The organism is Winogradskyella poriferorum, from assembly GCF_050618035.1.
GTDB lineage: Bacteria > Bacteroidota > Bacteroidia > Flavobacteriales > Flavobacteriaceae > Winogradskyella > Winogradskyella poriferorum_A.
Genome location: NZ_JBODPY010000003.1, coordinates 57,672 through 115,342, shown reverse-complemented (window position 1 = coordinate 115,342; position 57,671 = coordinate 57,672). Strand labels below are relative to the sequence as shown.

Sequence of the window (57,671 nt, the reverse complement as noted above, 5' to 3'; positions counted from 1 at the left end):
CTACGGTTCATCATAGTGTATTTACACATTCAAAATATACAGCCCTCAAAACCAAGGATGCCATTGTGGACCGGTTTAGAGAGCTAAATGGCACCAGACCAAATATCGATTTGCGCTTTCCAGATTTGAAAATCAATGTTCATATCGATAGGCAACGCTGTACAATATCTTTAGATACTTCGGGAGAATCGCTACATCGACGTGGCTATAAAACAGCTACTAATATTGCACCAATTAATGAGGTTCTTGCGGCTGGATTAATCTTAATGAGTGGTTGGGATGGACAGACCGATTTTATGGATCCGATGTGTGGTAGTGGTACAATCTTAGCCGAAGCCGCAATGATTGCCTGCAATATTCCGCCGAATTTGATGCGCAAGGAATTTGCGTTTGAGCGTTGGCAAGATTGGGATGTTGATCTTTTTGAAAAGATTGAAGAATCTCTACTCAAAAAAACAAGAGATTTTCACCATCGCATTTTAGGTTACGATAAATCACCTTCTGCAATTCGAAAGGCCAATGAAAATATTAAGAATGCACATTTAGATGAGTTTATCACAATAAAGCACGAAGATTTTTTTAAAACACAAAAAGCAGGTGAGGCAAAGCTCCATATGGTTTTTAACCCGCCTTATGGTGAACGATTAGAAAATCTGAATGTCGAAGAATTCTATGGTAATATTGGCACTACCTTAAAACACGGTTATCCTAATGCGGATACCTGGCTAATTACTTCAAACCTCGAAGCTTTAAAATACATTGGCTTGCGACCTTCTCGAAAAATAAAAGTATTTAATGCCAAACTCGAATCGCGCTTTGTTAAATACGAGATGTATGAAGGTAGCCGTAAAGCCAAGAAACAGCATTTAAACTAATAGGTATCATATTCCTTAGCCTCATCAGGATTAGGAGCCATTTGTGTTTTAGGATAAGTTTTATACAATTCACTTACTAAGCCTTTTATATATGGTTTAAGCTTTTTAGCAGGCTGATTTAAATCACAAATTACAGAAGCATGCCAGAGTACCTTTTTTGATTCAAAATCTGCCACATAGACTACCAATGTTTCCTCATCATAGGTTTGTGTATGAATTGTACAACTCTCCCAATACTCTAATTCTTCAGAATGTTCACAGTCGGTAAATTCGGCTGTTTCTTCACTGATTAATAATCTAAAGCCAACTTGTAATTGAGGATTTAAAACATTAGTACGATGCCCTCTATCTTCAATTTCATATGCAACAGCATCTCCAATTAGGCGTCTTACTTCTTCATTATCTGATTTTGGATGGTTAGTGTGTTCCACAAAAAAATCATCCATACAAAGGACATAAGTTTCATATTGATTAAAATCTACTTCTAGATTATAATCATAAACAACCTCACTCGTTGAGGCACAACTCAATATTAAGCCAAATATTAATAGGTAACGTAAACTCAGTGTTTTCATAGTCGCAATATTTAGAATAAACTAAAGGTCTAAATATTGATGTAGAATAACTATGACAAATGTCAAGTTTGAGAGATTTCTCTATCTTTGGCTTTCAATTTCCTCTAACTGCATCGTATAGTCATATTGAAGATCTTCGTGCAGTGCTTTAATTTTCTTTTCAATCGATACAATCTGACGTTGGTACAAATTACTGAGCATTTTATTTCTATGGATAGAGGGTTTTATACCATTTAAACGGTCACAAAAGTAGAGTAGAAGTTCCACTTCGGTAGATTTTTTGCTTGAATACCGACTGTAGATTCTGATTTGACGTAAAATTTTACGAATAGTTTTCTTCATGTAGAAATAGCTATCTACATTCATAGATTCAAAAAGTTCATCTAAAGTGTCCTTTACACTTAGCACATAACCATCTTCGTCATGTGCTTCGAATAATAAATAGGTTAAAAGTGCTTTATTTTCTTTTTTAAATCGTCCTAGTCGTAAGCAGAGTGCTAGTAAATCTTCTTTTGGCAGGTGTTGAAGTTCCTTTTTTATAGTAACAATAGATTCGATCTTCATGTTACAAATTTAAGGCATTTAATACAGTTTGTTTATAGGTTTGACCGATTGGAATCGAGTGCTTTTCTATGGTAATTTGATTACCAGACAGATGACTCAATTTATTAAGGTTAATGCTAAATGATTTATGAGTTCTCAAGAAAAAACCTGGTAAGCAGTCTATGAGTTTACTGAAGGTGCTATGGGTGACTATAGTCTTTGAGTTGGTATGCACTTTAACGTAGTCTCCAAATGCTTCTAAGAACTGAATATCGTTGAAAAAGACTTTGTGTAATGCTTTATTTTCTTTGAGTATAATAAAATCTTGTTCGTCATTTTCGGTGTTAAGCAGAGAAATTGTTTTGTTGATTGCTGTTAGAAAACGCTCAAATGAAATGGGTTTTAAAAGATAGTCAATAGCATTTACCTCAAAGCCTTCAACAGCATATTGAGGATAGGCTGTGGTGAAAATGACTTTGGGTGGGTTTATGAGCGATTTATAGAAATCTATTCCAGACTGCTTAGGCATATTTATGTCTAAAAAAAGCAAATCAACTTTATCATTTAGTTGTAAGTGCTTAAAAGCTTCTGATGCATTATTGCATACAGCTTGTAGATCTAAGGTTGGGACCTCTGAAATGAAATGCTTCAATACCTTTTGAGATGCTAATTCGTCATCTACAATTAAACACGAAATTTTCTTTTTAGATTTCATTTGTCAATTTTAGATTAACCGTAAAGATATCTTGTGTCTCATTAATTGTTAGGTCGTGCTGGTTTGGATAAACCAAATTAAGATTATTCTTAAGATTGCTCAACCCTACACCAGAATGTTTTTCATCAATAGCATTTTTTGTGTCAGAATTAGCATTATCGATGTTGAATTCAAAAAGATTATCCTTTTGTTTAATGCTTATTTTTATTGGTAGCTTGGTTTCACCAGATATTATTCCGTGTTTATAGCTATTTTCTAAAAGTGGTAGTAATAGCATGGGATAGATATGGAAGTTTTCGTTTTCAATATCCGTAGTGACTTGAGTCGCTACAGGAGTATTTGTTCTGTAATCTTGAAACGCAATGTAATTCCTTAACAAACTTAATTCTTCTTTAAGGCTTATCCTTTTTGTATCAGATTCGTAAATGATATACCTTAGGATATCTGATAATTGGACGATTGCTTTGGTAGTGTCATTGTGTTGCTCTAATGCCAATGCGTAAATAACGTTAAGAGAATTGAATAAAAAATGCGGATTGATTTGTGATCGCAACATGGATAATTGCGTTTCAAACTGTTGACTTTTCAGCTTAAGCAGTTTATTCTGATTACTATTAAAATAGAACCAGTCTTCACCCAATTTTAATAGCGTTGTACTCACCATAAAAATGGCAATGACTATAATTAAATTGTTGTTAGTGAGGAAGGATATAAAAAAGTAGGAGGGAAATATAGCATCTAATAAGGGTTGGAAATAGCGATAGATTAAGAACCCAAAGATTATCCCGATTATCAATAGACTAAAAGTATAAGCTATATATTTTTCCTTTTTAAGAAACTTAGGGATTAACCAATAAAAATTAAGGCATACTGGTATGGCAATAAGTAGGAGAAAAGTAACAGTATATATAAAGTCTATTGCAACAGGTCGTTTTCCTTTTGAAAACACAAAGATCAATACAGTAAAAGACAAAAGCCATAGAACACTATGAAATAGTAGTGGTCTATGGACGGTTGTCGTTTTAAATATCTGGTTTATACTTAGATTAGACATCTGATGGTGTTAGCGTTTTTATAACATCTTTATCCCATTTGTTTTCAATGTCTGAAGCCATGAATTTTTTAAGGAATCTATAGAGCTCTTCACTGCTAGCAGTTAAAATAAGATCTTGGTCAATACCAGTTTCTTCATGTTTAATGCGCAATTTTTTCTCAGAAATTAATTTTTTAACCACAGATTCATCTAGCCATTTAAATTTTAGTGTTCCATCATCTTTAAAATCTACGTAGGTTACCGAATGGGTTTTTAATAGGTGCTGTGCAGCAAGTCCATTTATACTGCTGTCTTCATATTCAAAAGGTGTGAAATCAAGAAATAGATGTTCGTCAACCATAAATGGCATAGCAATAAAAAGGGCTTCCTTTTCTGAGCTAATGTAATTAACGATATAAGCATCCTTATATAACTCATAGGCATCCTTATCTTCCTTCATTAATTTTACATTTCCGTCTTCATCTTTATTATCTTCTTCCCATACTTCTTTAAAAGACATTATTTGCCAGCTACTTGATTTTCCTGTTGTCCAATTGCCGATTAAGTCTTTATTGAATTTAACATGCTCCTTCAAATAAAAAGGTTTGATGGATTTAATAATACAAGAATTGAGCAGTAGTACTAAGCCAAATAATAAGATTGTTTTTAATTTTCTCATGGTGAACTGTTTTATAGTTTCAGCAAATTTCAGCAGGTAATCGAAGTTGAGCAATAAATTTCGACCAACACGAGTCTGCTCATGCCAAACATTTTTCGATTCTCTTTTTAAAGAATTTATTATGGTAATTAAACCTTGTAAAACTTCCGGATCTTACGTTTAACTCGAAACAATCTATAAATACCAACAGCCAGAATAATTGCAGATACTATAACTAGGATAATTCCAAAAGATTCAAGGTCAGAGAACATTTCAAGTTTAATGATTGTAACTCCAGTTCCTAGTAATACCAAAAATGTTCTAAAATAGGCAAGGAAGGTCCGTTCGTTAGCCAATTTGGTTCGCTCTACAGCAAGCCAATCTCTAGTGATGAGGTGACTTTTATCTTTGTTTGTCATTGCTCTTTACCTTTTAAGAGGTTAATGCTTACAGTTGCCAATTCACTATCAGGAAACTTTGCAAAATGATTATCGTCTGGTACTAATCCTGCCTGCATAGCCATTTTTCTAAACACTTCAACTTCGAGAATGTATTGATCGCTATAACCATGGGTAGCATCGTATGCCGTTGCTGGTGTTTTGCCAATATTTAAAGCCGTATGTATTGGGTTTATGGTGTGAAGTTCAATAATGAGTAGCCCAAATTTTTCCACATACGGTTTCCATTTGCTTAAATGCTCTAGGAGTGATGCTTCCACATCGTTATTGTATAAACGTTTACCATTACTTGCAAAAGCACCTGTAGAGGTACTTAATAATTCATGTGAATTTTGTGGTGCATTCCAGATTCTATTATGATCTAAAAAGGTTCTTACATTTAACAGGTCTCGAAGCTCAATATTGTAATCCTCCTTTAAATCGGAAGCTAGGATTTCAGGTCGACCGATATCGCCCCAAATAACTTTTGCCCAAATATCTGCTTTAATGAGATTAGCACGTGTTACTTTTAAAGCGGCTTTATTAAAGTCGGCACCAACTAAGAGTAAAGGATGTTCATCTAGCATGGTTCCTCTATGAGTTTGTTGATCAATAACGTTAAAAATATGCTCAATGAATGCACCATTACCGCAACCCATATCTAATATTCCCTTAGGTTGTTCTTCGATAGGACGGTTAAATAAATCGATAATGACTTTATCAATTACTTTAAAATATGTAGCATGGGCACCACCACTTCCCCAAACATTCATTTCTCTATGGACATGCTTTTCAGTTTCATCAGCTGAAGTCGTCTTCAGTATACTTGGATTGCCGAAAATGAGCTCATCAAGTTTTAAAAACGTTGGAATGTAAGATACCGTTACACCATAGGCACTTGCACGCTTCGCAAAGAATAAACCTTTATCTGTAAACTGGTAGGTATTTCTTTTTTTGTTGAACCACCCCAAATGAGAAAAGAAATCAAGTATTTTTCTGAAACTTTCAGGATCTCTATGATACTCTTCAGCTGTAAAGGACGCTTCCATAAAATATTTATGAAACAAACCATTAACACCAAGAAGCACAATGATTGGGCCTGCTATGGCACCTTCAATATGTTTTAATACTTGGAATTCTATTGAGGATTCGTCAGTGTCATTTAATCCATAGTTGCCTTCAAACTTCTTAAATATACGTTCTAAAGCTATAAAGGCATCAACGCTTATCATTTTGTCTTCTGCAAATCGATCTGAGTACTTTAGGAGAATAACAGCGTCTTCATAAAGTGGTGCCAAAGCAAATGCTTTAGCACTATTTTCATTGGTCTTATAGGTGACACTATTAGATGCATTATCTAATTCTTGATCTAGCCAGCCTTGTGAACATAAAACTCTCAAGGCAACGTTTAAGTAGCCATCATTAGCATTAAATTCATTCGTTAGGTCATTTAAATTGACGACCTTCTTATTTAATAGATGGTCTAGTACCTTGTGCTTGTGAAGTGTATAAGTCGTTGTTGCTGTTGCAATACCATCTAAGTGTCTAAAAATGGTACTTCTTAGCTTTGCTTTATCAGATTTTGTAAGCATTGATTTAGTTTGAATTAAAGATATAAAAAAAGCACTTATAGAAATAAGTGCTTTACCATCGATATTATCTTTTCTTTAATTGATAAAAGGATTACTCCACTTATCATCACTATAAACATTGTTTCCAGCAAGTGTTCTGATAAACGCTATTACCGCATCTCTTTCTTCATCTGTTATATTCAATTGTTGTCCAATACCATTTGGTCTTAATCTAGGATCTAAATTTGGGTTAGCTCCGATGGTAATGTCGTTATAATGATTTATAGTCGTAATTAAATTATTGCTTTGACCAATATGCATAAACTGTCCATTACTTGATCCATCTGCTTTAACAACATCACGTAGGCTAGGTGATCTGGTTACGTCAAAATCAGTGCCAGATTGATCAGCAGTTGTTATAATACCGTTATTAAGTGAGTTTGGATCAATGCTAAACTCTGGTGGTTGATGGCAACCAGCGCAACCTATACCACCATTAATTCTCATACCTTGATTATTAAAGTTTGGTGGTTGCAAAAACAATTGTTTCCCTAGGTTTTCTTGATCTGTAAAATTGTTGAACGGTTGACCATCATTAGCGGCAACAGCTCGTCCTTCGTCATATTTACTATCAAAAGACTGAATACTTCTTACAAATTGTGCTAAACCATCTTGTACTCTTGTCTCACTAATGGTTTCATCACCAAATGCTAACTCAAATAAAGTAGGGTAGTAATCAATATTTTCTAATTTAGTAATAAGATCATCGAATGACATATCACCATCTTCTCCACTAAAGCCCATTTCAACGTGGTCTTGTATAGGCATAGTTGTTTGTTCTTCTAAAGAACCAGCACGCTCGTCCCAGAAGAAATTATTTTCATCCGAAAATCTAGCATTAACCAATCGCATAGAATGTCTGCCGGTTAAACCATTAACGCCAATACTAACACTAATATCATCACTAAAAGCAAACGCCTGTTTATGACAACTTGCGCAGGATACTGTGTTATCAGATGATAGGTTGGTGTCATAAAATAGTATTCGACCTAAAGTTGCACCTTCATCTGTAATTGGGTTATCATTAGGTGTATTGTCTCTAGTGATATAAGATGGAATAGTTTGATTTTGATAATTTGGGAGTGCATTAAAATCGATATTGAAATAGGTACTCAAATCAATCTCCTCTGGATTTTGAATTGGAGCATTACCATCATCACTGGAGCTACAATTAAATAGAACAGCAATGATTAAAAAAGAAAGATGCTTATGCATATATTGATTAATTTGTGGTTTAATATACATCGATAATCTTAAAAACCAATTTTGACTCTTAAGATTACCCTATGTCTCTTTCTTTGACTCCTATATTTTAAAAAGGTTTAATCTAGAACAGATTTACAACTTTACCCTCATCTTCTTTTTTAATTTTTACCAGTAATTTTTTAAAACCAAGTGCACTTACTTTATACACTTTTGTCCCAACCGACCAATTCTCATTGCGTTTGGAATTTGGCATCATAGGAAATCCATAACTAAACTTTGAGCCATCTGGTTTTGGACCAACCACATAGAATTGATTTCTATTTGAAGAGTTATTCTTTATCTTAAATTTTATAAACTCAGCATTAGGATTTTTAAGAGTTTCTGCTTCCGATTGAGCTACAATTCTGCCACCGTTCTTAGTTTTTTTTGTAAAATCTTCTGGCTTGTTTAAATAGATTAATCGTCCATCATTTGAAACATCTGCCCAAAGCTTGTTTTGTGGATTAACTGTAATTTTTCCATATTTCCAAAGGTTAACATAAACGTCTTCTGCAATCATTTCTGAGGCGTCGATGGTAGCAAGTTCTGCGCCTAATCGTAATTCTTTTGTTCTGCCTTCAACAATAACATTACCAATTGGTGCCATAATTTGTAAATAGTCATTATTTACATTTATAATTCGTGTTGTATCATGAGTGCCAGAATCCACGCGTTTTAGATCTGGTGCTCCTATTTTTATTATGATGGGCTCTGAAGGCGAAATCCATTCTATTTGGTCTAATGCTAATTCTCCATTGTCCAGTTCTTTTGCGATGAGGTCAAAAAGATTGCTGTCTGCTGTTATTGATATACTGTTTTCAGTACTCGATTGATCTATTGTGATTTTAGCGTATAAATTGATTTTTACGCGTTCAATAGACTCCGTTGTAAAGGTTTGAGTTTCTATTGTTTTGTTTCCTTTGATTTGTGCCCAACTTGTTACACTGACAAGTAAAAGCAATAGTGTTATCTGTTTCATGATTTTATTCTTTTGTAATTTTTGATTCTGGATTGTTGAAAGTTGTCTCGTAGATTATAGTTTCTGGCTTATATTCAAATTCTAGAACTCTGTTATCGGCCTCCTTGAGTTCGTATTCTTCGTTATTTACAAATTTGAATTGAATCTGATTTATTGCTGTTTTTTGACTAACCGTTACTTCGTAAATACCATCATTATTTTCGTCGGTTAGAGGTATAGTTTCATTCCAACGATTTTCAGTAAAATCTCCTTTTACACCAACATTTATAGGTTGTTCGGTGTTGATCATGTTTACCTTAAAGGTTACTGTTTTTAAATGTACTTCTTGTACACAGCTTGTAAGCGTTGCAAGAATTAGTAGTGCGATGATGTAAAATTTTATTTTCATTTTTCTATTGGATTTTTTTGAATTTATATGTGTTTCTAACAAAACGTGTTGTTTCATTTTTATACTGCACTTCTTTAGTGATCTTTAAACGGTCTTTACTAAATTGGTGCGTGATATAGATATCGGCTTTCTTTCCGCCATCTTTACCTTCATAATAGGTGACAAATGTTCTCTCGTTATTACTGATAGTATTACTGATGAGTTTTTCATTTCCGTAATAGGTTCCACCTTTTTTCAATTTTACATAGGAGGAGTTATTTTTATTAGGTTCATAAGTGTATTGCACATTGGTAATTATGCGATCATTCTTAATCTTTATTTGCATCGTGGCATCAACAGGTGTCATTTTACCAGACTGATAATCTTTATAAGTAAGTTTGCCTTCCCAACTTGTGTTGTTTAGGATTTCAAAATCCGTTAGTTTTAATGGTTCTTGTGCATTGCTAATGGAGATCCAAGTAAAGGCAAGCAGTATTAGTAATAGTTGTTTCATGGTTAATTATTTTAATTTTTTACTGATTAGATAGTCTAAGCCAAATCGTCCTGATCCAAGGATTAGATTATATAGTGCCACCCATAGAAAACCTAATGCAGGTAACATTCCCCAAAGTCCTTGATTCCATTTTTGCATGAATATGGCAACCAGCATGGTACACATTATTAGAAAGGAGGCTACCCTTGTTTTAAGACCTAACATTAAGAATAGACCACCTACAGCTTCACTGAAGGCTCCCATCCAAGCAAAGAAAACTGGTGCTATTGCAAAAATGCCTCCATAAGATGCTACGTCTTCAGGAAACCATGCAGAAACCTCGAAGAGATTAAGATTCTGACTATCTGCGGTCCATGGCATTCCAAATTTGTCTGCTCCAAACATTGTTGTTAACCATAGTCCACAGAGAATTCTAGGAATGGCTAATACTAAATCTGAAAGCCATGATTTTTGTGTTACAGGTGTAATTGTAAATTTTAAAAGGTTGTTTAATCGTTTCATTGCATATGTATTTTGTTTGATGGTACAAAGTTGCAATGAAAGTCTTGGGATGGCGACTTATATTGTATTCAAAGGTCTTAAATACGATTTGAGACGTCTCAAATACTTTGAGATTTTAAATATTCAGTAGGAGAGTAGTTAGTTATTTTTTTGAATACACGGTTAAATGTAGCCTTACTATTAAAGCCACATTCTTCAGCAATACCAAGTAATGAGAGTTGTTTATGTTTGTCCTCCTTCAACATGTTTTTAAACGCATTAACACGATATTCATTTACAAAATCATTAAAGTTTTTGTTAAAGCCTGAATTAATCGTTTCAGAAAGCTGTGCACGACTCATGTTTGCCATTTTTGCCAAATCAGATAGGTTGAGGTCAGAATTGAGATAGGCTTTTTCAACTTCCATAAGAGATTTTACAATCTGAATATCATCCTCCGAAATGGACTTAACTTCCATATCAGAATTTGATTCTGGTATACCAATTGTTTTTGGTGTAAATGTAAAATCAAGCTTATTAAGTTTCGTTGTATCTGTAAAGTAACCTTTAATACCTACGTACAAAGTCACTAGTGCGACTAAGAGATTAAGCCACCAACGCTGTTGATATCCTAATTCCATAAAACGAGAACCTACGATATCTTGAATGACACCATATAGAAACAACATACTAAAAAGAATGAGAAAGCTCAAAATCCAATTTAATTCTAGCTTATACGTATTTGAGAAATATTGAATAATTTTTTTTCGATAATTATAAAACAATTGAAAGGTAAAGGCTAAATAAATGAGCATGAATGGCGCCTCTATATAGCCCATAATAGATTGTACATAGGCTTCATCGAGTTCTATCTTTAATATACCGTTTTGGGTATCATTAAACCCTGGTTGCAAGGCATCATAGGTATAAATGCCAAATCGGTACAGTATAACTGCAAATGCTAGTGCAAAGTGCCACCAATATGATTTTTTAAATTTAAAGTTTGAAGTAGTTATCGACTTAATATATAAATATATTAATGGCGCCAAACCAACGCCTATGTTAATAAGGAAATAATTAATTTTTGTAGTTCTAAAGGCATCATACCAACCCATAAACCCAACTGTATAGCAAATTTGGCTATAGCAGGTAAGTAATAGGATAAGTCCTAAAAATAGATCTGATATATTTCGTTTTTTGAAGTAGCGTGTTAAAAGTAAGGCTACGAAGATTAATCCTTGAAGCACGAGAATTAAGAGGGGTAAACTCCAACGATTAAAATCTGGAAACATAATAGATTGATTTAAGTTACTAAAGTTAGAACTTTTATAATATGTTCAAATAATAATCACGTCTCAAATTGTATTTTGAGGCAAAAGAGGTTTCTAGCTATAGCACTTAATTGCTACAATAGGTCTTATAGTCTTCTGCAAATTCTAATAATCCCTCTTTACTCTCTGGGAAATATTTTCCGTTTTCTGCATTTTCGATCATTTTTGGACATTTCTTCAATGACTTTTTAACCGAACGCTTAAAAGCTTTATGACTGAGATAGCTTATAAAGTATGTTTCGCTCTCATAAACAGGGAGTTCTGTGGTTTGAAACATTATGACTGGTGGAGGCATAAAGGATAAGGATGGAACAAATCTAAACAATCTTATTTCTTCATTCTCATAGATAAATTGCCGTAGCCCGTGAGCAATAGCACCTTTCATTTTTCTGAGAAAATAGACTTGTAAAGTATCGCTTAATGAATTGGTTTTTGAGCGTATTTTTTTTTGGTCTGTAGAATCTAGTTTTAACCCCAAATCTTCCATTTTGTCCACAAAATCCTTGAAATTTTCTCTATATACAGTGGCTGATTTAACTTTAATAGACTTCCAGTCTTTAACAAGAGAATCTGTAGGTTTTTCACTTATAAAAACAATTGTTTTATAATCTACAGGATTAACAAAACCATAACCAGAAACTTCTTGATCCTCTAAACTTATATAGGTTAATGGATAAAATGCCGTACTTGGTTGTTTCCGAGAGAGTCCACTTGTTATACCAATTTGAGAAAAGAGTGTGACGGGATATAAAAAGAGAACGATAGTAATTGTAAAATGGAACCTCATAGATATAAACTTTATTAAAACAATATTAATAAATGTAGTCCTATTCTTCTAACAATTTTCGAATGGATTTTGGTTTAATCGTCTCATTATCTTTTACTTCATAGGGTATCTCCTTAAGTATATATTCGAATGCTCTTATTCGTGCATTTGTTTTTCTATTTGCTTTAATGATTTTCCAAGGTGCCGCAACTTGAGTCTTTTTAAACATTGTCTCTTTATATCTTGCATACTCATCCCAAAGCGATAAGGCTCTTTTATCCACCTCACTGTATTTCCATTTTTTATGAGGTGAATTTATGATGTCCTTAAATCGTCGTTCTTGCTCATTCTTAGTTATAGAAAAGTATAGCTTTAATAGAATAATCCCAGAGTCCTGAATCATTTTCTCAAAGTCGTTCACCTGATCCATGAATATTTCATAATCTTTCTTTGTGCAAAATCCATTTACCGGTTCAACAACAGCTCTGTTGTACCAGCTTCTATCAAAAAAGACGATTTCACCGTTATTAGGTAATCTATTGATATACCTTTGAAAGTACCATTGACCCAATTCGGTTTGATTAGGTTTAGGTAAGGCAACTACTCGTATAGCTCTTGGTGGTAAATGTTGAATGATTCTTCGGATAGCACCACCTTTTCCCGCAGCATCACGACCTTCAAATAAAATCACAACCTTTTTGTTGTTGCGTGCCACCCATTGCTGGAGAATAAGCATTTCCTCTTGAAGTTTCTCCAGGCGTTTTTCGTACTTAACATTCCTAAGAGATTTTTCAGGATCCAGTCGATTCTGTCGCAATAATGCTTCTAAGCCTTTTCTTGTGTTAAGAATTTCAATGTCCTTATCTGTAATGTTGGATGTATTCATTATTGATCGAGTTGAATAGTGTTTCTAAAATAGCGTTGTACAACATTAGGATCTGGGAGAATAGATTTACAATTGTTCCCTTTGTTTTCATAATCAAAAAGACTCAGGACATATTTGATGCTCTCTAATCTTGCTTGTTTTTTGTTATTAGATTTTATGATAACCCATGGGCTAAAATGGTTATGGGTTCTACTGAACATTTGATTTTTATACTGAGTAAATTCATCCCAAAGTTCTTGACCTTTTTCATCAACAGGACTGAATTTCCATTTTTTTAGTGGATTATTGAGGCGCTTCTCAAACCGACGTTGCTGTTCTTCTTTAGAGACAGAAAACCAAAATTTAATAATATGCGTACCCGATTCATAAAGCATGTGCTCAAATTCTGGAACTTGAATCATAAAACGGTCGTACTGGGTTTTATTACAAAATCCCATTACTGGTTCTACAACAGCTCTATTGTACCAGCTTCTGTCGAAAAACACTATTTCACCAGCATTAGGAAGCTCTTTAATATAACGGTTAAAATACCACTGGTTTTTTTCTACTTCTGTAGGTTTATTTAATGCAACAACACGCATTGCTCTTGGGTTTAGATGCTCTTTAAATCGCTTTATAGTACCACCTTTTCCAGAGGCGTCGCGCCCTTCAAATATAATGGCGATTTTTTTATTTTCTTTTTGGACCCATCTTTGAAATTGTACTAATTCCGCCTGTAGTGGAAGTAACTCTTGTTCATAGGCTATTTTTTCAAGAGCTTTACCATAGTTAACATTTTGAGTCTTGTTGGTTTCTAAATATTTAATAAGATCTGTTTTATTTTTAAAGGAGCTCAGCAGTTCTCTTGTTAGCATATTAGAAATATTAGCGGTTTAATTTCAAATCTATTTATAAAGTAAAACAAATTCCATGACATATATCATGCAAAAAAAAGCGTTCTCAATAGAACGCTTTAAATTTATCTTTTTTCGTTTAATTATCTAAGAGCAGGAAAGTTATTTGGGCTTAATTCATGCATAATGGCATAAACAGCTTCAAAAATATCTTCTGCTGATGGTTTTGAGAAGTAATCTCCATCTGTTCCGTATGCTGGTCGGTGAGGTTTCGCGGCTAATGTTTTTGGTTGACTATCTAAATATTGAAAAGCATTTTGATTATTTAATACTTCATTTAGAATATATGCAGAGGCACCACCTTCAACATCTTCGTCAATAATTAATACACGATTTGTTTTTGCTATACTCTTTACTATATCATGATTTAAATCAAATGGTAGTAAAGATTGTACATCAATAACTTCAGCATCAATTCCAACTTCTTGCAGTTCTCTTGCGGCCTGCATTACAAGACGTAATGTGGAACCATAAGAAACAAGTGTTATATCATCACCTTCTTTCAAGGTTTCTACAACACCAACAGGTGTTTTAAACTCACCAATATTGCTAGGTAATTTTTCCTTAAGTCTATAACCATTTAGGCACTCAACGATTAAAGCAGGCTCATCACTTTCCATAAGTGTATTGTAAAAACCAGCCGCTTTAGTCATATTTCTAGGAACAAGGACGTTTATTCCACGGATTAAATTAAGAATTCCACCCATTTGCGAACCAGAATGCCAAATACCTTCTAATCTGTGTCCTCTTGTACGGACAATTAATGGTGCCTTTTGACGTCCTTTAGTTCTATATTGAACTGTTGCTAGATCATCACTCATTATTTGGAGTGCATACATTAGATAGTCTAGATACTGTATTTCTGCAATAGGTCTAAGACCACGCATTGCCATACCTATACCTTGTCCAACAATTGTTGCTTCTCTAATTCCTGTATCTGCAATTCTAAGCTCACCATGTTTTTCTTGTAGGCCTTCTAATCCTTGGTTTACATCACCAATGTAACCCGAATCCTCACCGAATATTAGAGCTTCAGGGTATTTCTTAAAAATAGCATCGAAATTCTCTCTAAGGACAATTCTACCATCAACAACTTTAGATTCACTATTGTAAGTTGGTTCAACACCGCTTTGATTTAAAACGTTTTGGTCAGATTCGCTATGCAAGTGCGAACTGTACATTGGTTGTACTTTGTTTAGATATCCATTAATCCAATTTTGAAGCCTTGTTTTCTCAGAAGAAGCTTCTGTTAAAACATAGCGAAGCGCCTTTCGTGCAATCGAAAGTATATCGCGTCTCAACGGTTCGTCAATAGCGCTGAGTTCCTCTTTAAGTTTATTTATAAAAACACCATTAGGACTGGATGTTGCCAAATGATCTAAAAGTGAGACCACTTCGCTTCTCTCGTCTAATATAGGTTTAAGGAAATTGGTCCAAGCGGTTTTCTTACCGTTTCTAACAGTTTTTTTAATATCACGCTCTAATGCAGTTAGTTCTTCATCTGTCGCAATATTATTACTCAAGATCCAGCTACGCATTTGTGCGTTACAATCATATTCTGCTTCCCAAGTTAAACGCTCATTATCTTTGTAGCGTTCGTGTGATCCAGATGTAGAGTGCCCTTGAGGCTGTGTTAATTCTTGAACATGAATTAAAACTGGTACGTGTTCGTTTCGTGCTATTTGAGCAGCACGTTGATATACATCTATTAGCTCTGGGTAATTCCAACCTTTAACACGGAAGATTTCGTATCCATCTTCATCTTTAGTGCGCTGAAATCCTTTAAGAATCTCAGAAATATTTTCTTTTGTAGTTTGATGTTTAGCATGTACCGAAATCCCGTAGTCATCATCCCAAACGCTTACTACCATTGGTACTTGTAATACACCAGCGGCATTTATAGTTTCAAAAAAGAGACCTTCACTTGTACTTGCGTTACCTATAGTTCCCCAAGCAACCTCATTTCCATCTACTGAAAATTTTGTAGTATCAATACCTTCTACATTTCTGTATATTTTCGAAGCTTGTGCAAGTCCTAATAATCGTGGCATTTGACCAGCAGTAGGAGAGATGTCTGAACTAGAATTTTTCTGTTGGGTTAGATTTTTCCAATTCCCATGTTCATCTAAACTATGTGTAGTAAAGTGACCACCCATCTGTCTTCCGGCAGACATAGGCTCTTGTTCTAAATCTGTATTGGCATATAAACCGGCGAAAAACTGCTCAACAGTTAACTCGCCTATAGCCATCATAAATGTTTGGTCTCTATAATATCCAGATCTAAAATCACCATTAGCAAAGGCTTTTGCCCATGCAATTTGTGGTATTTCTTTACCGCCACCGAAAATTCCAAATTTGGCTTTTCCTGTTAAAACTTCGCGACGACCAAGTAAACTACATTCTCGACTAGTCACCGCAAGTCTGTAATCATTTAAGACTTCAGCCTTAAAATCTTCAAATGTAATTTCTGTTTTAATGTCAGGGTTGGTCTTCATGTAGGTTGTTTTATCAAGGCGCAAAGTTACGAAAAACTAAAATTTTACACAATAGGGCAAAGTGTTATAAAATTAAAATATTCTTAAAAATAAACCGATAAAAATGAATATAATTAAAAATAATCTAAAAAATTAACATTAAGATAAGAATATGTTAATACCATTTACGTCTAAACAGACCCAGTAGAACTTGTGGGTCAACTGTTATTACAAAACGAATTCGTTCACCATAATTGGGTTGAGCAATTTCCCAACCTAAATTAGAATAAAGAGGAAAATATAATTCGAAATAATCTTCTACGAGATTAAGTCGAATACCAGAATCATAAACAAAATTGGCAATTTCAAATTTGTTCTTTACAAACCCTACATCACCATAGGCTTGAATGTAGCGCCAAATGGAGGTGCTGAAATTAGCTGTTGTCATCCATTGGTTAGCAAATGGTGTGTCTAACATAGATTTAAAACCACCTTCGGCTATAATTATTTGCTGACTAAACAATCCAGCAGCTTCAGAGCGTCCTAAATAGTTTAGATCAAAGAGGTAATCTGTAGGACGATCTAGAGCAAAACTGAAAAAATCTGAAGTAGGATCAGAATCGTTTCTTAAGAATAGGCCAGCAAAAAATCTAAAATTAAAATTTCTATTGCCTTTAGTTAGACGTCTAAATTCATAATTAACAGATAGTTTACTGAACTGGTCTGCTAATTGAAAATCAGCATTAAATCTAGAGTAATTAATAATACCTGGGTTAGCGCGCGTATATCTTAAGTTAAAAACACCGTAATCGGGTTCATCTAGCGTGATTGTTGCATCTTCACCAAGCTCTCTATTAATACTTACATAGCGAGCAGATATTTGGTCTCTGCGATCGGCTCTAAAATCTTTATCATCTCTAAATGTAAATGAAACTGTAGGCGTAAGGCTTGTAAAAAACGCATCTTGAGCAAAAGACTGATAGCCAACACCTACACCATAAGTGATATCAAATAGATTTTGATCTTCTAAATTATGTGTATAGAATATGGATGCAGAACCTGTTAAAGCCTTCGACCTTGTTGCATACTGTGGTGAGAATCTGTAGTTAAGGCGTTTTCTTAAAATAGTCTTATTGTAGACTTTAGTTCCTAATGTTAAACCATCGTAAATGTTATTGAATTCCACTAATGGCATAAAAAACACTTGATTGTAGTTAGGATCTTCAATGTCTTTAAATAGTCTAAATTGAAGTGGTTTGTTATTTAAGAAGGAGCCATCAACAGCTTTGTAATTATCTCTTTGATTAAATTCTGGGATAATGTTATGATAGTCCAAAACAAACTTCTCTGTACTGTCTTTAGGAATTGTTATTGTTTTTGTTCCCTTTATGTTTTCAACCCATCTTTTACCAATAACAGAATCGTTTTTAAGTTTAAAAAGCGATACTGGCATTTTATTATCCCTTTTATTCTTAATTGTTACTTTAATAGAATCCTCTGTTGTGGTAACCCTCTTTATTTTAAAGTCGATTTTCTTTCGTGTATTAACAAAGTCTGTAAAGAACCAATCTATATCTTTTTTAGTTTCTTTTTTGAGGAATAATTCAAAATCATTTAAGCTTACGGCTTTAGTACTGTATGCTGTTAAAAATTTAGTGATGCTTTGCATAAGATTAATATCATCAGCAAATTCATCCAAGTAGTTTAGTCCAACGCCTGCTTTATATTTTCCAGCAATATTGGCATTAAATTTTATTAATGAGTCTTTTGAAGTAGCTATGGGTTGATCTCGATTTTTGCGAGCAATTTCCATAGAATATAGGAAATACTGAAAATTAAAATCCAGATCTGCCGCATGGAAGGATCTAATTCCCCAAATGTTGGCTAATGTTCCTAAAAGTTTCATGTCAGGATAGTACTCCTCGACATATTTTATAAGGAAGTAAATTTGTATGCCTTCTCCTAACCAATGTTCTTTTCTGGGATTAAGCAAAAGTGTATTATCGATATACTTTTTAAGTGCTGTCTTAAGCAACTTAAGTTCGTATTGGAACTCCTTAGGAAATGGTCTTAAGAAATTAGGTAACTGATTAAGACCGTATAATGGATTCTTATTGTATTCAATTTCAGATACTAAAAGTTGTTTGTGTGGATAATCACCTAAATTATTGGTTAAAAAACGGGTTATTTTATCTGTTAATATCGCTTTATCTGCTGGAGCAAGACCTTTTTCGTTGATATTAGATAGCACTACAAAATCGTCGGTCTGCACAAAACTATATCTAGGGAATCGATTTATTGACATGTAGGTGTCTACTCTGTCATTCCCTCTTAGATAAGTTATTTGAAACTGTTTATCATCTGTTAAGCCAATATTGTATGTGTCTAGCTCTGATGTAACCTTGTAGTTTTTTGGATGAGTTATCTTTAATTCGATATCTGCTTTCGGAACAAAAAGATCATTCAAATCCTTATTACTGTAGTAATGCCATTTACCGTCATATACGGTAGGCGTTAAATACCAATATTTTAATTCAAAATTCTTGTTTCTTGTAAAACCATAATCTGTAAAAGTGGCATCAGGCAATACAAGATTGTACATTAAATTTAAATGATAGGACTCACCAGGATTAATGGCTTTAAGTAGTGTAACTTTTACAACATCAGGATGAGCTTTGAGATTCGTAAACTTGAGCTCATTTCCATCTAGGTCTTTTAATGATGTAATAGCCGTGAAACCACGTTGTTCATTTTTTGCCAAATGAAATTTTGTGCTAAACTCTTCCTCAAATCTTTTAGCTAATGGTGTTGTCTTAGTAGAATAACTATTATTCCAGTCATTAAGGTAAATTTCTTTTAAAGTATCATTGGATTTATTCTCATAAATCAGCGTCTGCTTAATGGTTAACGATTTACTTTCTGGGTCAGCAAAGGCATCTACATAGATTTTATCTTGCCCATTTAAAGAGTAAGTTAGGGCAATTAAGAAGAGGATATTTATGTAAATTCTTTTAATCAATCCGCGACAATGAATTTTAAAGGATTAACAGAATTCTCTTTGAAACTTATAATATAAATCCCATTGACTAAGCTTGAACAATCAATATTTTGAAAGCTATTAGAATTTAGCACACCAGCTTTAACGACCTTGCCATAAATATCCGTTATTTTATAAGCTTCGTTGAATAAGGCATTAGAAACATGCATTAATTTTAATTCTGAATCGATAATAGAGGCTTCAAGTTGCATATTATTTTCTAGACCAAACTCATCTAAACCCAATAAACTGTCATCAATTTCGAGGTTTAATGTTACAGGTAAGTGGTCACTAAAATTATGGAGAGCATCTCTCACGGCAAACGAAAATTCTGAACCATCTATAGCACATGCTGTAGAATTGATTGCACTATTGTAACACGCAGATAGACCATTGTTGCCATATACTTGGTAACTACCAGGTTCATAATTAATATTTGTAGAACCAAGCATATTTTCTGAGGTCAATATAAAATCAAATCGATCATCGAAACCGCCTGTTGTTCCACCAAGTCCATTCTGAGTTCTTGTGGACTGTGTAAACACATCTACAAAATTTGGGTTGTTGCTCCAGCTCCCAACACGATTTACAGGATCAGCAAAAGTAATATTATTAGTATCCTGAAGTAATAATTGAAAAGCTGGTTCTGAAGCAGTATAAAGATTTAAATCACCACCCAGTAATACATTGGTATCGGATGGTAGCGTGCTCAGATAATCATCAAGTTCTACCACCATATTAAAACGCCTTAGCTGGTTCTGAGTACCACTAGATGCTTTTAAATGACATACAATAACATATAATTCGATAGGGTTTGTGGCTTGATCTACTGTATTGACCTTCAATTTATATACGTTGAAGTCTCTTAAATCTGTAGGGACAATTAACTCTTCTTCTAATATAAATTTGGTACTGTCGTAATAGAGTTGATTTTGCAGATCGTTTTGATCTCCAGTTGTATCGTCTGACGTATTCGATACATACGTAGCCATTTCGTAATTGGATGATATGGCTGATCTGGTAATGTTTAGAACGTTATTTGCTCCTGTTACATTATTTAATTCACAGACCAGAAATAAATCTGGTTGATAATCCGATAGTATAAATTCTAAATCATCTTCTCGATTAGGAACGGCATCTTCAAGTGGATAGTTAAGGAGATTATAAAACATCACCTTAAAGGTTTCTTGTGCAGAAACCTTTACCCAAAATAGACATATTAATGCAAAACATCCTATTAGTTTCTTTTTCATAGCATTGAAATTAACAAAGGAGTATTTTAAAAATTAGGGCTTAATCTATATTCTTTATAAAAATCGTTTAAAATATCAATGACCTCGTCCGCATCATCAACAACATGGAAAAGATCTAAATCCTTAGGGCTAATATTACCGGCTTCAAGTAGGGTGTTTTTTATCCAATCCACCAGGCCACCCCAGAATTTTTTTCCTACCAAAATTATTGGGAATGTTTCAATCTTAAGTGTTTGAATGAGCGTCATCGCTTCAAAAAGTTCATCGAGTGTTCCAAAACCTCCTGGCATTACAACAAATCCTTGTGAGTATTTCACAAACATAACCTTGCGAACAAAGAAATAATCAAAATCTAAACTCTTATCACTGTCTATGTAGGGATTATCATGTTGTTCAAAAGGCAATTCTATATTTAAGCCAACGGAGGTTCCTCCAGCAATGTAAGCACCTTTATTACCGGCCTCCATTATCCCTGGGCCTCCGCCAGTTATAACACCGTAACCATGTTCTACGATTTTGCTGGCTACTTCTTCGGCCAATTTATAATACGGATGGTTTGGTTTTGTTCTTGCTGAACCAAAAACCGAAATACAAGGCCCTATTTTACTCAGTTTTTCATAGCCGGTAACGAATTCGCCCATGATTTTAAAAATGGCCCACGAATCGTTAGTCTTTATCTCATTCCAACCCTTGTGTTTATGTTCTTTTCTCATAAATAAATTTCATATTTCTCTTTAGAAAACTTACTAATATAGGTTTTTCTCTTAATTCTAATGAATCAATCAATTGTAAAAAAAACTTAAAACTAGTTGAGTTCTTTCTTAAGGAATTTAGCAGTATAGCTCTTGTCATCCTTAATAATTTGTTCTGGTGTACCTTTAGCTACAACTTTTCCGCCACCTTTACCACCTTCATAACCTATATCAATAATATAATCCACTGTTTTAATAACGTCGAGATTATGTTCTATTATCAACACTGTATTTCCTTTGTCTACAAGTTTGTTAAGTACTTTCATTAAAACTCTAATATCTTCAAAATGAAGACCAGTTGTAGGTTCGTCTAAGATGTAAAATGTGTTACCAGTATCGCGCTTACTTAGCTCTGTAGCGAGTTTAATTCTTTGCGCTTCACCACCAGATAGTGTGGTACTTTGTTGTCCTAATGTGATATAGCCTAAGCCCACATCCTCGATGGTTTTGAGTTTTCTATAGATTTTAGGAATATGTTCAAAAAATACTACCGCCTCTTCGATAGTCATGTCCAAAGCATCACTAATAGATTTTCCTTTATATCTAATCTCTAGGGTTTCTCTGTTGAAACGTTTTCCCTGACATGTTTCACACTCCACATAAACGTCCGGCAAAAAGTTCATTTCAATGACTCTTAATCCTCCACCTTGGCATGTTTCACAGCGTCCACCTGCCACATTAAAACTAAAACGTCCTGGTTTATAACCTCGGATCATAGCTTCGGGAATTTGGGCAAAAAGCTTTCTTATTTCATCAAAGGTTTTTGTGTATGTCGCTGGATTACTTCTTGGTGTACGACCAATAGGAGATTGATTAATGTCTATGACTTTATCAATGTGTTCTAGACCCTTAATTGATTTATAAGGCATTGGTTTTTTAACCGCATTGAAAAAGTGAGCGTTTAAGATAGGATAGAGGGTTTCATTGATTAATGTAGATTTACCACTCCCAGAAACTCCAGTAACACCTATCATCTTTCCTAAAGGAAACTCAACATCTATATTCTTTAAGTTATTTCCTGTACAACCTTTAAGTACTATTTTCTTCCCATTGCCTTTTCGTCTTTGCTTCGGAACTTTAATCTCTTGCTCTCCATTTAAATAAGAGGCAGTTAAAGTATGATGTTGAAGTAATTCAGTTGGAGTACCTTCACTAATGATTTCACCACCATGCTTGCCAGCAAAAGGACCAATATCAATGACATGATCTGCGCGTTCTATCATATCCTTGTCATGTTCTACAACGATTACAGAATTACCTACATCGCGTAATGATGCTAATGAGTTGATAAGCTTTTCATTATCCCGTTGATGCAATCCTATACTTGGTTCATCCAATATATATAGTACGCCAACAAGTTGAGAACCTATTTGAGTAGCAAGTCTAATGCGTTGCGCCTCACCGCCAGATAAAGACTTAGAGCTTCTGTTTAGAGATAAATAGGTAAGGCCGACATCCAGAAGAAATTGTACTCTATTTCTAATCTCCTTTAAAATTTCAGATGAAATTTTAAGTTGTTTATCAGACAGTCGAGTATCAAGGTTTTTTAACCATTCACTGAGCTCAATAATGTCCATATTCACCAGATCGGCAATACTTTTTCCATCCACTTTAAAGTTAAGGGATTCCTTTCTAAGTCGCGATCCTTCGCAGGTTGGGCATTGGATTTTATCCATATATTCTCGTGCCCATCTTACAAGGGAGGTTGAATTGGATTTATGCTGACTTTCAATAAAATTGGCTACACCTTCAAAATCAATATTATAATCTCTCGTAACACCCAAGAGTTTACTCTCAACAGTGAATTTATCCTTACCGCCATAAAGAATCATTTGCTTGGCCTCTTCAGGAATGTCTTTCCATGGGTCGCTTAAGGTAAAATCAAATCGTTGAGAGATGGTTTCAAACTGTTTAAAAATCCAGCTTTTTTTCTGTGGACCATGTGGTGCAAGAGCTCCATTTTTTATAGAAAGAGATTCATCTGGGACAAGCTTCTTTTCATTCACTTCGTACTTTTCGCCAATACCATTACAATCTGGGCATGCGCCTTTGGGAGAGTTGAATGAGAAATTATTCGGTTCTGGATTAGGATATGAAATACCAGAAGAAGGACACATTAAGTTTCTACTAAAGTATCTTGGTTCATTCGTCTCTTGATCTATAACCATAAGTACATCATCACCATGATACATTGCAGTGTTAATGGACTCCATTAGACGTTTTTCATTGTCTTGGGTGGCATCAATTTTAAGACGGTCTATTACAATTTCGATGTCATGAGTTACATAACGGTCTAATTTCATGCCTTTTTCTAGATCAACAATTTCACCATCGGTACGTACTTTAACAAAGCCTTGTTTGGCAATTTGTTCAAAAAGTTCACGATAATGACCTTTTCGCGACCGAATTACTGGTGATAGTATATTTATTTTTTTGCCAGCGTAAGTTTGAAGGATTAAATCTCTAATCTGTTCATCACTATAACTAACCATTTTCTCACCAGTTTCATAACTGTAAGCGTCAGCTGCTCGAGCAAAAAGAAGTCTTAAAAAATCATAGATCTCTGTAATTGTACCAACTGTTGATCTTGGAGATTTACTTGTTGTTTTTTGTTCGATTGCAATAACAGGAGAAAGACCATCGATTTTATCAACATCTGGACGTTCAAGACTGCCTAAAAATTGCCTAGCATATGCAGAAAAAGTCTCGATATATCGCCGCTGGCCTTCGGCATAAATGGTATCAAAAGCTAAAGAGGACTTTCCACTTCCAGATAATCCAGTAATAACCACGAGCTTTTCTCTGGGTATGGTCACATCTATGTTTTTAAGATTGTGAACACGTGCACCTTTTACTTCGATGGTATCATCTGTATTTATCATAGTATTATAAGCCGAAATGGATGATTTGCAAAGGTGCAAAGGTACAACAATTAGTTGTGAATTTTATGTGATCCGACTATCTAGAATTATAGATTATTGCAAAAAAAAGTGCACTGAAAATCAATGCACTTCAAAAATTATAGCAATTTTTTTTATTTGGTTGGTGCAATTTCACCGGCCTCTATTGATTTGGTGTAATTGGCCTTAACACTTTTTAAATATCCAAAGAATTTACTACCATCTTTTTTCTCTAATATAACATGGGTAGATCCATCTTCACTCGTCATTATTTCTTTAACAACAACGGTGTTACCGTAAACACTTTTGTAATTCGCTACCTTTCCTTTTTTCGCAAGCACATTAAGCCTTGGAAATTTAACGTAATTATAATTTACTGCAGTAGGTTCTTTAATTACTAATTCATCACCAACATTTGGTTGGGACTGTGCACTAGCAAAAAAACAGAATCCTAAAAAAAATAGGGTTAAAATTGCGTTTTTCATAATTAAATTGGTCTAAATTAAGAATATCACAAAATTACGAACTTTTTGAGTAATCTTCAAATCCTTTAGTGCAATATTAACATGGTACTTTTTCTTGTGAGATGACCATTATAAATTCCTATTTTTGATTTGCATAAAATATTTATAAAACATGAAATTATTAGGGATTGGATCACGTATTAATCATAGCGAATATGGTAAAGGTGTTGTAACTAATGTAACGTCAAAACATTACTGGGTTACATTTATAGAAAATGGACTAGAAACACTCGATTTAGATGAAGAGTTTGAGGTTATTGAAGCTTCTGAAGACGACGTGGATACCATAAGTTTTTATGAAGTAGAAAGCAGTTTGAGACAGATTCTGAAGAAATGGTCTGATGCATCTGAAATCGTGACCATAGCAGATAAATGGAAGGGTGGTAAACTAATTCTAGAACCAGGAGATACAAATCTGCAAGGGAAAGAAATGCCTATAGATACGTTCTTTCATAAAGTCACAATGGTTAGAGATCGACTGCGTGTTATGGAGCAGAAGATAAATTCGAGCAAGAACCTAGATGAACAAGAAAAGATTGATCTTCAACAATATATTACCCGCAGTTACGGAAGTCTAACAAGTTTTAATGTGCTTTTTAAACTGAAGACACAACAATTTATTGGTCAGAAAAGTTCGTGATAATTTGTCACCTTGCTTTAGTCTGGAGCAAATTTTGATATTTATGTTCCATGCACAAAGTTTTAAAAAGGTTAAGACGTTTATCTTATTTGCTTATAACGGCTTGGATGTTGGGTATCTCAAATGTCATACTCGAGGAAGTACGAATGGTTCATGATACGAGAGCCGTAATAGAACAGCAAGAGGAGGTCAGCGACACGGATTTTGATGATGATAAGTTATTCCTTTAGAGCAGTACCTTTTACACCATCTAATTCAAGACCCAAGAAGAGTAATTTATGAAAAGTTGGGAGTTGAGCACCACTTTCCGTAGTAATCCAATTTTCCCATGTTGCTTCTAATCCATTAATTGGTAATATATCTACCCACATTTGGTAACTTTTAGGCTTACCAGATGCATCAAAGTGCCATAAATAAGAATCACCTGGCGTTGTTCCACCTTTCGTATAGGTAACAAGAAGCGATTTTTTACCATTGTCATCAGTTACAAGTCGTCTTTCAACACCAGAATCTAGTACTTTGTATGGAGCAACCAACCAAAAAGAGTCATTGTTAAACAGAGCTTCAGCTTTATGAATTAATTTATGTTTGTCTTCTCCATTATATTCTTGGTTGGCAACATATATTTTAGAATTATCATGATTCTTTAAATCTAAATCCACTTTAAAATCACTCCATAAAACTTCACATCTGTTCTCAGATTTATGCCATTTATATTGATGTCTGCCTTTAAAGGTCCATTCGAGATAATCCGTCGCCATATAAGCCTTGTAATCTAAAGATTGGAGCATATTCATGGCGAGTATATCAGCTTCTTTACCTTGGGTGCCACTTGGTAAATCTTCATTATACCTAAAGTATAAATACCCAAAAAATAATAAACTCGGTAGAGTAAAAAAGACAATTAGTCCGCCAATTATTTTTAGAACTCTCTTGAGACGGGATGATTTTTTCTTCATGATTGCAATTTAAGATTTATTGCATTAGCAAGTTGCTTAGCTGCTTGCGGAAAATTACGAAACCAAAGTTCGGGTTCAATGAGTTCTAATTCGGAAACTGCGAGCTCACCATCATTATCTGTAAACATATCAACTCTTGCATATAATGGTAACTCTGGGCAGGCTTTAACTGCATTTTCAGCGAACACTATTTCATTTTGGGAGGGTTTATAGTCATGTACTGAACCACCAAAATCATCTTGAACTCTAAATTCTCCTGGCTTTGCTCTTTTAAGAATCGCATGGGTGAATTTACCATTTATAACCATCATCGAAATTTCACCTTCAGAAACTATTCTGGTTTGAAATGGTTGAAGCATCATGGCTTCTGACTTTATGAGCTCTTGGAAAATAGCTTCATGGTCTTCAATATTGTCTTGATTTAGCTTATAAGTATGCCTTGCAGCTCCTGATATACAAGGTTTAAGCACCGTATCATTCCATTTTAACTTAGAATGCAATTCACTTAAGGTAATTTCAGTATTTGGTTCAATAAATTCTGTTGGTGGAATTCTCACATCATTTTTATCTAAATCTTTTAAATAATGTTTGTCAATATTCCAGTGAATGAGATCTTTAGAATTTACTAGTGTACAGATAGTGCTGACTTTACTTAACCACTCAGAAAATTCTTCGAAGCGATCAAAATAATCCCAAGTCGTCCTGAACACTAATATGCGACTAGAAGACCATTCGAATTCTTGGTCGTCCCAAGCTTTACGTGTTACCTTTAGTCCTAAATTTTTAAGACTATCTACTACAAGTTTATCCTCAAAATAAACGTTGTGCTTATATGGATCTTGACTGTCATCAAGATATCTACTGTCCGTTAAAACGGTAACGTCGTATATCATTTAAAGTGTTTTAAGGCCTCTTTCTCGCTAAGCGGTTTCAAATTATTTGATTTTACAAATTCAATCACAGCTTTGCTATTGGTTTTAGCATATTCTCGCAACACCCAACCTATAGCTTTCTTAATAAAAAAGGCATCTGAATGCTTATGGTTTTCACACAAGGAAAAGAGAAGGTCAGCATCCGTTTTGTCTTTATATCCCAATTGAAATAGTATTGCAGATCTATTTAACCACATATTATCACTTTTTGAAAAAGTTTCAATAGTAGCATCTTTTTTCTCGGGTAGTTCTAATAAATATTGACCAAGAATATGTTTGGCGATAAAATCTACAGAGTCCCAATGTGAATGTGTAGTAATCAAATAGGTTATAAAATTTAAATCAGTTTCAATATAATTGCGCTTTTTGAAACGTGAATAAATTTCCATGGCACAATAATGAAATTCGCGTTGTGGTTTTTCATATAAGGCCTTGGTTACGGTTTCAGTTTTAGATATAACTTCATCCTTCTTTGAATTGACGACATCTTTTAAAATATGCTTTCTAACAGGAGATTTTATGCCAAAGAAATCAAACTTATTTTTCATATAAGCCTGCATTGCTTTGGCATTTATTTCATTTCTATTGTCTTCAAATAAATGACTTAGTTCTAAAACGAATGACATTGACTATCTATATCAAAAGATGAATTAATTATCATTCTGATAACCTGCTGGACGTTTCCAACGCACAGGAGGAGCTGGTTCTGGCTTCAGTTTAAATTCATTGCCTTTTAATAGATTTAATGCTTCTTGTACAGCACGTTCAAGCTGAGGGTCATTACCTTTGCTGGTTTCTTTTGGATGTTGAATAACCTCAATATCTGGGGCAACACCTTCACCTTCAACTGCCCATTCACCATTAGCATCATAGAACCCTCCTCGAGGTGCCACCATACGACCACCATCGATAAAACGTGGTGTATCCCATGTACCAACTAAGCCACCCCAAGTACGTGTTCCAATGAGTGGTCCTAAATTTTTCATTTTAAACATATACGGTAATAAATCACCACCGGAACCTGCACGTTCATTAATAATCATAACCTTTGGTCCCCAAATGCCTGCTATTGGAGTGGTCCACGGTCTATTGTCGTTGGCCTTACTGTTAAAATATCCAAACAACTCGCGAGACATAATGTCTATCATATAGTCTGCTGCAGATCCACCACCATTGTTACGTTCGTCAATTACCACACCCTTTTTATCTTGCTGCGAAAAATAGTATCTGTTAAAGGATGTGAATCCTCCACCTCCAGTATTTGGTACATAGACATATGCTAATTTTCCATTAGACATTTTATCAACTTTTCTTCTGTTTTCTTCTACCCATTCAATAGTTCTTAATCCGCGCTCGTTACTAACCGGTTTAATTAAAACAGTAGTTGGATTACTTCCATTAGCAGAACTACTAACAGTAATATTTATTTCCCTTCCAGCGGTTTGTTCTAAGTGTTGATAGATGTTGTCATTACCACTAATGTTTTTACCGTTTACTGAAATAATAAAATCACCTTCATTAATGTTTAAACCTGGTTGGGCTAGAGGAGACCTTGTGTTAGGGTTCCAACGCTCACCGTCATAAATTTTAGAAATTTGGTATTTACCATTTTTAATTACAAAATCGCATCCCAAGAGTCCCACAGGAACATATTCGACATCTGGGAAATCGCCACCAGAAACATAGGAATGACCAACAGCAACCTCACCACTCATTATATCAACAACATAGTTAAGATCTGTTCTATGTCTTACGTGATCTATCCATGGAGAATACCACACATAAATGTCATCCCATGGTGCTCCATGCACGTTATCGACATAAAGAAAATCGCGCATATAACGCCAACCTTCTTTGAAAATTTGATGCGCCTCTGCCTTAGGATCGAGCTTAATTTTCATATTGGTATCCAATTTGCCATCGCCTGGTTTTGGCTTACCTTTTGAGCCTGTTAAAACCCAGCTACCATTTTGATAGAGTAGAATGGACTTTCTATCATCAGAGGCCACCATTTGAGAAACGCCTTTGGCAAAATCAGAAGCTTTTTCCTTTTCAACATCATAAGAATGTACTTTTAATCCTCTTTCATTTGGAATTGCTTCAGCAATAAATACCTGATGTTTAGGTCCTTTTAATAGTGCTATATAGTTGCGCGCAGGCAAGTTTAATGGAACCGCTCTGTCGAAAATTCCATTTTCATCAATGACGACTGAAACCTCGTCTTTTTTCTTATCGTCTTTTTTGCCATTATCTTCCTTATCATTAGATTTTGTGGCTTCCATATCTGTTTTTGGAAGGTTAGGTGCTTTATCCTCAGAATTTAAAACTACTGCATATAGACTGCGCGTTAGATTGGCAGCAGGATCATAATTACTCATATCTAACCAACCTGATTGTAAGCCATAATTGGTACTTGCTAAAGTATAGATGTATTTGCCACTTTCGTCCCAAACAGGTGTTATAGCATCTGCAATAGGATCTGTAATCTGTAGTGTTTTACCAGATTCAACATTATGAATAAATATGGATTTAAAATGACTTTCTAGTTGTTTTGGATAAGCAATCCATTTACTATCTGGTGACCATTTTGGATTCATGGTTCTATTAGGATGTGCATATCGATCTGTATCTACTTTCTTAGTTTGTTTGGTCTCTACATTATAAATCCAAACGTTATAATGCGTATCTGAATAAGCAATATATTTTCCATCTGGAGACCAGTCTGGTTGAAAATAGAATGTTGGGTTTGGTAAGGCAGTGTATTGGGCATTTTGACCATCTTGGTCAGCAATGACAAGACTGTATTCACCACCTTTGTCAGAAAACCAAGCTACTTTATCACCTTTTGGTGACCAAATAGGACTTCTATCCGCTACTCCAGGAGAATTTGTAAGGTTCATCCAAGTCCCATTTTCTTTTGGTACCGTGAATATTTCACCTCTATACTCAAAAATTGCACGCATACCACTAGGCGATACATTTGGATTGGTTAAATCTCTTCCTGAAACATCATCCCATTTTGTTCTGTAAAAATTGAGATCAGCTTTAACGTCTATATTTAATTGCTTTGTAGTGCTTGAACTAGGATCATATACATGAAGATAACCACCTTGTTCATAAACTATTTTATTATCACTTGCATCTAGACTTTTTACATCAAACTTTTTATGAAACGTAATCTGTTTTTCTTCTTTAGTTGAAGGGTTGAATGACCAAATATTCATTGTATAGTCTCGCTCAGACATAAAATAAACAATACCATCTAACCAAACAGGATCTAAGTGACGCTCTTGCGTTGGTTGAGTGGTTCTAACAAGTTCTTTAGTTCTGAGATTAACAACCCATATTGGCATGGCTTGTCCACCACGATAATTACGCCACTCTGCATCCCATCCTGTAATGGGAGTGTAGGCAATATGTTTTCCATCTGTGGACATTTCTCCATAAGCCGCTCTTGGTATGTCTAAAGCTTCTGGAAATCCACCATTTGTTGAAACCGTGAAAAATTTGTTAGTCATTGTCGGTTGACTTTCTCGTCCTGATCTAAAAATTACTTTTCCATCAGGTGTCCAACCTTGCACAAAATCACCGCCAGGATGATAAGTAAGGCGTTTTGGCTCTCCGCCTTCTGCAGGAATCACATAAACATCAATATTACCATCATATTGAGCTGTAAATGCTATTTGGCTACCATCATTTGAATAATGTGGACTAGATTCATAACCTTCATCGCTTGTTAATCTTATGGCTGTGCCACCATCAGTACTGGCTTTCCAGAGGTCATTTGCATAAACAAAAACTACATCGTTGTTGTGAAGGGTTGGTTGCCTTAATAGTTGAGTGCCTTGTGAGTAACTAGTCAGGAAAAAGCAAAACGTAATAATACTAGAAATGTATTTCATAAATGGTTGATTTTGATAGTAGGTGAACCGTAGATTTTGGTCATCTAAAAATACGACTTAAGGAAAGTGAAAATTCCAAAAGAGATGTTAAAACTAGAATCCTACTGCAGTATCATCGCCACGTCTGTCTGCACCACCTTCTAATCTACCATCTTCAAGTATTAATATACCATCTACTTTGCCAATTACTGGAGAGCGTGTCTGGTTAATCTTGTAGCCCAAAGATTCTAACTGATTAATCAATTTTTCGGCAAAACCATTTGGTTCCATACGGATTTCGTCGGGCAACCACTGATTATGAAATCTTGGTGCATTTACTGCTTCTTGCATTGTCAATCCAAATTCATGAACATTCAAAATAGTTTGGAAAACAGAAGTGATAATTGTTGAACCTCCAGGTGTGCCTAAAGACATATAAAATTCACCATCTTTTTCTACAATCGTTGGTGTCATGGAACTTAACATTCTTTTTTCTGGAGCGATACTATTCGCCTCCGCACCAATCAACCCATAATAGTTAGGTTCACCTGGTTTGCTACTAAAATCATCCATTTCATTATTTAAAAAGAACCCAAGTTTATCTGCATATAATTTAGAGCCATAACCACCATTTAGAGTAGTTGTTACGGCAATGGCATTACCAAACTGATCTACAATAGAGTAGTGGGTAGTCTCTTCACTTTCATAGCCCATTATCTCACCATGAGATATTGAATCAGCAGGTGTAGAACGATTAAATGAAAAGTCTTTCATTCTATTTTCTAAATAGACTTCACTTAATAAGGTCTCTGAAGGGATTTCAACAAAGTCTGGATCTCCAAGATAGAAGCTACGGTCAGCATAGGCACGTTTTTCGGCCTCCACCATAACCTGTATAGATTTTAATGAATTATGACCAAAATCACCAAGATCAAAAGGCTCTACCATAGTCATGATTTGATTTAAACAGATACCACCAGATGATGGTGGCGACATGGATGTGATGGTGAGGTTATCATACTGAAATGTAATTGGGTCTCTCCATTTGGCTTCATATTTAGATAGATCTTCTAAGGTTATAATACTCCCATGACTTTGAAGGAATTCTACCAGTTTATTTGCTGTTTCGCCTTTATAAAATTCATCACGACCATTCTCTGCGATTCGCGATAAGGTTTCTGCTAAAGGGCTATTATTAATACGATCACCCTTTTTTATGTTTTTGTTAAAGTATATTTCTTTTTTATTGACGACTCTAAATATGCTATCATAATTTTTGAAGCGATTGGCTTGTTGACCTGTGACTACATAACCCTTATTTGCCAAATCAATAACAGGTTGTAAAATGGTTTTAACGTCTAATACACCAAAACGTTCTTGTGCTTTAAAAATTCCTGCAATAGTGCCAGGAACACCAACAGCTAAACTACCGACTGTACTTTTACCTTTTATAACATTTCCATTTTCATCAAGAAACATATCTCTATTGGATGCTAATGGTGCTTTCTCTCTATAATCTAGCGCACCTTTTGTTCCGTCCGTAAGGCGATACACCAAAAATCCACCACCACCTAAGTTGCCAGCATAAGGATAAGTAACAGCTAAGGCCATTTCTGTGGCCATCATGGCATCGAATGCGTTACCGCCTTTTTTTAGTATTGCGATTCCAATCTGAGAAGCCTCTACTCTAGCACTCACAACCATGGCACTTTCTGCAACTAGGCCTCTTTGTGGCTCTTCTATTTTTTTAGCCTTGCCTTCATGTTTGCAACTTAGAAGTAAGAGGACGATAACTACGCTGAGTCTTAAGGCAATTCTCATAGATTATATTTTTTTTGAAGTGATTGTAGTTCGGTTGCACTATATTCTTGTAATTCAGCGAAGAATGCTGTAAACTCATTTTCGAAGTCTGAATAATATTGTATTAATTCCTTTGTCGCGAGATTCATTTTGGATTTGTACTTGGTTCTGCGATTCATTCCATTCAATACGGATTGAATCCCTTCTATTTCAGCATATCCTAATAACCAATTATCCTGTATCATAAATGGCACAAGCTTTTTAAACTTAGTTGGTAATATTTCAAAGTTTTTATCAAGGCTATTATAAAAATCCTCAACAAAAATATCTAAAGGCGTATCAGAATAGTTTACCCAATTTTTTGCAAGAAAATGATCATAAAAAATGTCAATAATAACACCACTGTAGTGTCCATATGGTTGATGTAACTTTTTTGTACTTTCTTTAAAGATAGGATGTGCATCGGTAAAAGAATCAATAGCTCTGTGAAGCAAAATACCAACCTGCATTTCAGTTGGAAATTCTAAATAAGATTTACCTCTTATCCCATCTGCAACAAAGTTTCCTATAGTAACAAGTTCATTATCACCAGATAGATAAATGTGAGCTAAAAAATTCATCTGTCGAATTTACAAATTCATAATAATATAAATGTATTTAGATATTATATTTGCTCAAAATCAAATCTATATGACTTTAATTAAATCAATATCAGGAATACGAGGAACTATTGGCGGTAAGGTTGAGGATAATTTAACACCTATTGATACCGTTAAGTTTGCTGCGGCTTATGGTACTTGGATCAAATCACAACGTAATAAAGAAAATTATAAAGTTGTTGTTGGAAGAGACGCCAGAATATCTGGAGAAATGATTCAGAATTTGGTTATGAATACCTTAGTTGGTATGGGTATCCATGTTGTTGATTTAGGGTTGTCAACCACACCTACTGTAGAAGTTGCTGTTCCTATGGAACATGCTGATGGTGGTATAATTTTAACTGCTAGTCATAACCCAAAGCAATGGAATGCCTTAAAGCTACTCAATGCTAAAGGTGAATTTCTTGATGGAGAAGAAGGTAAAAAGATATTAAATATTGCTTCGTCTGACGCTATGCGTTTTGCCGAAGTGGATGAACTTGGTAAAATCACCAAAAATGAAGCTTATATCGATTTACATATTGATGAAGTTTTGGATTTACCGTTAGTGAATAAAAGTGCAATTGAAGCGGCCAATTTTAAAGTCGTTGTTGATGGTGTAAATTCTACTGGAGGCATTGCGATTCCTTTGTTATTAGAAAGATTGGGTGTGCATGCGGTAAAGCTATATTGTGATCCTACAGGTCATTTTCCACATAACCCTGAACCATTAAAAGAGCATTTAGGTGATTTAGCAAAAGCAGTTGTAAAGGAAAACGCAGATTTTGGTATTGTAGTAGATCCAGATGTGGATCGTTTAGCATTTATGGATGAAACAGGTGAGATGTTTGGGGAAGAGTATACGTTGGTAGCATGTGCTGACTATGTTTTGAGTAAAAACCCTGGGAATACAGTTAGCAATATGAGTTCAACTAGAGCCTTGCGCGATGTAACTGAGAAACATGGTGGTAGTTATGAAGCTAGTGCAGTTGGAGAAGTCAATGTTGTAGCGTTAATGAAGAAGAACAATGTGGTTATTGGTGGCGAAGGTAATGGTGGCATTATTTACCCAGAATTACATTATGGTAGAGACGCACTTGTTGGTGTTGCTTTGTTTTTAAGTTTATTAGCTGAAAAGAAATTAAAGGTAAGTGAACTTAGAGCAACTTATCCAAATTACTTTATGAGTAAAAAGAAAATACAATTAACTCCAGAGTTAGATGTAGATGGTATTTTAAGTACTATGGAGCAAAATTATAGTCATGAAAAATTAACGACCATCGATGGTGTGAAAATTGATTTTGCTGATAGTTGGGTACATCTTAGAAAGAGTAATACAGAGCCGATAATTAGAATTTATACTGAAGCACCTTCTCAAGACCAAGCGGATAATCTTGCAGATAGATTCATTGCTGAGATTAAAGCCGTTGCCAATATTTAGTATCTTTGCTTAACGATTAGATAAGGGTTCTAACAATGATTAGTGAAACAAAAATCAAAGAAAATTCTAAGCTCGAAACTTATTTCAATAAGTTTAGAAAGCATATCATTGGTCAAGACCAAACCTTCTCTACACCATATGGTGAGCAAAAGATTATTTATACAGATTGGACAGCTTCTGGTAGGCTTTACCGGCCAATTGAGGAGAAATTACTTAATGATTTTGGTCCTTTTGTAGCAAATACACATACTGAAACCACAGTTTCTGGTACGGCAATGACAAAAGCCTATCATAAAGCCAAGCATATCATAAAGCATCATGTTAATGCCAATGCAGATGATGTGTTAATTGTTTCTGGTAATGGTATGACAGGTGTTGTGAATAAATTTCAGAGGATATTAGGGCTTAAGGTACCTGAAAACCTTAGGAAATTTACGGAAATTCCAGACGAAGTACGACCTGTTGTATTCGTTTCACATATGGAACATCACTCTAATCAGACGTCTTGGTTAGAAACCATGGCCAAAGTGGAGGTTGTACCTCCAGATTCTAATGGTCTATTTAGTCTAGAAAATCTGGAAGCTTTACTTGTAAAATATAAAGATAGAGCACTTAAAATAGCATCTGTAATTGGTGGCTCAAACGTAACAGGTATTCAGACACCTTATCATGATATTGCTAAACTAATGCACAAACATGGTGGTGTTTGTTTTGTGGATTTTGCATGTTCAGCACCATATGTAAATATAGATATGCATCCAGAAGAAGACGATGCGCATTTAGATGCCATATTCTTTTCACCTCATAAATTTCTTGGTGGACCAGGAACCTCAGGTGTTTTAGTCTTTAGTAAAGAATTATACAAAAATATGATTCCGGATTGTCCTGGAGGAGGAACAGTAAGCTGGACGAATCCTTGGGGCGAGCATAAATATATTGATGATATAGAGGATAGGGAAGATGGAGGAACACCTGGATTCTTGCAGGCTATTAAGGCATCTTTAGCAATTCGCCTAAAGGAGCAAATGGGTGTCGATAATATGTTGAAACGAGAACATGAGTTAATTGACATTGTGTTTGATAAGCTTTCACCGGTTAAGAATATAAATATTCTCGCTGGCCAACATAAAGACCGTTTAGGTGTTATATCATTTTATATTGATGACTTGCATTATAACCTTGGCGTTAAGCTATTAAATGATAAATACGGTATACAAACACGCGGCGGATGTAGTTGCGCAGGGACATATGGACACTTTTTATTGCATGTAGACCAACAGACATCTCGAGAATTGACTGATGAAATTTCTATTGGTGAATTAGTAAGAAAACCAGGTTGGATAAGAATGTCTATTCACCCAACTACAACGACTGAAGAAATAGAATTTGTTTGCGATAGCATAATTGACTTGGCCAAGAACCATGAGCAATGGTCTAGTCATTACGAATACTCAAGATGTAATAATGAGTTTATACACAAATCACAAGTTGATAAACCCTGTGATGATAGTGCTATTGATAAATGGTTCGATTTAACTTAATTACTTAAAAGCTTCTGGTACCTTATCACGATGCTTCCATCGTTTGTGCGTCCACAAATAATATTCGGGCTTCTCGTAAATCTGCTTTTCTATATAATCGATATACAAATCCGTTAATTCATTTTCTTTATAATCTTTCGGATTCATAATTACTTTTTCGATTGTAGCCTCGTAATAACCGCGTTTTACTTTATCAATTCTGAAGAACATTACAGGCACATCAAGTTTTTTAGCAATCATTTCTGGACCAGTAATAATTGGTGCTTTGATGCCAAGAAACGCTCTCCAATAGTGCGCTTTTTGAGGCTTTGGTGATTGATCTGCTGCAAAACCGGCTACAAATAGCTCACCATTTCGCTTTAGTTTGGTAAGGGTGGATATAGTTTCTTTCGTTGTAATTAAGTAAGCATTGTAACGTGCACGCATCCTTTTCACCAGATTGTCAAAATACTTATTTTTTAGGCGTTTGTATATCGCATAGCCTTTATGTCCTATATGACATTGTATTACCACAGACCATTCCCAATTAGCATAGTGCGAACACATTAAAAGGACACTTCTGTTTTGTTCCTCCAAGTCTTTTATTTCTTCAATATTAGTATAGACAAAGCGCTTTTTAATCTCACTTTCTTTTATTGATAACGATTTTATGGCTTCTAAGATTAAATCACATAAATGACTATAGAACTTACTTGTCAATTTAGAAATCTCTTGTTCTGATTTATCTGGGAATACTAATCTGAGGTTTTCTTTAACCGTGGATTTTCTATACCCAAAAATTTTATACATAAATAGGTAAAGGATATCCGATAAAAGATAAAGCAATCTAAATGGTAAAATAGAGATTAGCCATAAAATAGGATAAACCAGTATGTAAGCAATAAGTTGCATTAAACGCTGTTAGTTTTAAAGGGCAAATATATATTATATTTGACGTTTTAGATTAGAGTTTATGTACAATTTAGGATTGGTTACTATTGTTATTATTGCAGCAAACGTTATCGTGTCGTATAAGGGATTTGGAGACCGATTGTTTTTTGAAAAATATAAATTTAATGTTGGTAGCATAAGACGTGGTGAGCAAATACGTATGGTAAGCTCAGGATTTTTACATGCCGACACGACCCATCTTTTGATGAATATGGTCACCCTTTACTTTTTTGCAGGCTCTGTAATTGGTCAATTAGGGAATTTTAATTTTATCATAATTTATATCGCCAGTTTGATTTTTGGAAACCTCTTATCACTCTATTTACATAAAGAAGAATTTTGGTATAGTGCCATTGGAGCAAGTGGTGCGGTAACTGGGATTTTATATGCCGCTATTTTGTTAGATCCAAAAATGAGTCTTTACATGTTCTTTATTCCTATTCCAATACCAGGTTACATTTTTGGGATTGGTTATTTACTCTATTCGATCTATGGCATGAAGAACAGAATTGGTAACATAGGACACGACGCGCATTTTGGTGGTGCAGTTGGTGGCTATTTGGTGACATTACTACTAATGCCTAGTCTACTTAAAACCGATTTGGGTCATGTAGGCCTATTGGCAGTACCTATTATTATACTTTTTGTAATGTATAAAACAGGTCGCCTTAAATAATTAGATTACTGCGCTAACAATTGCTCAATGCGATTTTCGAGTTGTCTACCTCGAAGATTTTTCGATATAATTTTCCCATCCTTATCCAGCACGTATGTCGCTGGAATAGCGTTGATATTGTATAAGCGTGCAACAGGATCATTAAAATATTGTAAGTGGGAAACTTGGGTCCACTTTAAGCCATCCTTTTCAATAGCATCTAGCCATGCTTTTTTAGGATCTTTTTGGCGAGAGTTGCCATCTAAAGACACTCCTATTATTTCTAGACCATCATCATGAAATCTATCATAAATTCTAACCACGTTTGGGTTTTCTTTGCGACAAGGCCCACACCATGCCGCCCAAAAATCTATAATGGTCACCTTACCTTTGAGATCCTCTAAAGAAACCATAGTTCCGTCAGGTGTAGGTGCTTCGAAATTAGGAGCAACCTTTCCAACTTGAAGATGTGCCGTTTTTTGAAATTCAACATTAATACTGTCTAGTTTTCTTTTAACTCTAACACCCATAGGTGTATTTTTTAATTCAGGAACTAAATTATCGTAAGATTCTAAAAAGCCTTCAACATCAAATTTTTGTTTATTAGCCTCTAATCCCAATAGGTTGAGTGTAAAGTAGCTATTGTTATTTTCTTTGGTAAATTTTGCCGGAAAGGCAGCAAATCGCTTTCCATTATCCTCTAATAATACTTCTAAAGAATCCTCTTTTTCAGAATCCTGAGCTTTTCTTGCATCAAGAAATTCACTGACGAGTTCTCTATTTTCTTTTTGTAAAGCCTTAATGCCATTTTGATATTTAACGAGGTCATCATGGGTTTTAGATCCAGTAGCCTTAGAATCTAGCATTAATTGCTTATTAATCTCAACATCAATTTCGCTGTTCTCTAACATGAAAAGAAACTCTCCTGGAATGCCTTGAATCTCCATAAATCGTACCTCTGGTTCGCTTACACTACCAGTGAAGGTGAATTTTTCATTCATTACAATTGCAGTATCCGAATACACCTCTCTACCTAGATTACTAACATCTTTGAGATATACGCGTGACCCGTTATACACACCAGGTGCATTACCATTTATAACAAAATCTGTTCTAGGGTTTTGATTACAACTTAAAATGAATGCTGGGATGACTAGCAGAATAAAAAGTCTTTTCATAATTTTTCTTTTTGATTAATTAACAACGACAAACGCTATTAAGTTAGCATTACAAATATATAAACTCAGACTAAGATTCATAAAATAGCATTGTGAAACATATCTTAAAAAACGACTACAGACGCTAGTACAGTCTTCTTATTTACAATACTTTTGTATTAAATTACTTCAACGATGCATAACGATACAATAGTAGCTTTAGCGACACCTTCAGGTAGTGGTGCCATTGCCGTAATTAGAGTGTCTGGAAAGGATGCTATTTCACTTGTAGGCAAACATTTTAAGTCCGTTGTTGACGATAAAACTTTAATAAATCAAAAAACCCACACTATACATTTAGGGCAAATTATAGATAATGAACGAACAATCGATGAAGTCTTGGTGTCAATATTTAAGGATCCAAATTCGTATACCGGAGAAAACGTTGTTGAGGTTTCGTGCCACGGATCGTCCTACATACAGCAAGAAATCATTCAAATGTTTTTAAGGTCTGGTTGCCGTATGGCCAGTCCAGGAGAATTTACATTACGTGCATTTTTAAATGGAAAATTAGACCTAAGTCAAGCAGAAGCAGTCGCTGATTTAATCTCTAGTGACAACGAAGCATCCCATAAAATTGCCATGCAACAGATGCGTGGAGGTTTTTCTTCTGAGATTGCTAAATTGAGAGAAGAGCTTCTAAACTTTGCTTCATTGATTGAATTAGAACTCGATTTTGCTGAGGAGGATGTGGAGTTTGCGAATCGTAAGGAGTTTGAGCAATTAATAGATCGCATAAGTTTTGTTTTGAAGCGACTCATTGATTCTTTTGCGGTTGGTAATGTAATTAAAAATGGGATTCCTGTAGCTATTGTTGGTGAACCTAATGTTGGTAAGTCAACGTTGCTTAATGCTTTATTAAATGAAGAACGTGCCATTGTTTCTGAGATTGCTGGTACCACTAGAGATACGATAGAGGATGAAATTACAATTGGTGGTATTGGTTTTAGGTTTATCGATACAGCTGGTATTCGAGATACAGAAGACATTGTTGAGAGTATAGGTATAAAGAAAACTTTTGAGAAGATAGATCAATCTCAGGTTGTCATTTTCTTATTTGATGCTCAAAATAATATCGATGATTTGGAATCTGTTCGAATAGAAATTGAAAAAATTCGAAATAAGCATCCTCAAAAACCACTACTTGTTATAGCCAATAAGATTGATACATTAGATGATGGACAACTGGCCAAAATCAATACAACGATTGCCGATGTTCTTCTCCTGTCTGCAAAAACAGGATTTGGTGTAGAACAACTTACAAATACTCTACTAAATCTCATTAATACGGGATTGTTGCGCAATGATGAAACTATTGTAACTAATTCGCGACATTATGATGCCTTATTAAAAGCCTTTGAAGAAATTCAAAAAGTAAAGCATGGATTAGAAACCGGACTTTCTGGCGATCTATTGGCAATTGATATTCGTCAGGCTTTATTCCACTTTGGTGAAATTACAGGAGAGATTACCACAGATGACCTGCTTGGTAACATCTTTGCTAATTTCTGTATTGGAAAGTAAAGTTATTTTCACTTGTTTATCTAATATGTTCTATTTATTGACTTTATAGAATAAAAATACTCATTTGTTTTCTTTTTATTTGATGTTATTTAGCTTTTTATTGTTGCTATTTTGTAACTTTAGGTTCATATAGCATCAAATAGCACCAAATGAAAGTTCACCTAAGAAAGAGAAAACAGACTAAAAAAGGTAAAATTAGTCTTTACCTAGAGATATATAAAGGCACTTCAAAAACTCCAGAGGGTAAAATAAAACTCTTAAGAAAATATGAGTATTTAGACCTCTATCTTATTGACAAACCGAAAACACTAGTAGAGAAGCAAGCAAATAAGGATAACTTACAATTAGCTGAAAGCATTAAAGCAAAAAGAGAGCTTGAAATAAAAAATGGAATATATGGCTTTACCAATGACTTTAAGCAAAACACCAATTTTATTGATTACTTCAAAGATCAAATGGAAAAAAGAAAAGAGTCTAAAGGTAATTATGGTAATTGGGATAGTTCATTAAAACACCTCATCAATTTTGCAGGAAATCAGATAACATTTAAAGAAATTGATGAAACATTTTGTGAAAATTTTATTGACTATTTAAAGAATAAAGCTATCAAATCAAATGGACAGCCTTTGTCATCATCATCTGTATCATCATATTTTAACAAGTTTAGAGCCAGCTTGAAAGAGGCAGTTAAGAAAAAAATAATTACCACTAATCCTGCCACTGATGTTAAAATACCAAAAGTCAAAGAACACAGAAGAGAATGGCTAACTATTGATGAACTGAAGGCAATAGTTAAGGCTGAATGTAGATATGATGTGCTAAAAAGAGCCTTTATATTTTCTTGTCTAACAGGGATGAGGTGGTCAGATATTAATAAATTAAAATGGTCAGATATTCAAAAGAATGATAATGGCTGGCAAATCCCATTTCATCAGAAAAAAACAGAGAATTTACAATACTTAGATATTTCAGAGCAGGCCAAAAGCTATTTAGGTAAAGAGGGTAATCCAAATGACAAGATATTTATAGGTTTAAGATATAGTAGTTATATGAATGTTGAACTTTCAAAATGGATGATGAGGTCAGGTATTACAAAGCATATTACATTTCATTGTGCCAGACATACCTTTGGAGTAATTCAACTCTCTCTAGGCACTGAAATATTCACACTACAAAAACTTCTAGGACATTCAGAGATAAAGACTACTCAAATTTATGCTGACATTGTTGATCAGAAAAAAAGAGAGGCTGTAAACAAGATTCCTGATATTAATATTTAGTTATGAGTATAAAAAAAGTTAATAAAAATCTTGAATCATGGTTTTTCTTTAGAATGTACTCAATTAAAAACACTTTTGAGTATTACAAGGAACTAGGCTATTCAGATGAACAACTTGAAAATATCAAGAATCCCAATGAGTTAATAAAAACATATGACCATCATATTAATTTAGATAATTGGGATTCAGTAAAAGATGATTTTTACTCACAGCGTTTAGAGGAATATCCAGAAAAATACACCGAGCAGGAAAAAATAAAGGATGAAATAAAAAAGGCTACAAATTTGCAAATCAATACAAATGATGAAAGTGAAAAATTAATAGTCAGGTATATTGATTTTTTAAATCAGAAAGCAACAAAGAAAAATACACCAAAAGACAAAGCTTCTTATATATGGCAAAATAATCCTGATAAAGAACTTCCAGAGCTTTATAATTTAATGATAGGCAATTACAAGTTAATATCATCTGAAACCTCATTAGAACAGTTTACAGAGGTTTTTACAGGTAAATCTATAAAGAATATCAAACCAATTAAAAGAACTGCCAAATTCACTAATTCTCTTTTAGCTTATTTTGTAAATGAGTTATTTTATAAATCATACCCAAATAGCTATTTAAGTATTGCAGAAGCTTGTTTTGAGGCTAAGAATTTAAGTAAAGCCATAACCAATTACAGTAATAATAAATCCAGAAAACCTAAAAATTTTGAAATAATTGATGACATTATCAGTCAAATTAAAACTTCTTAAAAAACCTTTATAGTCCTTTACTGTAAAGTCCTATCTATTCTTTTTCTTTCAATACTTAGCAATATTTGTCATGTTATAACAAACAAGGACTTGCAAGTCCATTTTATTAATAAGTAACATTAATATTATGGATAACTTACAGATAATTGATGAGAGGTTAAAAAATATAGAGAGCCTTTTATTAAATCAAAAAACAGTACTAAACTTTGATGAGGTGGCAATATATACAGGACTTTCTAAAAGCTACCTTTATAAACTAACCTGCAGTGGTGGAATACCTTGCTATAAGCCACAGGGTAAGCATATTTACTTCAATAAGCAAGAAATAGATCAGTGGCTATTACAAAACAGGAAAGCTACAACTAGAGAGCTTGTTAATCAGGCAAGCACTTTTGTCACCCTAAAAAATGATAAAAGATGAGAGTAGCATATTACAAATTAGCTATTCTTCCAGATGAGTTGAAAGTTGCTAACAAGATTAGAAGTAAAGCAAGGTTAGACTGTATTTCATTTACAGACCAAACAGAAGATGGTTATAATGGCTTGACAAATTTTGTCAATCATAAAGGACAGCTATTTTTTTACAAAACACCATGTAAAGACTTTGTGCAAGCAGATAAAAAAAGATTAGCTGAATGGAGTTTGACCAATAATGGATTAAATCTCAGTAGTATCTATATTGATGATTTAGACTATCCAGAAATTGGTTATGGCTATCCTAATGCAAATAGGCTTTTAAGCAATGGCAGTAAAAATCCACTATTTGAATTTAGAAATGATGGTTATTTGTTTTTAATGAATAAAGACTATTCAGTAATAGAGCTTTTAATTATTCCAGATGGTAGAAATCTAATAAGCAGTTATTACCAAAAATTGATTGATGGTGGTTTTGATAATGAGATCAGAAAATTAAGGGAGCAATCTATTGAGTTTTACCAATATGGTGGATTACTCTTATAGTAACATGTATCTATTGACACATTTAATCAAGTAGTTATGTATGACACTGTTAATTTGTGGTTACCCTTTGATAAGATAGGTAGTTATGATTTAAATAAAACCTGTCAAAATCTTACAGGAATAACAGAGCATAAAAAAGATGATGGTCAGGTCTATTTAAGTGGTTATCTGGATAATTATAAAGTAAGTATATCAGGGCAGGGAGTTTCTTTTAAAGGTAGTCTTGCAAAGTATTTCTTGCCTGATAACTTTCATACATTGACTAGGTCAGACAGTTGCAAAGCTTTTGAAATGATGGCAGATGAGATAGGCTTACCAATTACAAAGGCAAAAATCACAAGAATAGACTTTGCTCAAAATTTCTTGATGAGATATAAACCAGAGGCATACTACTCTTATTTAGGAGAAAGCCAATATTATAAAAGACAGCCACAATCTAAAAGCCTCTACTATTCAAATAGTATAAGACAGAAAGTGTTTTATAATAAGATTGCAGAAGGTAAATCAAAAAGAATGGAGCTTCCTAATGTTTGGAAAGGAGAGAATGTTTTAAGGTATGAAATGAGATTTAAAAGTAGATTAACAAAGCAATTTAATCAACCAGAAATCACTGCAAACATACTGTCAGATGAGAAATTTTACATGGTAGTATTTGATAAATGGCTTGCAGAATATCAGGCAATTAATAAAATAAATTCATTTAACTATAATACATCAGATATGAACAGTCCAAAGGATTTTAGAAAGCAGTTAGAACTGTTTGCAATTAACATCATAGGTCAAGATAAGATAATGCAAGAAATAGAGAATTTAAGGCATCAGAAAGCCTTTGATAAGCCAGAATATTATTCTAGGCTAAAGAGAGATATTAGAGAGCTATGTAAAATACCTGAACTGACAACCTCATCAGAATTAGTCACAGAACTTGACAAAAAAGTGAATGACTCTAAAAGATATTACAGATAATTATTATTAATCATTTTTTTAATTCTAAACTAGTTTAAAACAGAATGACTTCTTCCAACTATGATTAATCAAATTTTATCAAATCATTAATGATCTTTTTTAATTCTGTTAACTGATTGTTTCTACTATTTGTAGCAAGACTTATTTAAGACCTTGAATAATTTTGTTGAATGAAGTTTACAACTTACTATTCTAGTCTTTTAAAGTCTAAGGGAGTGCCCAATCTTAATGTTAGACAGTATCAAAAGATATTTAATATTATGATATTAGAAACTAGGATTGATGAAACAAACAAACTTCTAAAAACTAGTGTTGATCCAAACACTAAGTTTATTCTAAACAAAAGGAATTACAGTCTTTATTCTAAGTTATATAATTTAACAGGCGATAAAACACCTGAAACTATTTTCAAATCTTTTTTGGACTTACAGGTGTAGATTTATTAATATGCTATACATGATCTAATAAAATATTTGACTTATCTATTTTTTTAATTTATTTTACTCTATCTATTATAAATCAATGCAATAAAGAATGAAAAACTCTTACTTCACATTAATAATTTTAATATTATTTAATTGTAATCAAGACAATAAAAAGCCATTATCAAAGGAAGTCCAATTACATAAAGATGCTTTTAAAGAGGCTTTTAGTGACTTAAAGAATGCAGATACCATGTTGTATTTTTATAAGTGGAATCAAGACTACACTGATTCAATAAAAATAAAAGAACCTAACTTAGCTTTTATCTATGACTATGATTTATTACAAACATCATTAGATGCCTATAAAAGAGGTTTTAATAAATTAGACTCACTTCAATTCTTAAGTGAAAAATTTGACACCTTGCCAAATCTAAAAGCGTCTCAAATAAACACCAAGCTTAAATATTTAGAGAAACAACAAAAGTTAATTGATAGAATGCAACATGTTTTGAAAGTTCAAGGGCAGTTATATGATAAAAATGGAAAAATGCTTAATTAAATGAAACCATAGTACTTCTTTGAATTTTTAGTAAATTCAAAAATGGGTATAGAATGCCCGAGAAACAATCAATTTTCACAAACAAATCAATGTCATTAGTAATAAATCTAAAAAAACAATTAATAACAATACTTATTTTGTTATTTACTTCTTTTTCCTTCTCTCAGATTAAGCAGTTAAATCCTTCCAAATATTATGAGATAGGAGAAATTGAAAAGTGTGAATATGACATGGAGTCAAACACCTCTAATTGTTATTGGTTAGCTCGTTTAAGATATGGTATTCTTAATGATAAAAGGATTTATTATCTGAATTACCGAACTGAATATACCAAACATGATGGCACATTGAGTGGAGAAACAAGATTAATAGAAAGGCAAATAGAATTTGAAGCATCTGAATCTGAATTAGATTTCTTGTATGAAAAAATAAATACATGGTCAAAAGCAAGGATTAATACTGTACCACAAGACATTTACTTCAACTTAGGCTCACATACTTTGCATGTGTATGGCGCTAATTTTGATAGTTTATCTCGCAAACCTAGGTTACTGGTATTCAATTTTGGCGAATCTGAGATAGGACATGGATATAGTTGGAAAAATAGCATTGCCTTTCATTCTTGGGAATTAAGAAAATTATTTAATAAAAAACCAGATCCAATAAGAATAACAGATTGATTTCTTTAGTATTTGATGCTATATTTCATTATTCCACTACCTATATTAATATAAGTGTCTATAAATCAGTTAATTTAAGAGTCTACTTCACTTTTTGTATTGGTAAATAGGTTTAGTGCTTGTTAAATTTCAAAGTTGACGTGTTTAAAAATTAAATACTAGTTATTTTGTAATTGTATCAAAATACCTTCCAAAATTTCATCTTTTTCATTTGCCGAGGAATCAAAAAATGTAATATCAGGATTAAGCCCTTCGTCATTATCAATACCACTTACTCTTTGGATTTTACCCTTAGGCACTTTTACCATTATGGATGTTTTTGGTAATCTATACTCAAAAATGGAAGCATATAAATTCGGAGACTCAGCAGTTTCCTCTCCTACTATTGTGCCAAAACCATAATCTTGGATCTGTGAAGCTGTCACTGTAGATTGAGAATAAGAATGTCGGTTAACTAAAATGTATGTTTTTCCTTTGTATCTTTTTTCTAAAGGTTTTGGTTGATACTTATCCCATTTGTATTCAAAGATTTGCCCATCCTTATGATCTAAGATGGATTTTGAATATGCCTGAGTTGTGTCCGAGTTTTTTCTCGTGTACGCTTTCAGTATTTTACTTGTTTTTAACTGAAATTTTGAACTCCATTTAAAGGGCTTATCGGCAATATATGAAACTAAATAATCTCCAAAAGGATCATCACCTCCAGGATGATTTCTTAAATCAATGATTAAATTAGGTAGTTTCTTTTTGTTGATTATAGTAAATGCGGAGTCGATGAATTTCTTATAAAGATTAAGATCACCACTAAATTTTCCTGGTCGCAGATAACCTATAGATTTTGGTAGAACTTCAAATTTCCAGTCTAATTTTATAACATCGGAGTCTCTACGTATTGTCTCATAATCTTCGGTTTTAATTGCGGTTATTTTATGTTTCGATAAAACTCCCTTTTCTTCAATTTCTACCTCATAAAGTTCTTCATCTCCAAATACTTGCCAATAAAATCGCGGAAAACTGAACGATTCGAGTTGTGCATTTTTAAAATATAGGCGCTCAGCAGAAATCTGAAGATATATTTTTCGCAAAACTTCTTCTATCGGTTTGCCATTAATTGATTTAATCTCACTACCAATTTGAATCTCAGTGACGGTTGACCAGTTTTTTCGTACTAAGGCCTTACCATTTTCAATTACTATCTCTAGAGGAAAATTCATGCCACCAGAGTCTATATGATCAAAGTAAGCTTGTACAGGAAAATTGATTGTCGTATGCGCATTGTTGGCCTTTGCAACAACCTTCTGAAACAGATTAGTAGTTTCCAAATGAGATAAGCTATCCTTAAGGATTTCTTTTTGTATGGCTAAATAATTTTCGTCAAATTCAGTTTTTGAAATATGACCATATAAATTAAAATGGGTTTCTTCTAACGACGATTTCAGATATTTCAAATCTGATAATACGTCAACTTTAGAAAATTGCTGACCTTGAATTTGAAAGCTAAGAAGGAGAGTACTTAAATAAATAAATGACTTAATATTCATGATGACGATAGATTTTTATGTAATTATGACTTAATCTTTGGGCAAACTTAGTCCATACATAGACATTTATCGACCGAATACTTCTATTAGGACGCTTTTTTCAAACTTCTGAGATATTCACTTGGAGTTTGTTGAACAATTTTTTTAAACGCACTATTAAAAGTTGATTTTGAAGAGAAACCACACTCAAATGCATGACCTAATAATGAAAGTTTATCTCTATCCTTAGATTGCAATCTTACCTTGAAAGCCTCAACTCGGTAGGAGTTCACTACATCATAAAAATTCTGGTTAAAGTTATTGTTGATTTTGGACGACAAAACTCTTACTTTAATTTCTAATGATTCAGCTAACATGGTCAGATTTAAATCTGGATTCAAATAGGGTTTTTGAGTTTCCATTAGGCGTTCGAATTTAGAAATGAAATCATGGTCTTTTTCAGCTTCTTTATTCTTGGACTTTTCCTCAAATGGTTTTAAATGAATAACGTCTTGTTTCTTCTGCAGATAACCTTTAAAACCTATCCAACACGTAATTATAGCGAGAATAGTAAAATTGGGTAAAAAGTAATATTCTCTTAGACTTTTGTCAAAAACAAAGCGGTCAATTTCTGTTATAACTCGCCACAAGAAATGATAGCTTATGTAAATTATAATTGGGGTTTGTAACCATTTAAGAGAAAGGTGTTCGATTTTAGAATAATAGTCTTTGATTTGTTTTTGGTATTTCTTTAAAACCATTAGTGATGCAATACTGTAAGACCAAATTGATAAGACACCAAGCCACTGTTGTGTTAAATAAATGTAGGATTCAGTAGGTAATATATCTAGATATAGGCCGTCAGAACCATTTCTGTAAACTGCAGTTCTGTAAAAGATAAACTCTAAAAGAAGTGGTAAAAAATGAATATAGTCACTTTTGCGAAACTCATATTTAGGATGAGTTATGGTTTTAGTATAAAAATATAGAGCGGGACCAATACCAAATAACATCTCTAATTGCATGTAGCGGAATACATGTAAAAGATCATAGTCTTTCATAATATTAACAACCACAATATTGATCGCAATTAAGGCATAGAAAAAAACCAAAATTGCTAAAAACACGTTAGCCAAAGTTCGAGGCTTTTTAAAAGCAATTAAACCACTCAATAACATGGACTGTAGTCCACAGACACAAATAATAGTAAATAATATAGTGTTAGAGGTAACCATTTAAAATAGAGGATACTTAAATTTTACTTTGGAATAGATAGTTGCAAATATCTGTATAATATACGATTATTCAATTTCAATTATATCTAAAGAAATTACCGGTTATCCTAATTATTGTGATTTTCCTTTCTATTATACCTAGTCTTCAACTAAGCTGATAAAAATCATATTTCTTATTGATTCACTATGTTAATTTTGAGTGTAATAAATAAGATATATTATGTTCAATATCCTTTTAACATTGCTCTATAACTGGACTAACGGTGTAATAATGATTGCTGTTTTTGGGTTGGTCGTATTTATTTTAATCGGTATTCTAGTGAATTTTATGACGAGTGACAAGAAAGAAAACAATAGTGATAGTAAATTTTAATTTCATTTTGTAACAATTAAATGTTTTTAGCGTCCAATAGTTGAAAATCAATTAAAAAATGGAAACAAATTATCATTCACTTAAGCGTACAGATAATCAATTAATTATGATTACGCACCTGTCTCAGTTATTGACTTACGTAACTGGTTTCGGAGGGTTAATCGTACCATTAATTATTTGGGCAACGCAAAAGGACAATGTGGAAGGTATGAATCCACATGGCAAAGCAATTATCAATTTTCAATTGAGTATAATTATATATAGTATTTTAAGTATTCCTTTAATTATAGTATTTGGTTTAGGAATCTTGACGTTAATTTTAATAGGCATTTTAGCGTTTGTTATGCCTATTGTAAATGCAATCAAAGCTAGTAATGGAGAATTACCTAGCTATCCATTATCTCTTAATTTTGTTAGTTAGTATTGGCTGAACGCGATTCAGCATCTTAAGAAATGGAAAGAAAAAGGCTCACAAATTGTGAGCCTTTTTTATGACTAGTCAAGTCAATTAATTAACACCTGTATAATCAGTTAAAAACCGATTAGTTGTTGAGCATCACAGGCATCACAAGCATTGTTAAATGCTCTCCCTCGTCTAAACCATCAATTGGTGTTAGAATGCCTGCTCTGTTTGGTAAACTCATTTCTAATTGAACATTATCAGAGTTTAAGTTATTTATCATTTCTGTTAAGAAGCGCGAGTTAAAACCAATTTGCATATCATCACCTTGGTAATCACAAGATAAACGCTCCTCTGCTTTATTACTGTAGTCTATGTCTTCAGCTGATATATTTAATTCTGCACCAGCAATTTTTAATCTTATCTGGTGTGTTGTTTTATTAGAGAAAATACTAACTCGTCTTACAGAATTTAAAAATTGAGTTCTGTCAATAACCAATTTATTAGGATTCTCTTTTGGGATAACCGCTTCGTAATTTGGATACTTACCATCAATTAAGCGGCAAATAAGTACTGAATTTTTAAAAGTAAACTTTGCATTTGAGTCATTGTATTCTACAAGAACATCGTTTTCATTACCTGCCAATATCCCTTTTAAAAGATTTAAAGGTTTCTTAGGCATAATAAACTCTGCTGTTTCAGTTGCACTAACATCAGCTCTAGAGTATTTTACCAGTTTGTGCGCGTCTGTTGCTACAAACGTAAGGTTGTCCTGTGAAAACTGAAAAAACACACCACTCATTACAGGTCTTAAATCATCGTTACCTGCTGCAAAAATAGTTTTGCTAATTGCAGTTGCTAGGATATCTCCCATTATAGTTGTTGTACTAGCATCCTCAACACTTACAGCATTAGGGAATTCTGCACCATCTGCATAAGCTAATGCATATTTACCATGGTTAGAACTAATTTCAACTGTGTTATTATCTTCTACAACAAATGTTAAGGGTTGTTCTGGAAACGTTTTAAGCGTATCTAATAATAATCTCGCAGGTAATGCAATACTACCTTCAGAATCACTTTCTACGTCTATAGTAGAAGCCATTGTTGTCTCGAGATCACTTGCAGAGATTGTTAACTTGGAATGGTTAAGTTCAAACAAGAAATTATCTAAAATAGGTAAGGTGTTACTGTTGTTTATAACACCACCCAAAACTTGTAATTGCTTTAATAAATAAGTACTTGAAACTATGAATTTCATGAATGTAATATTGATGTTTATCAAATAAATTAGTCCTACAAATATATCTTAATAGTAGGGTTTTCTAAAACAAACTTATTAACAATATCTAGCTGTATTTTTTCTTTCTAAAGTAGTTGAAAGCAAATCCGAAAAGACCCAATAAAACCAACGGTAGTGCAATGTTAATTAGCTGCCATTTTGATTTATCTGACTCAACTTTATCAGAATTCAAAAATGCCACGCCAATTTCCTTGGTTCTAATGTTTATAAGTCCATTGTCATCGAGAAGATAATTAACAATGTTAAGTAAGAATTCTTTATTGCCAAACGCCTTTCCTGTAAGTTCATCGAAACCTAATTCTTGAGGTTGATTGCGTACAACTTTGTTTTTTATTATATCACCATCTGATACAATGACCATTTTACTGGCTATACCTTTATTCTTGAAGTCTCTTACTTTAAATGGGAGTACACGTTTATCGTATACCGAAGAAAATTCACCTTCAAGTAAAACAGCTAAATTTTGAGCACCTTTGTTATAACTTTCTACGTCTGGAGATTTTGTTACGGCATCTAAAGAAATTTCAGTAGGAACGCCTTCGAGCATCGATTTAGGCGAACTTTGGAGTAAAATCGTCTTCTTTATGTTGTTTTTTAGTGTGTCGATTGGACTAGCAAAATCAAATTTTACAAGTTCTAGATTCTTAGCAATTGGATGTGATGTATTTGACTTTGCTAAGGGCGAATATTGCCACTGTAAGGGTTGAAGTTGTGCTTGACTTCCTTCTCCAATAGCCAGCACTATTGGTGCTGAATAGAGATCTTTAACTAAACTTGGGTTGATTCGTGCGCCGTATTTAAAGAAAAAGTCATTCAAATTTAAATCCCTTAAAACCGAAACACTAGAATTGGTGGCATTGTATAAGCTGTCTTTATCCATAATAACAGCTTCGGTTAACCAAAGACTTTTCCCTCCGTTTAATAGGTATTGATCTAAAACTAGTTTTTCGTTTTCACTAAATGCAATACTAGGTTTTGCAACGACGATAAGATCATAAAATTTGAGTTTATCTAAAGTGCCTTGTGGGTTTGAAGCAACACTATCTAAAGTAAATTGTGCTAAATTATAATAAGGTCTAACAGTTTGCAGGAAATCAGCGATGTAAAGGTCGTTTAACTCTCCATTACCTTTTAATACTGCAATAGACTTAGATTTGGCTTTTGTAAGTTTACTAAACCCATCTGCAAAAGCATACTCTAAGGATTGAATAGACGTCGTAATTTGTTCATTCAAACTTTGAGTGAGACTACGTTTTAATAATGGGATTTTAACCGTATTGTTTTTGTAGCTGGCAAAGGCCCATGGAAAAATTATTTCTTGTGTGACCTTACCTGTACTATTATCGGTATTGATATAGGGTTCTAATCCAGATTTTGTTAGTTCTTCTATGTTGCGCTGTCTGGTATTTTCATCTTCAATCGGGTTGATGAAATTAATCAGGATTTTATCTGATTCTAATGTGAATTCTTCTAGTATATGTCTGGTCTCTGATCTTAATAATCTGAATTCTGAAGGGAAATCACCTTCTAGAAACATATCTATAATAATAGGTGCATCTAAATCTTGTACAAGGGCCTTTGAAGATTCTGAAAGCGTATAGCGTTTATCTTCTGTAAGGTCAAAGCGCTTGTAAACTTTACCCGAAATAAAGTTAATGAGAACAAGACCAGCTAGAACTCCAAGAATATTAATTGCTGTTTTCTTCATCTTTAGATTCAAAAGTTATTTCTTCTTGATAGGTTTCTAGACTTACCAGTTTGTCCTCTTTAAAAAGTAAAACAACAGCTTCTTTTTGGTCATTAAAAGCTCCTGGTTCAATGCCCATACCATAATTCCATTTATTCTCATCGTGCATTTTCTTGCCATTATCCCAAGATAACCACTCGTATTTACCCAATAGCCCTTCAACCTTAGATTTTGATAGGCCAATAAGCGTATCACTTTCTATAATATTATCAATCATCTCATAGCGTAGTGCAGGTTTTTCTACCCAGGCTTCACTATTAAAGTATTTTTGATGGTGATGGTTGCTAAAAATATTCACAAAGGGATAGAAGACGTAGAAATACACAAAAGGGGTTAAGACTAAACTGATTATAAATGTTAACCATTTCCTCTTATCCACAGTATTTAAAAATACAAATAGGAGTATAAAAACGATTAGCATAAAAACGACAAGAAGTGGTGTTATAATCATCTTTAGTGCTTTTCAATTTTAAGTTTTGTAAAGAATAGAAATGCAACAGTAACACTTAAAAAGTAAATAACATCTCTTGTATCAATGACGCCACGGCTCATACTATTATAATGTGAGGACATACCAAGTTGTTCCAAATAAATGAAGTCACCTAAAATACCATAGTTAGACAGTCCTTCAAACCCAAAATACATAAAGAAACAAATAAACACAGCGGTTATAAACGATACAATCTGATTGTCTGAAAGTGTTGAGGAGAACACTCCAATCGATGTATAAGTACCACTAAGAAATAGTAGTCCAAAGTAAGAACCAATGGTACTTCCCATGTCTAAATTGCCTTCTGGATCTCCTAATTGTGATATGGAATAGACATAAAGAAGCGTTGGCAAAACAGCCAAAATAATGAGAATTAAGGCACCTAGATATTTGCCTAATACAATTTGAAAATAGGAGAGTGGTTTAGTAACCAATAGCTCCAATGTTCCTTGTTTCTTTTCATCACTAAAACTCCTCATGGTAACAGCAGGTATTAAAAAAATGAATACCCAAGGTGCAAGGAGAAAAAACGATCCCAAACTTGCTTCGCCAGCAGAGAAAATATTGAATTCTCCTTTAAATACCCAAAGAAACAAGCCGTTAAGAACCAGAAAAATAGCAATCACTAAGTATCCAATAGGAGAGGCGAAAAATGAGTTAATTTCTTTTTTTAATATCGCTAACATTTAACTTTCTCAGGTGTTCTTTTTGGTTTATGCCAAAGTTTCTAATTTATCTACACTCCATGCTTCTGGCTTAGCATTAAAAAGAGGTTTGGTCTTCGACCAAACAGATTTAAATAATTCTGAATTACGGTAGCTATTTAATTTTACTTCCGAATCCCAATAGCTGTAAGTAAAAAAAATGTTTGTATTGTTTTGATCTCTATACAATTCAAGAAAATTACAGCCACTAAACGCTCTAATCTTAGATTTATTCTCTTCAAAGTTAGAAAGGAATTCATCCACTTTATCCGGTTCAAAGCTCATTTTCACAATTCTTACTAACAATTCTAGGTCTTATTAAAATTAATGGTAACGGTATCCATGGTTTTTAATCCCATAAGTGTTGAAGCACTACCTACAGTACTACAATTACTTTTGTAAACTGCAATTTCTAAATAATCCGAAGAATTAAAAACGACCATACCTTTACCTTCGTCATTGCGCTTAGATTCTTCTATCTCAAAATTAACAATATCGCTATACTTGCTATAAATTTTGTTGAATTTATGGTTCCGAGCAGAGATTTCGTAAGATCTTGTTTTCTGCACACCTTCAAAAAACTTTCGCTTAATATTGGTTACGACATTACCGTAATTATCTATGTATATTACACTACCTATAATTTGGTTCTTTTCATCGTTTACAAACGGAACCAAGTTCTTAATAGGCTTAATGTTGTTAATAACTTTTCCAATCACCTCAAGTGTGCCTCCACGTGCAATATGGCAGGCTACTTTTACAAAAATATCTAGGACAGGAAAGTTGGTTTCGATTTTATCGTGGATATTAATTTCAACAATCTTTTCTGGTGCAATTTCAGAACAGATCATGCTCATAATTCCATTATTGGCACATATAAAGTAATGGTCATCTAACTTTATTGCAATGTGCTTATTTTCAGGGCTTAACTCAGAGTCAATTCCAATAATATGAATGGTTCCTTTTGGGAAACTACTGTAGGCATTTAAAATAATGTATGCAGCTTCAGATATATTAAATGGTGAAACGGAGTGTGAAATATCTACAATTCGAGTATCGGATAATTCGCTATAAATTGCTCCTTTTATGGCTCCGGCAAAATGGTCTTTTTCTCCAAAATCAGTCGTTAAAGTGATTATTGCCATGAATTAATTGTTGATAATTTTTTTAAGTAATCTGCATGTAAAATTGCTAGATTTGTGAGTACACAAAACTAATAAAAGAAAACAGATTAACATACTAAATCCTTCACGCTTTTGAACGAACTTATTCTAGAACTTGAAGAAATTACACCTAAAGAATTCTTCGGCGCCCAAAATGCTAATATTGAACTCCTAAAAAAGTATTTCCCAAAATTAAAAATTGTTGCTAGAGGCAATAAAATAAAGGCATATGGCGATGAAGATCTCTTAGAAGAATTCGATCGCAGAATGATGATGCTGATGAAGCATTTTGGAAAATATAATAAGCTCGACGAGAATGTGATTGAACGTGTTTTAACAAGCCAAAGTAGCGATGATTATAAAACATCAGCTAAAAGTGGTGAAGTTATTGTTCATGGTGTTGGTGGACGTTTAATAAAAGCACAAACTGTTAATCAAAGAAAGCTTGTTGAGAGCATTCGTAAAAATGATATGGTCTTTGCTATCGGTCCTGCCGGAACGGGAAAAACCTATACAGGTGTGGCATTAGCCGTACAGGCCTTAAAAAGTAAGGAAGTAAAACGAATTATTTTAACGAGACCTGCTGTTGAAGCAGGAGAGAATCTCGGTTTCTTACCGGGAGATTTAAAGGAGAAATTAGATCCTTATATGCAACCGCTTTATGATGCTTTAAGGGATATGATTCCGCATGAGAAATTAGATTCATTTATTGAAAAAGGTGTTATACAGATTGCACCTCTTGCTTTTATGAGAGGGCGTACTTTAGACAATGCATTTGTTATTTTGGATGAAGGTCAAAATACAACACATGCCCAAATGAAGATGTTTTTAACTCGAATGGGTAAAAATGCCAAATTCTTACTTACAGGCGATCCAGGACAAGTTGATCTACCAAGACGAACCATATCTGGTCTTAAGGAAGCCTTATTAGTTTTAAAAAATGTTGAAGGTATTGGAATGGTTTATCTAGATGACAAGGATGTTATAAGACATAAATTAGTGAAGAAGGTAATTGACGCATATAAAAGTATAGAAAATAGGGACTAGAAATGAGTAAGACTATAATTGATACTAATTTTAATTTTCCTGGCCAGAAAGGCGTTTACAAGGGTAAGGTTAGAGAGGTTTATAATATTGACGATGAACTTCTTGTAATGATAGCTACAGATAGGTTATCTGCTTTTGATGTTGTAATGCCAAAAGGGATACCTTTTAAAGGCCAAATATTAAATCAAATTGCAACCAAGATGATGAAGGAGACCGAAGATCTTGTTCCAAATTGGTTGATAGCCAGTCCAGATCCTAATGTCGCTGTAGGACATCTGTGCGAACCATTTAAAGTAGAAATGGTTATTCGTGGTTATATGTCTGGTCATGCCGCACGCGAGTATAAAACTGGTAAGCGTTTGCTTTGTGGTGTCCCAATGCCAGAAGGTATGCAAGAGAATGATAAGTTTCCTGAGCCAATAATCACTCCAGCAACTAAGGCTGAAAAAGGAGATCATGATGAAGACATATCTCGTGAAGATATTTTAAAGCGTGGTATTGTTTCTGAGGAAGATTATGATGTTCTAGAAGATTATACTAGAAAACTCTTTGAAAGAGGGACTGAGATTGCTGCAGAGAGAGGACTTATACTAGTCGATACTAAATACGAATTTGGGAAAACCAAAGACGGTAAGATTGTATTAATAGATGAGATTCATACGCCAGACTCTTCACGTTATTTCTATGCAGAGGGTTATGAAGAACGCCAAGAAAAAGGAGAGCCTCAAAAACAGCTTTCTAAAGAGTTTGTAAGGCAATGGCTTATTGCCAATGGTTTTCAAGGGTTAGAAGGCCAAAGTGTACCATTTATGAGTGATGCGTATATAGAAAGTGTTAGTGAGCGTTATATAGAACTTTACGAGAATATTACAGGCGATACTTTTGTTAAAGGGGATTTATCCAATATTGAAAATAGGATAGCGTCTAATGTAAATTCTTATTTAAAAGGCTAACCGTTAGTAATTCTTTTTTAAAGAGTCTAAATGGTGTTCTACATGATAGCCTGTCCACATTATCATTTCACGAAGAGGCATTTTACCC

Annotated in this window: 57 protein-coding genes (2 of these 57 cut by a window edge); 18 read left to right on the top strand and 39 right to left on the bottom strand. The window is 33.8% G+C overall.

The window, feature by feature from the left end; genetic code table 11:
- Nucleotides 1-875, top strand: the 3' portion of a protein-coding gene (locus ACRHOC_RS07945; RefSeq protein WP_431158069.1) for a THUMP domain-containing class I SAM-dependent RNA methyltransferase. 292 nt of this gene lie to the left of the window's left edge; 875 of the gene's 1,167 nt are visible here — the last part of the coding sequence; its start codon lies off the left edge, out of view; the stop codon is at nucleotides 873-875.
- Here ACRHOC_RS07945 and ACRHOC_RS07940 read toward each other — a convergent pair.
- The 22 genes from ACRHOC_RS07940 to ACRHOC_RS07835 all read right to left on the bottom strand — a co-directional run bounded on the left by ACRHOC_RS07940 (nucleotide 872) and on the right by ACRHOC_RS07835 (nucleotide 24,829).
- On the bottom strand, nucleotides 872-1,450 hold the full coding sequence (locus ACRHOC_RS07940; protein WP_431158068.1) for a DUF4136 domain-containing protein: 579 nt from the start codon (nucleotides 1,448-1,450) through the stop codon (nucleotides 872-874). The two genes, ACRHOC_RS07945 and ACRHOC_RS07940, sit on opposite strands and share 4 nt — an antisense overlap.
- An 81-nt stretch (nucleotides 1,451-1,531) precedes the next feature.
- Nucleotides 1,532-2,014 (bottom strand): hypothetical protein, encoded by a 483-nt coding sequence (locus ACRHOC_RS07935; RefSeq protein WP_431158067.1) that lies wholly within the window; start codon nucleotides 2,012-2,014, stop codon nucleotides 1,532-1,534.
- Between the two features lies 1 nt (nucleotide 2,015).
- On the bottom strand, nucleotides 2,016-2,708 hold the full coding sequence (locus tag ACRHOC_RS07930; RefSeq protein WP_431158066.1) for a LytR/AlgR family response regulator transcription factor: 693 nt from the start codon (nucleotides 2,706-2,708) through the stop codon (nucleotides 2,016-2,018).
- Nucleotides 2,698-3,762, bottom strand: a complete 1,065-nt coding sequence (locus ACRHOC_RS07925) for a sensor histidine kinase (RefSeq protein WP_431158065.1) — start codon at nucleotides 3,760-3,762, stop codon at nucleotides 2,698-2,700. Before ACRHOC_RS07925 ends, ACRHOC_RS07930 begins: the two co-directional genes overlap by 11 nt.
- A complete protein-coding gene (locus ACRHOC_RS07920) occupies nucleotides 3,755-4,420 on the bottom strand; it encodes a hypothetical protein (RefSeq protein WP_431158064.1) in 666 nt (221 codons plus the stop codon). Before ACRHOC_RS07920 ends, ACRHOC_RS07925 begins: the two co-directional genes overlap by 8 nt.
- Before the next feature lie 128 nt (nucleotides 4,421-4,548).
- The gene (locus ACRHOC_RS07915) at nucleotides 4,549-4,818 is read right to left on the bottom strand and encodes a YidH family protein (RefSeq protein ID WP_431158063.1); all 270 of its coding nucleotides are present in this window, start codon (nucleotides 4,816-4,818) and stop codon (nucleotides 4,549-4,551) included.
- Nucleotides 4,815-6,428 carry a class I SAM-dependent methyltransferase gene (locus ACRHOC_RS07910; protein ID WP_431158062.1) on the bottom strand — a complete coding sequence of 538 codons (1,614 nt, stop codon included), beginning with the start codon at nucleotides 6,426-6,428 and terminating at the stop codon, nucleotides 4,815-4,817. The genes ACRHOC_RS07915 and ACRHOC_RS07910 overlap by 4 nt, the downstream gene beginning before the upstream one ends.
- A 75-nt stretch (nucleotides 6,429-6,503) precedes the next feature.
- Nucleotides 6,504-7,682 carry a cytochrome-c peroxidase gene (locus ACRHOC_RS07905; RefSeq protein ID WP_431158061.1) on the bottom strand — a complete coding sequence of 393 codons (1,179 nt, stop codon included), beginning with the start codon at nucleotides 7,680-7,682 and terminating at the stop codon, nucleotides 6,504-6,506.
- Nucleotides 7,683-7,794: 112 nt separating this feature from the next.
- Nucleotides 7,795-8,691 carry a GIN domain-containing protein gene (locus ACRHOC_RS07900; RefSeq protein WP_431158060.1) on the bottom strand — a complete coding sequence of 299 codons (897 nt, stop codon included), beginning with the start codon at nucleotides 8,689-8,691 and terminating at the stop codon, nucleotides 7,795-7,797.
- Nucleotides 8,692-8,695: 4 nt separating this feature from the next.
- Nucleotides 8,696-9,079, bottom strand: a complete 384-nt coding sequence (locus tag ACRHOC_RS07895; protein WP_431158059.1) for a hypothetical protein — start codon at nucleotides 9,077-9,079, stop codon at nucleotides 8,696-8,698.
- A 4-nt stretch (nucleotides 9,080-9,083) separates the two neighbouring features.
- Nucleotides 9,084-9,572, bottom strand: coding sequence for a hypothetical protein (locus tag ACRHOC_RS07890; RefSeq protein WP_431158058.1), 489 nt, complete (start codon nucleotides 9,570-9,572; stop codon nucleotides 9,084-9,086).
- 6 nt (nucleotides 9,573-9,578) lie between these two features.
- A complete protein-coding gene (locus ACRHOC_RS07885; protein WP_431158057.1) occupies nucleotides 9,579-10,073 on the bottom strand; it encodes a DoxX family protein in 495 nt (164 codons plus the stop codon).
- A 98-nt stretch (nucleotides 10,074-10,171) separates the two neighbouring features.
- Entirely contained in the window at nucleotides 10,172-11,344 is a 1,173-nt protein-coding gene (locus tag ACRHOC_RS07880; protein ID WP_431158056.1) for a helix-turn-helix domain-containing protein, read from the bottom strand.
- 106 nt (nucleotides 11,345-11,450) lie between these two features.
- Nucleotides 11,451-12,170 carry a hypothetical protein gene (locus ACRHOC_RS07875; RefSeq protein ID WP_431158055.1) on the bottom strand — a complete coding sequence of 240 codons (720 nt, stop codon included), beginning with the start codon at nucleotides 12,168-12,170 and terminating at the stop codon, nucleotides 11,451-11,453.
- Nucleotides 12,171-12,210: 40 nt separating this feature from the next.
- On the bottom strand, nucleotides 12,211-13,035 hold the full coding sequence (gene ppk2 / locus ACRHOC_RS07870; protein ID WP_431158054.1) for a polyphosphate kinase 2: 825 nt from the start codon (nucleotides 13,033-13,035) through the stop codon (nucleotides 12,211-12,213).
- Entirely contained in the window at nucleotides 13,035-13,889 is an 855-nt protein-coding gene (gene ppk2, locus ACRHOC_RS07865; RefSeq protein ID WP_431158053.1) for a polyphosphate kinase 2, read from the bottom strand. Before ppk2 (ACRHOC_RS07865) ends, ppk2 (ACRHOC_RS07870) begins: the two co-directional genes overlap by 1 nt.
- Nucleotides 13,890-14,011: 122 nt before the next feature.
- Nucleotides 14,012-16,423 (bottom strand): alpha-ketoacid dehydrogenase subunit alpha/beta, encoded by a 2,412-nt coding sequence (locus ACRHOC_RS07860; protein ID WP_431158052.1) that lies wholly within the window; start codon nucleotides 16,421-16,423, stop codon nucleotides 14,012-14,014.
- Between the two features lie 154 nt (nucleotides 16,424-16,577).
- The gene (locus ACRHOC_RS07855) at nucleotides 16,578-19,421 is read right to left on the bottom strand and encodes a metalloprotease (protein WP_431158051.1); all 2,844 of its coding nucleotides are present in this window, start codon (nucleotides 19,419-19,421) and stop codon (nucleotides 16,578-16,580) included.
- Nucleotides 19,418-20,692 (bottom strand): T9SS type A sorting domain-containing protein, encoded by a 1,275-nt coding sequence (locus tag ACRHOC_RS07850; protein WP_431158050.1) that lies wholly within the window; start codon nucleotides 20,690-20,692, stop codon nucleotides 19,418-19,420. The genes ACRHOC_RS07855 and ACRHOC_RS07850 overlap by 4 nt, the downstream gene beginning before the upstream one ends.
- A 26-nt stretch (nucleotides 20,693-20,718) precedes the next feature.
- The gene (locus tag ACRHOC_RS07845) at nucleotides 20,719-21,405 is read right to left on the bottom strand and encodes a TIGR00730 family Rossman fold protein (protein ID WP_431158049.1); all 687 of its coding nucleotides are present in this window, start codon (nucleotides 21,403-21,405) and stop codon (nucleotides 20,719-20,721) included.
- A gap of 92 nt (nucleotides 21,406-21,497) precedes the next feature.
- Entirely contained in the window at nucleotides 21,498-24,326 is a 2,829-nt protein-coding gene (gene uvrA, locus ACRHOC_RS07840; protein ID WP_431158048.1) for an excinuclease ABC subunit UvrA, read from the bottom strand.
- 152 nt (nucleotides 24,327-24,478) lie between these two features.
- On the bottom strand, nucleotides 24,479-24,829 hold the full coding sequence (locus tag ACRHOC_RS07835) for a hypothetical protein (protein ID WP_431158047.1): 351 nt from the start codon (nucleotides 24,827-24,829) through the stop codon (nucleotides 24,479-24,481).
- Between the two features lie 151 nt (nucleotides 24,830-24,980).
- Between ACRHOC_RS07835 and ACRHOC_RS07830 the strand changes: the two genes are divergently transcribed.
- Together ACRHOC_RS07830 and ACRHOC_RS07825 are read left to right on the top strand one after the other, a co-directional pair.
- The gene (locus ACRHOC_RS07830; RefSeq protein WP_431158046.1) at nucleotides 24,981-25,508 is read left to right on the top strand and encodes a hypothetical protein; all 528 of its coding nucleotides are present in this window, start codon (nucleotides 24,981-24,983) and stop codon (nucleotides 25,506-25,508) included.
- 50 nt (nucleotides 25,509-25,558) lie between these two features.
- Complete coding sequence (locus ACRHOC_RS07825; RefSeq protein ID WP_431158045.1) at nucleotides 25,559-25,738, top strand: hypothetical protein; 180 nt, start codon at nucleotides 25,559-25,561, stop codon at nucleotides 25,736-25,738.
- Here ACRHOC_RS07825 and ACRHOC_RS07820 read toward each other — a convergent pair.
- From ACRHOC_RS07820 to ACRHOC_RS07795, 6 genes are all read right to left on the bottom strand, one after another.
- Nucleotides 25,727-26,467 (bottom strand): hypothetical protein, encoded by a 741-nt coding sequence (locus tag ACRHOC_RS07820; protein ID WP_431158044.1) that lies wholly within the window; start codon nucleotides 26,465-26,467, stop codon nucleotides 25,727-25,729. The two genes, ACRHOC_RS07825 and ACRHOC_RS07820, sit on opposite strands and share 12 nt — an antisense overlap.
- Nucleotides 26,464-27,360, bottom strand: a complete 897-nt coding sequence (locus ACRHOC_RS07815) for an ATP-grasp domain-containing protein (protein WP_431158043.1) — start codon at nucleotides 27,358-27,360, stop codon at nucleotides 26,464-26,466. Before ACRHOC_RS07815 ends, ACRHOC_RS07820 begins: the two co-directional genes overlap by 4 nt.
- Nucleotides 27,357-28,025: a DNA alkylation repair protein gene (locus tag ACRHOC_RS07810; protein ID WP_431158042.1), complete on the bottom strand. Its 669-nt coding sequence runs from the start codon at nucleotides 28,023-28,025 to the stop codon at nucleotides 27,357-27,359. The genes ACRHOC_RS07815 and ACRHOC_RS07810 overlap by 4 nt, the downstream gene beginning before the upstream one ends.
- A gap of 24 nt (nucleotides 28,026-28,049) precedes the next feature.
- Nucleotides 28,050-31,301 (bottom strand): S41 family peptidase, encoded by a 3,252-nt coding sequence (locus tag ACRHOC_RS07805; RefSeq protein WP_431158041.1) that lies wholly within the window; start codon nucleotides 31,299-31,301, stop codon nucleotides 28,050-28,052.
- A gap of 93 nt (nucleotides 31,302-31,394) precedes the next feature.
- Nucleotides 31,395-33,101: a gamma-glutamyltransferase gene (ggt, locus tag ACRHOC_RS07800; protein WP_431158040.1), complete on the bottom strand. Its 1,707-nt coding sequence runs from the start codon at nucleotides 33,099-33,101 to the stop codon at nucleotides 31,395-31,397.
- Nucleotides 33,098-33,700, bottom strand: a complete 603-nt coding sequence (locus tag ACRHOC_RS07795; RefSeq protein ID WP_431158039.1) for an ACP phosphodiesterase — start codon at nucleotides 33,698-33,700, stop codon at nucleotides 33,098-33,100. The genes ggt and ACRHOC_RS07795 overlap by 4 nt, the downstream gene beginning before the upstream one ends.
- Nucleotides 33,701-33,770: 70 nt before the next feature.
- Here ACRHOC_RS07795 and glmM point away from each other — a divergent pair, with 70 nt between their 5' ends.
- Together glmM and ACRHOC_RS07785 are read left to right on the top strand one after the other, a co-directional pair.
- Entirely contained in the window at nucleotides 33,771-35,159 is a 1,389-nt protein-coding gene (glmM, locus tag ACRHOC_RS07790; protein ID WP_431158038.1) for a phosphoglucosamine mutase, read from the top strand.
- A gap of 35 nt (nucleotides 35,160-35,194) precedes the next feature.
- Nucleotides 35,195-36,700 (top strand): aminotransferase class V-fold PLP-dependent enzyme, encoded by a 1,506-nt coding sequence (locus ACRHOC_RS07785; protein WP_431158037.1) that lies wholly within the window; start codon nucleotides 35,195-35,197, stop codon nucleotides 36,698-36,700.
- Here ACRHOC_RS07785 and ACRHOC_RS07780 read toward each other — a convergent pair whose 3' ends face one another.
- Nucleotides 36,701-37,591, bottom strand: a complete 891-nt coding sequence (locus ACRHOC_RS07780; protein WP_431158036.1) for a lysophospholipid acyltransferase family protein — start codon at nucleotides 37,589-37,591, stop codon at nucleotides 36,701-36,703.
- A gap of 61 nt (nucleotides 37,592-37,652) precedes the next feature.
- On the opposite strand from ACRHOC_RS07780, the gene ACRHOC_RS07775 reads away from it, so the two are divergent.
- Nucleotides 37,653-38,306, top strand: coding sequence for a rhomboid family intramembrane serine protease (locus ACRHOC_RS07775; RefSeq protein WP_431158035.1), 654 nt, complete (start codon nucleotides 37,653-37,655; stop codon nucleotides 38,304-38,306).
- A 5-nt stretch (nucleotides 38,307-38,311) separates the two neighbouring features.
- On the opposite strand, the gene ACRHOC_RS07770 is transcribed toward ACRHOC_RS07775, so the two are convergent.
- On the bottom strand, nucleotides 38,312-39,463 hold the full coding sequence (locus ACRHOC_RS07770) for a redoxin domain-containing protein (RefSeq protein WP_431158034.1): 1,152 nt from the start codon (nucleotides 39,461-39,463) through the stop codon (nucleotides 38,312-38,314).
- Nucleotides 39,464-39,637: 174 nt separating this feature from the next.
- Here ACRHOC_RS07770 and mnmE point away from each other — a divergent pair, with 174 nt between their 5' ends.
- The 9 genes from mnmE to ACRHOC_RS07725 all read left to right on the top strand — a co-directional run bounded on the left by mnmE (nucleotide 39,638) and on the right by ACRHOC_RS07725 (nucleotide 46,648).
- Nucleotides 39,638-41,026: a tRNA uridine-5-carboxymethylaminomethyl(34) synthesis GTPase MnmE gene (mnmE, locus tag ACRHOC_RS07765; RefSeq protein ID WP_431158033.1), complete on the top strand. Its 1,389-nt coding sequence runs from the start codon at nucleotides 39,638-39,640 to the stop codon at nucleotides 41,024-41,026.
- A 149-nt stretch (nucleotides 41,027-41,175) separates the two neighbouring features.
- Nucleotides 41,176-42,306 (top strand): phage integrase SAM-like domain-containing protein, encoded by a 1,131-nt coding sequence (locus tag ACRHOC_RS07760; RefSeq protein ID WP_431158032.1) that lies wholly within the window; start codon nucleotides 41,176-41,178, stop codon nucleotides 42,304-42,306.
- A 2-nt stretch (nucleotides 42,307-42,308) separates the two neighbouring features.
- Entirely contained in the window at nucleotides 42,309-43,058 is a 750-nt protein-coding gene (locus ACRHOC_RS07755) for a hypothetical protein (protein WP_431158031.1), read from the top strand.
- A 127-nt stretch (nucleotides 43,059-43,185) separates the two neighbouring features.
- A complete protein-coding gene (locus ACRHOC_RS07750; RefSeq protein ID WP_431158030.1) occupies nucleotides 43,186-43,479 on the top strand; it encodes a helix-turn-helix domain-containing protein in 294 nt (97 codons plus the stop codon).
- Nucleotides 43,476-44,018, top strand: a complete 543-nt coding sequence (locus ACRHOC_RS07745) for a hypothetical protein (RefSeq protein WP_431158029.1) — start codon at nucleotides 43,476-43,478, stop codon at nucleotides 44,016-44,018. The genes ACRHOC_RS07750 and ACRHOC_RS07745 overlap by 4 nt, the downstream gene beginning before the upstream one ends.
- A 36-nt stretch (nucleotides 44,019-44,054) precedes the next feature.
- Nucleotides 44,055-44,984 (top strand): phage/plasmid replication domain-containing protein, encoded by a 930-nt coding sequence (locus ACRHOC_RS07740; RefSeq protein WP_431158028.1) that lies wholly within the window; start codon nucleotides 44,055-44,057, stop codon nucleotides 44,982-44,984.
- A gap of 170 nt (nucleotides 44,985-45,154) precedes the next feature.
- A complete protein-coding gene (locus ACRHOC_RS07735) occupies nucleotides 45,155-45,421 on the top strand; it encodes a hypothetical protein (RefSeq protein WP_431158027.1) in 267 nt (88 codons plus the stop codon).
- 97 nt (nucleotides 45,422-45,518) lie between these two features.
- Nucleotides 45,519-45,968 (top strand): hypothetical protein, encoded by a 450-nt coding sequence (locus tag ACRHOC_RS07730; protein ID WP_431158026.1) that lies wholly within the window; start codon nucleotides 45,519-45,521, stop codon nucleotides 45,966-45,968.
- An 89-nt stretch (nucleotides 45,969-46,057) separates the two neighbouring features.
- Nucleotides 46,058-46,648, top strand: a complete 591-nt coding sequence (locus ACRHOC_RS07725; RefSeq protein WP_431158025.1) for a hypothetical protein — start codon at nucleotides 46,058-46,060, stop codon at nucleotides 46,646-46,648.
- A gap of 158 nt (nucleotides 46,649-46,806) precedes the next feature.
- On the opposite strand, the gene ACRHOC_RS07720 is transcribed toward ACRHOC_RS07725, so the two are convergent.
- Together ACRHOC_RS07720 and ACRHOC_RS07715 are read right to left on the bottom strand one after the other, a co-directional pair.
- The gene (locus ACRHOC_RS07720; RefSeq protein ID WP_431158024.1) at nucleotides 46,807-48,189 is read right to left on the bottom strand and encodes a S41 family peptidase; all 1,383 of its coding nucleotides are present in this window, start codon (nucleotides 48,187-48,189) and stop codon (nucleotides 46,807-46,809) included.
- 86 nt (nucleotides 48,190-48,275) lie between these two features.
- On the bottom strand, nucleotides 48,276-49,295 hold the full coding sequence (locus tag ACRHOC_RS07715; RefSeq protein ID WP_431158432.1) for a helix-turn-helix domain-containing protein: 1,020 nt from the start codon (nucleotides 49,293-49,295) through the stop codon (nucleotides 48,276-48,278).
- A 539-nt stretch (nucleotides 49,296-49,834) separates the two neighbouring features.
- On the opposite strand from ACRHOC_RS07715, the gene ACRHOC_RS07710 reads away from it, so the two are divergent.
- Nucleotides 49,835-50,197 carry a DUF4870 domain-containing protein gene (locus ACRHOC_RS07710; protein ID WP_431158023.1) on the top strand — a complete coding sequence of 121 codons (363 nt, stop codon included), beginning with the start codon at nucleotides 49,835-49,837 and terminating at the stop codon, nucleotides 50,195-50,197.
- 121 nt (nucleotides 50,198-50,318) lie between these two features.
- Here the strand turns inward: ACRHOC_RS07710 and dnaN are convergent, their stop codons facing one another.
- The 6 genes from dnaN to ACRHOC_RS07680 form a co-directional block, all read right to left on the bottom strand.
- Nucleotides 50,319-51,437, bottom strand: coding sequence for a DNA polymerase III subunit beta (dnaN, locus tag ACRHOC_RS07705; RefSeq protein ID WP_431158022.1), 1,119 nt, complete (start codon nucleotides 51,435-51,437; stop codon nucleotides 50,319-50,321).
- Between the two features lie 88 nt (nucleotides 51,438-51,525).
- Nucleotides 51,526-53,187 carry a gliding motility-associated ABC transporter substrate-binding protein GldG gene (gldG, locus tag ACRHOC_RS07700; RefSeq protein ID WP_431158021.1) on the bottom strand — a complete coding sequence of 554 codons (1,662 nt, stop codon included), beginning with the start codon at nucleotides 53,185-53,187 and terminating at the stop codon, nucleotides 51,526-51,528.
- Nucleotides 53,168-53,677: a hypothetical protein gene (locus ACRHOC_RS07695; protein ID WP_431158020.1), complete on the bottom strand. Its 510-nt coding sequence runs from the start codon at nucleotides 53,675-53,677 to the stop codon at nucleotides 53,168-53,170. Before ACRHOC_RS07695 ends, gldG begins: the two co-directional genes overlap by 20 nt.
- 2 nt (nucleotides 53,678-53,679) lie before the next feature.
- Nucleotides 53,680-54,402, bottom strand: coding sequence for a gliding motility-associated ABC transporter permease subunit GldF (gldF, locus tag ACRHOC_RS07690; RefSeq protein ID WP_431158019.1), 723 nt, complete (start codon nucleotides 54,400-54,402; stop codon nucleotides 53,680-53,682).
- Between the two features lie 27 nt (nucleotides 54,403-54,429).
- The gene (locus tag ACRHOC_RS07685) at nucleotides 54,430-54,726 is read right to left on the bottom strand and encodes a putative quinol monooxygenase (protein WP_431158018.1); all 297 of its coding nucleotides are present in this window, start codon (nucleotides 54,724-54,726) and stop codon (nucleotides 54,430-54,432) included.
- Between the two features lie 2 nt (nucleotides 54,727-54,728).
- The gene (locus tag ACRHOC_RS07680) at nucleotides 54,729-55,565 is read right to left on the bottom strand and encodes an SAM hydrolase/SAM-dependent halogenase family protein (RefSeq protein ID WP_431158017.1); all 837 of its coding nucleotides are present in this window, start codon (nucleotides 55,563-55,565) and stop codon (nucleotides 54,729-54,731) included.
- 111 nt (nucleotides 55,566-55,676) lie between these two features.
- Here ACRHOC_RS07680 and ACRHOC_RS07675 point away from each other — a divergent pair, with 111 nt between their 5' ends.
- Nucleotides 55,677-56,630 (top strand): PhoH family protein, encoded by a 954-nt coding sequence (locus tag ACRHOC_RS07675; RefSeq protein WP_431158016.1) that lies wholly within the window; start codon nucleotides 55,677-55,679, stop codon nucleotides 56,628-56,630.
- Between the two features lie 2 nt (nucleotides 56,631-56,632).
- The gene (locus ACRHOC_RS07670; protein ID WP_431158015.1) at nucleotides 56,633-57,583 is read left to right on the top strand and encodes a phosphoribosylaminoimidazolesuccinocarboxamide synthase; all 951 of its coding nucleotides are present in this window, start codon (nucleotides 56,633-56,635) and stop codon (nucleotides 57,581-57,583) included.
- Between the two features lie 3 nt (nucleotides 57,584-57,586).
- On the opposite strand, the gene ACRHOC_RS07665 is transcribed toward ACRHOC_RS07670, so the two are convergent.
- Nucleotides 57,587-57,671: the 3' end of a DinB family protein gene (locus tag ACRHOC_RS07665; protein ID WP_431158014.1), read on the bottom strand. It continues 440 nt past the right edge of the window; the window shows 85 of its 525 coding nt (coding positions 441-525); its start codon lies off the right edge, out of view; it ends in the stop codon at nucleotides 57,587-57,589.

Bases quoted from the DNA above. Each gene is read 5' to 3' on its own strand.
- ACRHOC_RS07760 (WP_431158032.1), top strand. From the start codon at position 41,176: ATGAAAGTTCACCTAAGAAAGAGAAAACAGACTAAAAAAGGTAAAATT.
- ACRHOC_RS07770 (WP_431158034.1), bottom strand. From the start codon at position 39,463: ATGAAAAGACTTTTTATTCTGCTAGTCATCCCAGCATTCATTTTAAGT.
- ACRHOC_RS07830 (WP_431158046.1), top strand. From the start codon at position 24,981: ATGAAATTATTAGGGATTGGATCACGTATTAATCATAGCGAATATGGT.
- ACRHOC_RS07935 (WP_431158067.1), bottom strand. From the start codon at position 2,014: ATGAAGATCGAATCTATTGTTACTATAAAAAAGGAACTTCAACACCTG.
- ACRHOC_RS07785 (WP_431158037.1), top strand. From the start codon at position 35,195: ATGATTAGTGAAACAAAAATCAAAGAAAATTCTAAGCTCGAAACTTAT.
- ACRHOC_RS07820 (WP_431158044.1), bottom strand. From the start codon at position 26,467: ATGAAGAAAAAATCATCCCGTCTCAAGAGAGTTCTAAAAATAATTGGC.
- ACRHOC_RS07670 (WP_431158015.1), top strand. From the start codon at position 56,633: ATGAGTAAGACTATAATTGATACTAATTTTAATTTTCCTGGCCAGAAA.
- ACRHOC_RS07775 (WP_431158035.1), top strand. From the start codon at position 37,653: ATGTACAATTTAGGATTGGTTACTATTGTTATTATTGCAGCAAACGTT.
- ACRHOC_RS07925 (WP_431158065.1), bottom strand. From the start codon at position 3,762: ATGTCTAATCTAAGTATAAACCAGATATTTAAAACGACAACCGTCCAT.
- ACRHOC_RS07695 (WP_431158020.1), bottom strand. From the start codon at position 53,677: ATGATTATAACACCACTTCTTGTCGTTTTTATGCTAATCGTTTTTATA.
- ACRHOC_RS07910 (WP_431158062.1), bottom strand. From the start codon at position 6,428: ATGCTTACAAAATCTGATAAAGCAAAGCTAAGAAGTACCATTTTTAGA.
- ppk2 (WP_431158053.1), bottom strand. From the start codon at position 13,889: ATGCTAACAAGAGAACTGCTGAGCTCCTTTAAAAATAAAACAGATCTT.
- ACRHOC_RS07860 (WP_431158052.1), bottom strand. From the start codon at position 16,423: ATGAAGACCAACCCTGACATTAAAACAGAAATTACATTTGAAGATTTT.
- ACRHOC_RS07735 (WP_431158027.1), top strand. From the start codon at position 45,155: ATGAAGTTTACAACTTACTATTCTAGTCTTTTAAAGTCTAAGGGAGTG.
- ggt (WP_431158040.1), bottom strand. From the start codon at position 33,101: ATGAGAATTGCCTTAAGACTCAGCGTAGTTATCGTCCTCTTACTTCTA.
- ACRHOC_RS07845 (WP_431158049.1), bottom strand. From the start codon at position 21,405: ATGAGAAAAGAACATAAACACAAGGGTTGGAATGAGATAAAGACTAAC.
- ACRHOC_RS07815 (WP_431158043.1), bottom strand. From the start codon at position 27,360: ATGATATACGACGTTACCGTTTTAACGGACAGTAGATATCTTGATGAC.
- ACRHOC_RS07880 (WP_431158056.1), bottom strand. From the start codon at position 11,344: ATGTTTCCAGATTTTAATCGTTGGAGTTTACCCCTCTTAATTCTCGTG.
- dnaN (WP_431158022.1), bottom strand. From the start codon at position 51,437: ATGAAATTCATAGTTTCAAGTACTTATTTATTAAAGCAATTACAAGTT.
- glmM (WP_431158038.1), top strand. From the start codon at position 33,771: ATGACTTTAATTAAATCAATATCAGGAATACGAGGAACTATTGGCGGT.
- ACRHOC_RS07795 (WP_431158039.1), bottom strand. From the start codon at position 33,700: ATGAATTTTTTAGCTCACATTTATCTATCTGGTGATAATGAACTTGTT.
- ACRHOC_RS07875 (WP_431158055.1), bottom strand. From the start codon at position 12,170: ATGAGGTTCCATTTTACAATTACTATCGTTCTCTTTTTATATCCCGTC.
- ACRHOC_RS07750 (WP_431158030.1), top strand. From the start codon at position 43,186: ATGGATAACTTACAGATAATTGATGAGAGGTTAAAAAATATAGAGAGC.
- uvrA (WP_431158048.1), bottom strand. From the start codon at position 24,326: ATGATAAATACAGATGATACCATCGAAGTAAAAGGTGCACGTGTTCAC.
- ACRHOC_RS07755 (WP_431158031.1), top strand. From the start codon at position 42,309: ATGAGTATAAAAAAAGTTAATAAAAATCTTGAATCATGGTTTTTCTTT.
- ACRHOC_RS07825 (WP_431158045.1), top strand. From the start codon at position 25,559: ATGCACAAAGTTTTAAAAAGGTTAAGACGTTTATCTTATTTGCTTATA.
- ACRHOC_RS07905 (WP_431158061.1), bottom strand. From the start codon at position 7,682: ATGCATAAGCATCTTTCTTTTTTAATCATTGCTGTTCTATTTAATTGT.
- ppk2 (WP_431158054.1), bottom strand. From the start codon at position 13,035: ATGAATACATCCAACATTACAGATAAGGACATTGAAATTCTTAACACA.
- ACRHOC_RS07835 (WP_431158047.1), bottom strand. From the start codon at position 24,829: ATGAAAAACGCAATTTTAACCCTATTTTTTTTAGGATTCTGTTTTTTT.
- gldG (WP_431158021.1), bottom strand. From the start codon at position 53,187: ATGAAGAAAACAGCAATTAATATTCTTGGAGTTCTAGCTGGTCTTGTT.
- ACRHOC_RS07720 (WP_431158024.1), bottom strand. From the start codon at position 48,189: ATGAATATTAAGTCATTTATTTATTTAAGTACTCTCCTTCTTAGCTTT.
- ACRHOC_RS07745 (WP_431158029.1), top strand. From the start codon at position 43,476: ATGAGAGTAGCATATTACAAATTAGCTATTCTTCCAGATGAGTTGAAA.
- ACRHOC_RS07930 (WP_431158066.1), bottom strand. From the start codon at position 2,708: ATGAAATCTAAAAAGAAAATTTCGTGTTTAATTGTAGATGACGAATTA.
- ACRHOC_RS07805 (WP_431158041.1), bottom strand. From the start codon at position 31,301: ATGAAATACATTTCTAGTATTATTACGTTTTGCTTTTTCCTGACTAGT.
- gldF (WP_431158019.1), bottom strand. From the start codon at position 54,402: ATGTTAGCGATATTAAAAAAAGAAATTAACTCATTTTTCGCCTCTCCT.
- ACRHOC_RS07915 (WP_431158063.1), bottom strand. From the start codon at position 4,818: ATGACAAACAAAGATAAAAGTCACCTCATCACTAGAGATTGGCTTGCT.
- ACRHOC_RS07885 (WP_431158057.1), bottom strand. From the start codon at position 10,073: ATGAAACGATTAAACAACCTTTTAAAATTTACAATTACACCTGTAACA.
- ACRHOC_RS07940 (WP_431158068.1), bottom strand. From the start codon at position 1,450: ATGAAAACACTGAGTTTACGTTACCTATTAATATTTGGCTTAATATTG.
- ACRHOC_RS07780 (WP_431158036.1), bottom strand. From the start codon at position 37,591: ATGCAACTTATTGCTTACATACTGGTTTATCCTATTTTATGGCTAATC.
- ACRHOC_RS07850 (WP_431158050.1), bottom strand. From the start codon at position 20,692: ATGAAAAAGAAACTAATAGGATGTTTTGCATTAATATGTCTATTTTGG.
- ACRHOC_RS07680 (WP_431158017.1), bottom strand. From the start codon at position 55,565: ATGGCAATAATCACTTTAACGACTGATTTTGGAGAAAAAGACCATTTT.
- ACRHOC_RS07920 (WP_431158064.1), bottom strand. From the start codon at position 4,420: ATGAGAAAATTAAAAACAATCTTATTATTTGGCTTAGTACTACTGCTC.
- ACRHOC_RS07900 (WP_431158060.1), bottom strand. From the start codon at position 8,691: ATGAAACAGATAACACTATTGCTTTTACTTGTCAGTGTAACAAGTTGG.
- ACRHOC_RS07725 (WP_431158025.1), top strand. From the start codon at position 46,058: ATGTCATTAGTAATAAATCTAAAAAAACAATTAATAACAATACTTATT.
- ACRHOC_RS07710 (WP_431158023.1), top strand. From the start codon at position 49,835: ATGGAAACAAATTATCATTCACTTAAGCGTACAGATAATCAATTAATT.
- ACRHOC_RS07810 (WP_431158042.1), bottom strand. From the start codon at position 28,025: ATGTCATTCGTTTTAGAACTAAGTCATTTATTTGAAGACAATAGAAAT.
- mnmE (WP_431158033.1), top strand. From the start codon at position 39,638: ATGCATAACGATACAATAGTAGCTTTAGCGACACCTTCAGGTAGTGGT.
- ACRHOC_RS07890 (WP_431158058.1), bottom strand. From the start codon at position 9,572: ATGAAACAACTATTACTAATACTGCTTGCCTTTACTTGGATCTCCATT.
- ACRHOC_RS07730 (WP_431158026.1), top strand. From the start codon at position 45,519: ATGAAAAACTCTTACTTCACATTAATAATTTTAATATTATTTAATTGT.
- ACRHOC_RS07740 (WP_431158028.1), top strand. From the start codon at position 44,055: ATGTATGACACTGTTAATTTGTGGTTACCCTTTGATAAGATAGGTAGT.
- ACRHOC_RS07895 (WP_431158059.1), bottom strand. From the start codon at position 9,079: ATGAAAATAAAATTTTACATCATCGCACTACTAATTCTTGCAACGCTT.